Annotated in this window: 50 protein-coding genes and 2 pseudogenes (1 of these 52 cut by a window edge); 12 read left to right on the forward strand and 40 right to left on the reverse strand. The window is 67.3% G+C overall.

All coding sequences use genetic code 11. The features are described from left to right. Positions 1-202 precede the first annotated feature (202 nt). A pseudogene (locus AB0F81_RS10085) lies at positions 203-931 on the forward strand (DNA-processing protein DprA); the annotation flags it as partial. 151 nt (positions 932-1082) lie between these two features. On the opposite strand, the gene AB0F81_RS10090 reads toward AB0F81_RS10085, so the two are convergent. The 5 genes from AB0F81_RS10090 to AB0F81_RS10110 all read right to left on the reverse strand — a co-directional run bounded on the left by AB0F81_RS10090 (position 1083) and on the right by AB0F81_RS10110 (position 3153). After that, the gene (locus AB0F81_RS10090) at positions 1083-1373 is read right to left on the reverse strand and encodes a hypothetical protein (RefSeq protein ID WP_360193969.1); all 291 of its coding nucleotides are present in this window, start codon (positions 1371-1373) and stop codon (positions 1083-1085) included. 10 nt (positions 1374-1383) lie between these two features. Next, a complete protein-coding gene (locus AB0F81_RS10095) occupies positions 1384-2127 on the reverse strand; it encodes a hypothetical protein (RefSeq protein ID WP_360193972.1) in 744 nt (247 codons plus the stop codon). Positions 2128-2129: 2 nt separating this feature from the next. Next, entirely contained in the window at positions 2130-2468 is a 339-nt protein-coding gene (locus AB0F81_RS10100) for a hypothetical protein (RefSeq protein WP_360193975.1), read from the reverse strand. Positions 2469-2499: 31 nt separating this feature from the next. Then, positions 2500-2823 carry a hypothetical protein gene (locus tag AB0F81_RS10105; protein ID WP_360193978.1) on the reverse strand — a complete coding sequence of 108 codons (324 nt, stop codon included), beginning with the start codon at positions 2821-2823 and terminating at the stop codon, positions 2500-2502. 108 nt (positions 2824-2931) lie between these two features. Beyond that, on the reverse strand, positions 2932-3153 hold the full coding sequence (locus AB0F81_RS10110) for an AlpA family phage regulatory protein (protein WP_360193981.1): 222 nt from the start codon (positions 3151-3153) through the stop codon (positions 2932-2934). Positions 3154-3639: 486 nt separating this feature from the next. Between AB0F81_RS10110 and AB0F81_RS10115 the strand changes: the two genes are divergently transcribed. After that, complete coding sequence (locus tag AB0F81_RS10115; protein ID WP_360193984.1) at positions 3640-4254, forward strand: hypothetical protein; 615 nt, start codon at positions 3640-3642, stop codon at positions 4252-4254. Positions 4255-4296: 42 nt separating this feature from the next. Here AB0F81_RS10115 and AB0F81_RS10120 read toward each other — a convergent pair whose 3' ends face one another. The 5 genes from AB0F81_RS10120 to AB0F81_RS10140 all read right to left on the reverse strand — a co-directional run bounded on the left by AB0F81_RS10120 (position 4297) and on the right by AB0F81_RS10140 (position 13421). After that, on the reverse strand, positions 4297-5289 hold the full coding sequence (locus AB0F81_RS10120) for a hypothetical protein (RefSeq protein ID WP_360193987.1): 993 nt from the start codon (positions 5287-5289) through the stop codon (positions 4297-4299). A 215-nt stretch (positions 5290-5504) separates the two neighbouring features. After that, on the reverse strand, positions 5505-6617 hold the full coding sequence (locus tag AB0F81_RS10125; protein WP_360193990.1) for an XRE family transcriptional regulator: 1113 nt from the start codon (positions 6615-6617) through the stop codon (positions 5505-5507). 247 nt (positions 6618-6864) lie between these two features. Next, positions 6865-7938, reverse strand: a complete 1074-nt coding sequence (locus AB0F81_RS10130; RefSeq protein ID WP_360193992.1) for a hypothetical protein — start codon at positions 7936-7938, stop codon at positions 6865-6867. A gap of 194 nt (positions 7939-8132) precedes the next feature. Further along, positions 8133-9050, reverse strand: coding sequence for a restriction endonuclease (locus AB0F81_RS10135; protein WP_360193995.1), 918 nt, complete (start codon positions 9048-9050; stop codon positions 8133-8135). Between the two features lie 321 nt (positions 9051-9371). After that, positions 9372-13421, reverse strand: coding sequence for a Z1 domain-containing protein (locus AB0F81_RS10140; RefSeq protein WP_360193998.1), 4050 nt, complete (start codon positions 13419-13421; stop codon positions 9372-9374). Between the two features lie 219 nt (positions 13422-13640). Here AB0F81_RS10140 and AB0F81_RS10145 point away from each other — a divergent pair, with 219 nt between their 5' ends. Continuing rightward, positions 13641-14864 (forward strand): hypothetical protein, encoded by a 1224-nt coding sequence (locus AB0F81_RS10145; protein WP_360194001.1) that lies wholly within the window; start codon positions 13641-13643, stop codon positions 14862-14864. Positions 14865-14933: 69 nt separating this feature from the next. Here AB0F81_RS10145 and AB0F81_RS10150 read toward each other — a convergent pair whose 3' ends face one another. Next, positions 14934-15167: a hypothetical protein gene (locus AB0F81_RS10150; RefSeq protein WP_360194004.1), complete on the reverse strand. Its 234-nt coding sequence runs from the start codon at positions 15165-15167 to the stop codon at positions 14934-14936. Between the two features lie 138 nt (positions 15168-15305). Between AB0F81_RS10150 and AB0F81_RS10155 the strand changes: the two genes are divergently transcribed. After that, positions 15306-16172 (forward strand): reverse transcriptase family protein, encoded by an 867-nt coding sequence (locus tag AB0F81_RS10155; protein WP_360194135.1) that lies wholly within the window; start codon positions 15306-15308, stop codon positions 16170-16172. 617 nt (positions 16173-16789) lie between these two features. On the opposite strand, the gene AB0F81_RS10160 is transcribed toward AB0F81_RS10155, so the two are convergent. From AB0F81_RS10160 to AB0F81_RS10180, 5 genes are all read right to left on the reverse strand, one after another. Then, a complete protein-coding gene (locus AB0F81_RS10160; protein ID WP_360194007.1) occupies positions 16790-17677 on the reverse strand; it encodes a DUF3800 domain-containing protein in 888 nt (295 codons plus the stop codon). Between the two features lie 52 nt (positions 17678-17729). Further along, positions 17730-21215 carry a DEAD/DEAH box helicase gene (locus AB0F81_RS10165; protein ID WP_360194010.1) on the reverse strand — a complete coding sequence of 1162 codons (3486 nt, stop codon included), beginning with the start codon at positions 21213-21215 and terminating at the stop codon, positions 17730-17732. Continuing rightward, on the reverse strand, positions 21200-22045 hold the full coding sequence (locus tag AB0F81_RS10170) for a hypothetical protein (RefSeq protein WP_360194012.1): 846 nt from the start codon (positions 22043-22045) through the stop codon (positions 21200-21202). The genes AB0F81_RS10165 and AB0F81_RS10170 overlap by 16 nt, the downstream gene beginning before the upstream one ends. Positions 22046-22240: 195 nt before the next feature. Continuing rightward, entirely contained in the window at positions 22241-23575 is a 1335-nt protein-coding gene (locus AB0F81_RS10175; RefSeq protein ID WP_360194015.1) for a Shedu anti-phage system protein SduA domain-containing protein, read from the reverse strand. Beyond that, entirely contained in the window at positions 23572-26361 is a 2790-nt protein-coding gene (locus tag AB0F81_RS10180; protein ID WP_360194018.1) for a DUF4365 domain-containing protein, read from the reverse strand. Before AB0F81_RS10180 ends, AB0F81_RS10175 begins: the two co-directional genes overlap by 4 nt. Positions 26362-26815: 454 nt before the next feature. Between AB0F81_RS10180 and AB0F81_RS10185 the strand changes: the two genes are divergently transcribed. Continuing rightward, the gene (locus AB0F81_RS10185; RefSeq protein ID WP_360194020.1) at positions 26816-29614 is read left to right on the forward strand and encodes an AAA family ATPase; all 2799 of its coding nucleotides are present in this window, start codon (positions 26816-26818) and stop codon (positions 29612-29614) included. A gap of 298 nt (positions 29615-29912) precedes the next feature. Here AB0F81_RS10185 and AB0F81_RS10190 read toward each other — a convergent pair whose 3' ends face one another. From AB0F81_RS10190 to AB0F81_RS10205, 4 genes are all read right to left on the reverse strand, one after another. Further along, positions 29913-30239: a helix-turn-helix transcriptional regulator gene (locus AB0F81_RS10190; RefSeq protein ID WP_360194023.1), complete on the reverse strand. Its 327-nt coding sequence runs from the start codon at positions 30237-30239 to the stop codon at positions 29913-29915. Between the two features lie 169 nt (positions 30240-30408). Next, complete coding sequence (locus AB0F81_RS10195) at positions 30409-30678, reverse strand: helix-turn-helix transcriptional regulator (protein ID WP_360194026.1); 270 nt, start codon at positions 30676-30678, stop codon at positions 30409-30411. A gap of 67 nt (positions 30679-30745) precedes the next feature. Next, positions 30746-31501 carry a carbon-nitrogen hydrolase family protein gene (locus tag AB0F81_RS10200; RefSeq protein ID WP_360194028.1) on the reverse strand — a complete coding sequence of 252 codons (756 nt, stop codon included), beginning with the start codon at positions 31499-31501 and terminating at the stop codon, positions 30746-30748. Positions 31502-31575: 74 nt separating this feature from the next. Further along, the gene (locus AB0F81_RS10205) at positions 31576-32397 is read right to left on the reverse strand and encodes a hypothetical protein (RefSeq protein ID WP_360194031.1); all 822 of its coding nucleotides are present in this window, start codon (positions 32395-32397) and stop codon (positions 31576-31578) included. 421 nt (positions 32398-32818) lie between these two features. On the opposite strand from AB0F81_RS10205, the gene AB0F81_RS10210 reads away from it, so the two are divergent. After that, on the forward strand, positions 32819-33775 hold the full coding sequence (locus tag AB0F81_RS10210; protein ID WP_360194033.1) for an LD-carboxypeptidase: 957 nt from the start codon (positions 32819-32821) through the stop codon (positions 33773-33775). A 413-nt stretch (positions 33776-34188) separates the two neighbouring features. On the opposite strand, the gene AB0F81_RS10215 is transcribed toward AB0F81_RS10210, so the two are convergent. From AB0F81_RS10215 to AB0F81_RS10225, 3 genes are read right to left on the reverse strand one after another with little or no spacing between them, the layout of a single operon-like run. Further along, on the reverse strand, positions 34189-34719 hold the full coding sequence (locus AB0F81_RS10215; RefSeq protein ID WP_360194036.1) for a DUF6262 family protein: 531 nt from the start codon (positions 34717-34719) through the stop codon (positions 34189-34191). After that, the gene (locus AB0F81_RS10220; protein ID WP_360194039.1) at positions 34716-37208 is read right to left on the reverse strand and encodes a site-specific integrase; all 2493 of its coding nucleotides are present in this window, start codon (positions 37206-37208) and stop codon (positions 34716-34718) included. The genes AB0F81_RS10215 and AB0F81_RS10220 overlap by 4 nt, the downstream gene beginning before the upstream one ends. Then, positions 37205-38335 (reverse strand): tyrosine-type recombinase/integrase, encoded by a 1131-nt coding sequence (locus AB0F81_RS10225; RefSeq protein ID WP_360194137.1) that lies wholly within the window; start codon positions 38333-38335, stop codon positions 37205-37207. The genes AB0F81_RS10220 and AB0F81_RS10225 overlap by 4 nt, the downstream gene beginning before the upstream one ends. A gap of 143 nt (positions 38336-38478) precedes the next feature. On the opposite strand from AB0F81_RS10225, the pseudogene AB0F81_RS10230 reads away from it, so the two are divergent. Continuing rightward, positions 38479-38940: pseudogene (locus AB0F81_RS10230) on the forward strand (DNA-processing protein DprA); the annotation flags it as partial. A gap of 642 nt (positions 38941-39582) precedes the next feature. Here the strand turns inward: AB0F81_RS10230 and AB0F81_RS10235 are convergent. Next, complete coding sequence (locus tag AB0F81_RS10235) at positions 39583-39768, reverse strand: AlpA family phage regulatory protein (RefSeq protein WP_052164533.1); 186 nt, start codon at positions 39766-39768, stop codon at positions 39583-39585. Between the two features lie 1897 nt (positions 39769-41665). Here AB0F81_RS10235 and AB0F81_RS10240 point away from each other — a divergent pair. Next, positions 41666-42070, forward strand: a complete 405-nt coding sequence (locus AB0F81_RS10240) for a winged helix-turn-helix domain-containing protein (RefSeq protein ID WP_360194041.1) — start codon at positions 41666-41668, stop codon at positions 42068-42070. 198 nt (positions 42071-42268) lie between these two features. Here the strand turns inward: AB0F81_RS10240 and AB0F81_RS10245 are convergent, their stop codons facing one another. Then, positions 42269-42730 (reverse strand): pyridoxamine 5'-phosphate oxidase family protein, encoded by a 462-nt coding sequence (locus AB0F81_RS10245; RefSeq protein ID WP_360194044.1) that lies wholly within the window; start codon positions 42728-42730, stop codon positions 42269-42271. Between the two features lie 97 nt (positions 42731-42827). Here AB0F81_RS10245 and AB0F81_RS10250 point away from each other — a divergent pair, with 97 nt between their 5' ends. Continuing rightward, positions 42828-44186, forward strand: a complete 1359-nt coding sequence (locus tag AB0F81_RS10250) for a tyrosine-type recombinase/integrase (protein ID WP_360194047.1) — start codon at positions 42828-42830, stop codon at positions 44184-44186. A gap of 19 nt (positions 44187-44205) precedes the next feature. After that, the gene (locus tag AB0F81_RS10255) at positions 44206-45396 is read left to right on the forward strand and encodes an aminotransferase class V-fold PLP-dependent enzyme (RefSeq protein WP_360194050.1); all 1191 of its coding nucleotides are present in this window, start codon (positions 44206-44208) and stop codon (positions 45394-45396) included. Here AB0F81_RS10255 and AB0F81_RS10260 read toward each other — a convergent pair. The 13 genes from AB0F81_RS10260 to proS all read right to left on the reverse strand — a co-directional run bounded on the left by AB0F81_RS10260 (position 45374) and on the right by proS (position 54108). After that, positions 45374-45856 (reverse strand): M23 family metallopeptidase, encoded by a 483-nt coding sequence (locus AB0F81_RS10260; RefSeq protein ID WP_360194053.1) that lies wholly within the window; start codon positions 45854-45856, stop codon positions 45374-45376. The genes AB0F81_RS10255 and AB0F81_RS10260 overlap by 23 nt on opposite strands. Positions 45857-45929: 73 nt before the next feature. Next, a complete protein-coding gene (locus AB0F81_RS10265; protein ID WP_014447123.1) occupies positions 45930-46253 on the reverse strand; it encodes a DUF2469 domain-containing protein in 324 nt (107 codons plus the stop codon). Further along, the gene (locus AB0F81_RS10270) at positions 46250-47092 is read right to left on the reverse strand and encodes a ribonuclease HII (protein ID WP_360194057.1); all 843 of its coding nucleotides are present in this window, start codon (positions 47090-47092) and stop codon (positions 46250-46252) included. Before AB0F81_RS10270 ends, AB0F81_RS10265 begins: the two co-directional genes overlap by 4 nt. Further along, on the reverse strand, positions 47092-47559 hold the full coding sequence (locus AB0F81_RS10275; RefSeq protein WP_360194059.1) for an NUDIX domain-containing protein: 468 nt from the start codon (positions 47557-47559) through the stop codon (positions 47092-47094). Before AB0F81_RS10275 ends, AB0F81_RS10270 begins: the two co-directional genes overlap by 1 nt. A 41-nt stretch (positions 47560-47600) precedes the next feature. After that, positions 47601-48263, reverse strand: a complete 663-nt coding sequence (gene lepB, locus AB0F81_RS10280; RefSeq protein WP_360194061.1) for a signal peptidase I — start codon at positions 48261-48263, stop codon at positions 47601-47603. Continuing rightward, complete coding sequence (gene lepB / locus AB0F81_RS10285; protein ID WP_360194064.1) at positions 48260-49156, reverse strand: signal peptidase I; 897 nt, start codon at positions 49154-49156, stop codon at positions 48260-48262. The genes lepB (AB0F81_RS10280) and lepB (AB0F81_RS10285) overlap by 4 nt, the downstream gene beginning before the upstream one ends. 164 nt (positions 49157-49320) lie before the next feature. Next, positions 49321-49677 carry a 50S ribosomal protein L19 gene (gene rplS / locus AB0F81_RS10290; RefSeq protein WP_328461508.1) on the reverse strand — a complete coding sequence of 119 codons (357 nt, stop codon included), beginning with the start codon at positions 49675-49677 and terminating at the stop codon, positions 49321-49323. A gap of 122 nt (positions 49678-49799) precedes the next feature. After that, positions 49800-50564 carry a tRNA (guanosine(37)-N1)-methyltransferase TrmD gene (gene trmD / locus AB0F81_RS10295; protein WP_360194068.1) on the reverse strand — a complete coding sequence of 255 codons (765 nt, stop codon included), beginning with the start codon at positions 50562-50564 and terminating at the stop codon, positions 49800-49802. Continuing rightward, a complete protein-coding gene (gene rimM, locus AB0F81_RS10300; protein WP_360194141.1) occupies positions 50561-51121 on the reverse strand; it encodes a ribosome maturation factor RimM in 561 nt (186 codons plus the stop codon). Before rimM ends, trmD begins: the two co-directional genes overlap by 4 nt. Positions 51122-51127: 6 nt before the next feature. Beyond that, positions 51128-51385, reverse strand: coding sequence for an RNA-binding protein (locus AB0F81_RS10305; protein WP_014447131.1), 258 nt, complete (start codon positions 51383-51385; stop codon positions 51128-51130). Next, positions 51363-51878: a 30S ribosomal protein S16 gene (gene rpsP / locus AB0F81_RS10310; RefSeq protein ID WP_360194073.1), complete on the reverse strand. Its 516-nt coding sequence runs from the start codon at positions 51876-51878 to the stop codon at positions 51363-51365. The genes AB0F81_RS10305 and rpsP overlap by 23 nt, the downstream gene beginning before the upstream one ends. A gap of 173 nt (positions 51879-52051) precedes the next feature. Further along, on the reverse strand, positions 52052-52699 hold the full coding sequence (locus AB0F81_RS10315; protein WP_360194076.1) for a DUF402 domain-containing protein: 648 nt from the start codon (positions 52697-52699) through the stop codon (positions 52052-52054). A gap of 2 nt (positions 52700-52701) precedes the next feature. Next, the gene (proS, locus tag AB0F81_RS10320) at positions 52702-54108 is read right to left on the reverse strand and encodes a proline--tRNA ligase (protein WP_360194079.1); all 1407 of its coding nucleotides are present in this window, start codon (positions 54106-54108) and stop codon (positions 52702-52704) included. An 83-nt stretch (positions 54109-54191) separates the two neighbouring features. On the opposite strand from proS, the gene AB0F81_RS10325 reads away from it, so the two are divergent. Both AB0F81_RS10325 and AB0F81_RS10330 read left to right on the forward strand, forming a co-directional pair. Next, the gene (locus AB0F81_RS10325; protein WP_360194082.1) at positions 54192-54686 is read left to right on the forward strand and encodes a SigE family RNA polymerase sigma factor; all 495 of its coding nucleotides are present in this window, start codon (positions 54192-54194) and stop codon (positions 54684-54686) included. Then, positions 54676-56034 carry a PQQ-binding-like beta-propeller repeat protein gene (locus AB0F81_RS10330; protein WP_360194085.1) on the forward strand — a complete coding sequence of 453 codons (1359 nt, stop codon included), beginning with the start codon at positions 54676-54678 and terminating at the stop codon, positions 56032-56034. The genes AB0F81_RS10325 and AB0F81_RS10330 overlap by 11 nt, the downstream gene beginning before the upstream one ends. A gap of 7 nt (positions 56035-56041) precedes the next feature. On the opposite strand, the gene AB0F81_RS10335 is transcribed toward AB0F81_RS10330, so the two are convergent. Together AB0F81_RS10335 and ffh are read right to left on the reverse strand one after the other, a co-directional pair. Then, positions 56042-57118: an amidohydrolase family protein gene (locus AB0F81_RS10335; RefSeq protein ID WP_360194088.1), complete on the reverse strand. Its 1077-nt coding sequence runs from the start codon at positions 57116-57118 to the stop codon at positions 56042-56044. 81 nt (positions 57119-57199) lie between these two features. Continuing rightward, positions 57200-57671 carry the end of a signal recognition particle protein gene (ffh, locus tag AB0F81_RS10340; protein WP_360194090.1) on the reverse strand. The gene runs 1082 nt beyond the window's last position, so the window shows 472 of its 1554 coding nt (coding positions 1083-1554); its start codon lies beyond the right edge, outside the window; it ends in the stop codon at positions 57200-57202.

Genomic DNA, 57671 nt, shown 5'->3' on the forward strand with positions numbered 1-57671 from the left:
CCTCGTCCCTCCTCCCTCGTCCCTCCTCCCTCGTCCCTCCTCCCTCGTCCCTCCTCCCTCGTCCCTCCTCCCTCGTCCCTCCTCCCTCGTCCCTCCTCCCTCGTCCCTCGTCCCTCGTCCCTCGATTGGAGTGTCCAATGAGTGCTTTCACCGGCCGGACAGCTGCTGGATCCGTTGATCAGGCGTATGTCTGGTGGCTCGAATGAGCGGCACCGATCAACTCGGTGACATGGCGGATCGGGCTGCCCGTGTCGCGTTGACATGGCTGGCTGAGCCTGGGAACCGCACGGTGTGGGCGCTCGTTCAGCAGGCGGGTGCGGCCACGACCCTGGAGTGCCTGCTCAACGGCGACATCCCGGACGGCCGCCTGCGCGCCGCTGTCAAAGCCCGCACCTCGATCGGCGACCCGCGTCGGGTAGCCGAGATCTCACTGCGCCGTGCAGAACGTCTCGGGGCCCGCCTGATCGTGCCCTCGGACGAGGAGTGGCCCATCCGGGTCGACGACCTCGCGAACCTGGAACTGGACACCGGCGGCCGCATCAACCAGGACACCCGGCCTCCGCTGTGCTTCTGGGCGCGTGGCCCGTTGCCACTCGGCCCCACCCTGGAACGCTCGGTGGCAATCGTCGGCGCACGGGCAGCCACCAGCTACGGCACGCACGTGGCGACCGAGATGGCGTATTCGTTGGCCAGCAGGGACTGGACCGTACTGTCCGGAGGCGCCTTCGGTATCGACGCCGCAGCCCATCGCGGAGCCTTGGCTGCCGACGGCCGCACCATCTCGGTTCTCGCCTGCGGGGTCGACCGGCCTTACCCGGGCGGCAACTCCGCCCTGTTCGAGCAGGTCATCGACCGCGGTCTGCTGATCAGCGAATGGCCGATCGGCGCTGAACCCCTCCGACATCGCTTCCTGATCCGCAACCGGGTCATCGGATGTTCTCTGGGGGTCTGACTGTCGCACCAAACCATCTTGAGATGGTTTTCGCAGCTCAGCGGCTACTTTTATTGACAGTAGCGATCACAACAGGTGTTGCACAAGCGTCGTCAGGCACAGTCATCCAGCAGAGTGAAGGCAATTGTCCTCAGAGGTCGTGGTCCGCGTTGAGGTGCTTGTCGGCCCTCTCGAGATCAGCCGCGCAGTCGTCGGCTTCCCGTTGGCGTTCGTCGTCGCTGAGGCTGTCGTACCACTGCGTGAAGTCGGCAAGATTTTGGGTCAGAGCCTCGGAGTATGCGGGGAAGGACATGCCATCAGCCAGCGTGATGTCGCCTCGGAAGACCTGGTCGAACATCTCCCGGAGCAGCTCGTTGTCGCTATGGTCGGCGAGGTGCTGGAGGAACCGGTGGGTGACCTCGTTCTCGGTGCTCTCGTTCACCGGGCCTGCCTTACGCTGCCGATGACGGGTGCTGGTAGGCGGCGTTAGGAAGCGGATACCGGGAGAGGGCGCCAGTGTCGGCGGACCAGGACTGAATCACGCCGGCGAGCATCATGATGTCGTTGTACCCGGTGCTGATGATCATTTTGAGGCGGGCACCGAGCATGTAGATCTTGCGTGCTTGGTAGGCCGCGAACGCGTAGCCCGCCACGGCGCCGACCCCGGTCTCGATGGCGGCGGTCCCGGCCGAAGCGCCGATCACGCCCATGATGGCGGCGTCGCCCATGTCTTTCAGGATGCCGGAGAAGGACTCGGCGATCCGGAATGTGCCCTCGGCTGCCTTCTGATAGGACTCGGCTAGGTCGGTCAGGCTCTGTCTCTGCTCGCTGAGAGTGGCACCGAGTTGCGTGAAGTAGACGTACGCGGCTTCCGATGCGTTGCCGTCCCACTGGTTGTCGAGGTCGAGATTTCCGCTGGTGGTGTTGATCCCGATGTCTTGCAGGGCGTCGCCGAGGTTGGCGATGGCGCCGGCGGCCTTCCAGATCGCCTCCCAGTCACCGCCGAAGACCTTGGATGCCTCGCCGACCACGTCGTAGCCGGCGGCTTCTTTGATGAAGGCGTTGATGATGTGGGTGGGGCTGAACCAGTCGAACACCGAGCCAGGATGCGAGAACGGCTGGTCGAGAACTTGTTCGGTGCGGGCGCTGGGCTCGATCAGGTGAACGGTGGGGTCCCGTGGGTCGGTGAATCCCATGCTCAGCTGACTCCGGCGATGGGGCGCTGCACGGCGGCATAGGTCTGGTCCAGCCGCTTGGCGGAGTCCGCGTCGGTGCCTTCGTAGTGTGTGGCGGCCGCGAACAGGGCTTGGTGCGAGACGTCCAGGATGTCGACCAGGTGGTCGAGCAGTTTGCCGAGTTCTTGGCGGACTCCGTTGTGCGCGTATCCGATGGGGTTGAAGAACCCGCCCTCGATGCCGGGCTCTACCTCGGGGAGGTGTGTCGAGAAGTAGTTTTTGCACTCGCGCGCGTCGTCCCGTGCCCGGCTCAGCATGTAGCCGTAGTGGCGGATGGCTTCTGGTTCGACCTTCAAGGTCACGTTGTCACCTCTCTGGCTACTTCAGCAGTGGCTAGACGAGTGCGGCACGGATCCCGAAGATCAGAATGATGCCTAGAATGATCAATCCCGCTCCGATGCCGACGCGTTTAGCGGAACGCTTCGGTTCCTTCGTGAAGATGCCGAGCGCGGTTACCACGACGCCGATGATGATGAACGGACCGGCGATGATGCTCGGCAAGATGGGATAGTCGGGGCCGCCCGGCTTGCTCGCCAGCAGCGAGAACATCAGCAGTGGAGCGATGCCGCACATGATCAGGAAGGCGCCTGTGTAGCGGCGCAGCTCCCCGCCCGCGTCGATATAGCTCATCTCATGGGGTTTCTTCGCCAGCGGCATGCCATCGACAGTAGCGAACGTCTTATCGGGAGTCACAGCCTTACCAACGCCCATGGAAGTCGGATGGTTGTCAATTAAGTCCGGATTCTCACGGGGCAGGTTTTCTTGCTATTCGCCCTCTGCTGTTTCGGCGATGTCGGGCCGATGTTCGGCGATCCACGCCTCGACGTCCTCGGCCAGCCAGACGTTGCCCATCTCCAGCTCAGCGACCGGTTCCGGGAAGTTGCGGCGCTGCGTCAACTGATAGATGCGGGTGCGCGAAAGGCCACCGAGACGGCGGCCGATCTCGGCCGATCCCATGAGTTTGATGTCGCGTTTGTTCGCGGGCATAGCATGGACGTTAAGTGCACAGAAACTGTTCCTCCGTGTATTCACGCTAGAACTGCACGCACACACTGCACGCGTTAGTGCGTTCGGTGTCCATACCGGGCAAGCGAGCTTGCTAGCGACGTACTGCCACGCCACTGACCACCGCCACGATCGATCCGACAGGGGCGTCCAGGTCACCGCGTTTCATCGCGCGGTGGTCGGCAACAGGTACCGGCTCGAGTTGCTGCTTGCGCTGGTTGCCGTCGGCAGTAGCGGGGTATGCCTGAGGGATCTAGCTGCGTCCCGAGGCGTGCCAACGAGCGCTTTCCACCCGCAGCTGCGAGCCCTGATGACCGCCGGCTACGTGCGGAGGCTGGCGCAGACCGGCCACAACCGGCGGGTGTTCTACGCGTTTACCCACGTGAGCGCATGGACATGGCTGGCCCAACTCGTGCAAGATCTTGAGCTGGGCATCTCGGGGATCGGCACTGGCAAGGGGGCAGGCTCATGGGCGTCGCAGCGACGCTGGAACGCTTCGCCGCCACCATGCCCCAGGCCGACTCGGACCAGATCAGCGTCGCCCCGGTGAGACTGTTCGGGACACGGGGATGGGTGGCGTATCACCCCGATCGTGAACAACAGGACAAGCGGCGGGAACTCGGCCTCCCACCGCTTCTCGATCTTGATCTTCTCGACACGCTGATGTATTTGCCGCTCGATCAGCCGGTTCCGTTGCCGTCGCTGACACCTGCCGCGCTGCGGCGGCTCCGGCGCGTGCCGAACGGGGCGGTGACCTGGACGTCCTCGACGGTCACCCGCCGCATCGCTCCGCCGGTCATGCCACTGGTCGCGATGGTGCAGGCCACGGACTGGGCGCACGGGCTGCGGGCCGCTTCCCGCTTCGCGATGTACTGCCGCAGGTTCATGGTGGTCTCGGAGCTGCCCGGCGACGAACAGGTCGCCCTGGCAGAGGCCTCGTTCTACGGCATCGGGGTCGCGGTACGCCACGGCGAGACGCTGACGATGGTGCTCGAGCCGGAGGAGTTCACCGACTGGCAGCCGACGGCCGCCTGGTGGTGGTTCACTGAGCAGGTGTTCCGGGGCACCGTCCGGAGCCGTTGACCACGGCGGACCGCGGATGGCAGCAGCTCAGCTCGCCGCTGGTTAGCTGGTGGGCCAAGCCGGCAGCTTCGCCCACCGCTTGAGCGGCTCCTGGGCGTCGAACGCATCGGGACGGCGCAGGCGCTTGGCGAGCATTTCGTGTTCGCGCAGCGCGCCGCCGCAGATGTTGCGCCAGTACTCGGCGCGCTCCCGCACCGTGGGTTGGCTGAGCAGGCCTTCGGCGATGCTGGACCAGACCGCGACTGCGTGCGCGATCGCGTCGGGCTGGTCCTCCTTGTAGAGAAACCGGGTCAACGCCTGGTTGCCGCAGGTGCCGCACGGGCATCTGGGCGCGCGGCTGGGTGCCGCACCGCACAGCAGGTTGATCTTTGAGCCCTTCCACCAGCACAACAGCTCGGGGATCAGGACGCTGGGCGACTTGTCACGCCCGGTGAACGACATGGGCTTGCGCGGTGGTGGAACGGTGTGACGGATGCTGCCACCGGTGCCGATCGCCGTGGCGAAGGCCCCGTGGGCGATCAGGTCCAAGCCGTTGAAGTCGGTGCAGATGGGCATCAGCGGTACGGTCGCGGCCAGCGTCCGCAGGTTGGGGATGATTCGTGCCGACTGCTTGAGCGGATCGCCCTGCCCGCCCAGCACGAGCGCGACCGGGCACCCGGCGTCGTGCAGGATCGCCTGGGTCTGCGTGAAGAACGCCCGGTCGAGCAACGAGATGTCCAGCGGCGCCACGAACAGCGTGTCGGTGCGCCCCAGCGCCTTCACCTGCTGCGCGGCGGCGTGCAGGCTTGCCGTGTCCCCGGCGCCGATGTAACCGGTCGGGGTGCACGCCACCGTGAACCCGGCTTTGATCTGTGCGTCCAGAACCGCTTCGAGCGAGGGGTTGGTGCCGGCGAAGCCGTCGTCCGGCAGCAGGAACGGCTTGTCCGACGTGGCCATGTGGTAGCCGTAGGCGTCGGGGTCGAGCACCACCGGGCCGTCGTGGGCGAGATCCGCCACACTGGGCATCGGGCTGCCCGGGCGCGGTCCGACGATCATCAACCCGCTATGGGCGGTGTCGAGCGCCGGGAGCACGGTGGCGACGTGGCTTCGGCGCGTGTACACGAGCACGCGGTTGGCCAGCGTTCCGACGGCTCCCGCCGGCTGTGGCGGATACGGTTGCCGGCCCAGCCACTGCCAGCGTTGCGACAGGTCACCGGCAAGGTTGCCGTGCATCGGCGTCGCAGAGCCCGTCACCTTGTCCCCAGGTTCTGTCATCGTCCGTCCTGGTGCGTGGTCGCGTCGGTGACGGCGTCACCGAACAGGTTCGTCAGACGTGCTGGTGTCGTTCCCGCCGCCGCCGCTGCCTCGGCGAGGCCGCCGGTAGCGCGGATCGCGACCCGGACGATCTCGGGGACCATCCGGGGAGTCTCCGCCGGCAACGGTTCAGGCTCCTCGGTGCGCCAGCCCAGCGCCGAGGTCTGAGCGCTGATCGTCCGGTAGCGAGAATCGGAGATCACCGCCAGGTCGGCGGCGCGGCGCAGCACCGCGGCGGCGGAGATCCGCCATTTCGCCTTAAGCTGCAGCAGCCGCGCCGGCGTGATGGGGGCCGCGGTGAGGTCCGGGTAGATCTCGGCGGTGGGAGCGAGGAACTCCCCAGCGAATGCCTGTGCCATCTCCTCCGCGTCGACTCCCGGGCCGGGGACGCTCACGCAGTGACCGACCTCGTGCATCAGCGTGAACCGCTGCCGGTCGATCGGCGCGTCGGTGTTGATAACGAAGACGGGCGGCTCGCCCGGAGGGTGCAGACTGGTCGCGTCGACCTCGCGGCCGCCCAGCGACATCGGCACCACCAACGCCCCCAGCTGCTCGGCGATCATCGTGGCCGAGGCGATCGCGCCCCGGGGAACACCGAGCTGGGCGCGCAACTGTGCGGCGACGGTCTGCGGCCCAACGGCGCCTTCCACCCTGGTCGGTGATACGGCGAGCACCGGCAGGGCGATGTCAGCGGCGTGCGCCAGCCGGGTCAGGTAGAGCCGGGTCAGATTGATCTGGGCGTGCAGGCGCCGCAGGGTCGACGCCTTCGTCGAGCGGCGGTTGCGGTGGTACAGACACCCCTCTCCCAGTGCCCAAAGCTTGACGTCGACGGTCAGAAGATCTGGCGTCATCTCCAGCACCTGGGCAAACTGCTCCAGCCGCATCCCGGTGACGGACAGCGAGCCCTTCTCCGCCCGGGACACATAGCCCTGGGTGGTCTTCACCGGGCTTCCGGACAACGCGCTGATCCGTTCGGCGACGTCCGCCTGAGTCAGCCCTAACGCTTCGCGCGCCGCGACCAGCAGCTGAGGATTCGCCGCTGGCACATCGAAGGAGAAGAGCGCGCTCACGACACACACCATAGCTCATGCCGACGAAAATGCTCGGGATTATTCCGGGAATGATTCTGCCGTTAGGCCCATTTCCGCTTCAGGTGGACAAGAGCTGGGGTTGGCCAGGCGGCCGACCGGGTCGGCGGGTCATCCTGCGGGGCTCGCCTGTACGCCCTCGCCCGAGCGGTGGGCAGCCCCGCCAAGATCGCTCCCGGCGATACGACCTCGCGCTGGCCTGGGACGCTGGTGGCCGAGTCCGGTGCATCTAGAAGTACCGGCGCAGGAGCCGGTCGAAGAAGTCATCGAGGCGTCGCGCGGTCTGCGCGGAGTCAACAAGTTCCACTCCGCCGAATCGGTAGACCTCGTAGCCGCGCAGCCGCAGGTCTCGATCCCCGGCCATCATCTCGGCGTAGCGGTGCGGGTCAGCCCGGCCGTCGTCATCCGCGTAGTGCTGCCGGCCGTCGCATTCGATGACGACGCGGGCACGGCCGGGTAGCAGCATCAGGAAGTCCATCCGCTGCCGCTGCAACGGCGATTCCCCCGGTAGATACCGATCCTGCGTGTACGGGTCGTAGTGCAGATAGACCTGCGGCAGAAGCGCGGGGATCTCGGGGCCGAGGCGAACGTACCGCTTCGCATAGCTGTTCAGAATCCGGCGCTCGGCGTCGTTGGCCACCGACGCGTCCAGCCGGCGGTAAAGGCTGCGGGAGATCTCTTGCTCCGGCGCTCCACTGAGGCCGTCCCGGTCGGCCCACCAGGCGGTCAATTGCGCCCAGGTGAGCCCCTGGCTGGGCAGCGGCCGGTCGTACACCAGGCAACCCTGCTCGTTGAGCACGATGCGCAGCTCGTTGTTGACGGCGTCGTCGAGCACGATCTGCGGCTTCGGGCCAACCACCGCGAAGATCAGGTTCTTCATGGCACCCGGCACGCCGGAGCCAAGTCGGCGCCACGCGAACACCGGGGCGCCGCTGATCGCGTCCACCTGAACCAGTTCGTAGCCATCGTGCACCAGCACACTGTTGAAGAAGACGAGGAGTTGTTCGACCTCCGCGAGGTCTGTGCGAACGGCCGGGTGCAGCATTTCGGCGAAGAACGCCAGGAGCTTCTCGTCGCTGTCGGCCAGACCGAAGCGCGAGTCGTGAAAGACCCAGTCGTCCGGCCAGTCGTCGTTGAAGAGCCGGTGCTGCGCGATGTCCTGCGCAGCCGTGCCGAACCGAGGATCACGACTGGGCAGGACGTCCACCGGATACAACCGCGCGAGGAAATCGACGTCGTCGAGCGCACCGGCCCAATCGGTACGCCGCTTATCCAGCCCTTCGACGAGCCTGCGCCGGGTCACTTCGGTGATATGTGCGGCGATCAGATCCTCCCAGGTATGAGGTGGCGAGAACGGGTGAGCCTGCGGGAGATCACGTCAGCTGCAAGTCGGTGCCCGTCCGGCAGGCCCAGGCGGATCGGCTCTGGAGAACGCGCTTCGACAGGACGGGAGCCTCCCGTTCACCGCCGGCTTCGGCGAGAGGTTGCGGCGGCAGGTCAGGCCTCCACAAGGGGGTTCCGGTCGATCGTCGCCGCTCGGATCTTGCTACGCAGCCAGTCAGCGACGTCACCCTGACGCTCGAGCAGCAAGACGAGCTCGCGGAGGCCCGCGAGAACGATCACCCGCTGCGAGAGTGCCCGGGCGCATTCGTTGACAGCCGGGTCGGTGAAGCCGGAGGCGGAGATGAGGACGCCACCGACGCCAGCACGGCCGTAGATCCGGACGAGGTGCCGGGAGACCGGGTCCATGCCCAGCTTCTCCGCGTGCCACTTCATCTCGACCAGATACTGCACCCCGTCGATCTCGACCACGCCGTCGATCTGCTCCGCGACCATGCCGTCCTCGGTCCGCAGGGCGAACGACTCGCGTATCAGGATGCCGTCCAGGGCGAACACCTCGTTCAAGACCGCCTCGAGATCAAGGCCACGCTGACGTGTATCCGTCATCGCGAACAGCCGGGCGAGCCGGTCTCGCAGCAGATGCCCGGTGGCACGGCGTTGCGCCAGCTGCGCGGCTTTCGTCCGCGCGGTCGCGAGGCGCTGGTCGCGCTCAGCGTCGCGCTCTTGGCGCATCCGGACGAACGAATCCTTGACGTCCACCAGCCGGCTCAACTCGGCAACGAGGCCTTTGGCCTTGAGCTGGTCGTCAGGCCAGCACGTGTAGAAGTCCTCGAACTGCACCACCCGGCGGACCACCTCGCGGCGTACCGCCAGATCACGCTCGCCGCGTTCGTTGATGCGCGTCAGGACCTGCCGGGCGATCTCGAACTTATTGATCGAGTCGCGGTCCTCGACGACACGACGACGCAGATCGGCGAGTTCGCTCTCAGCGACGCCGGCCCCGCGGAAGAACCCGAGTAGGTCCAGCTTGCTGCGGCACAGCAGGGGGATGGTGTCCTTGAGGACGGCGAACACTTCCGGCGGGAAGTGGTAGGGACTCGGGTCCATGCGCGTCGAATCAACTCCCGGATGCAGTGAACGCCCTCTGTGGACTGCAGTTCCCATGAGACCCGCGCACGCCCCGTCCGCGCAACTGCCGCGCTCGCCTCCGTCGGTGGCCGACGGCGATGTTCCCGGCAGGCGAGGCGCACCCTCGCCACAGCGCTTGTCGCCTCTCGAGCGGACATCCAAGGTCGCACGTCAGGCTGCTACTCCCTTACCCGCTGACGCGGCTGTCGGGCTGGCGCTCGGCTGGAGGAACCTTTCCTCCAAGAGCTGGCGACTTGTCCGTGAGGCTCATCGTGACTTCGGGGCACTGTCCGTCGTCACCGCCGAGGGGTCATCGGGTGATCGGACACCCCAGGCGGTGAGCGCGCCGTCGGCAGGCGCGGTGCTCATCGGAGTCACCAGGTGGAAGGCCAGAGTGGTGCTCCTCTCGTCGGCGGGGTCACCAGCAACCCCGGCCGGCGGATTCTCCGCGACGGCGTAGACCACGAGGCAGCCGGTGGCCGGTCCGCTGAGCCGGGCCGCGACTTCATCCGCGACCGGCGAAAACAAGCCGGCGATCCGGCGCGCGGCCGCGCGGTGCAACGGGCTGGACAAGACCCGGAACGGGCCCCGCTCGGTACGCTGGCGGACCGAGATCGAGAACGGTCCGGCGCCCAAGATGGCGCGAGCGCTGCCGGGACGCGAATTCTCGGGAAAGACGATCACCCATCGGGCGATCTGGCGTTCGGTCAGGCTTCGCAGCCAGGTCAGGTGTGGCCGGAAGCAGTCCTCCACCAGCCACGTCAACCCGCTCAACACGGACATCAGCGTCCGATGATCGACGACCCCAACCAGAGCCGAGAATTCTCGATCCCCGGTTCCGGTGCGGAGTTGCTGCCTGGTTCGCGGCGTCCGCAGCACCGGCTCCCACCCCTGGAGATTCGAGCGGATGGCTTCACCGTCGACCGGATAAGCGACCGGCTCGATCGGCCGTCCCGGTGAACGGCTTTCGATCAGGTACGCGTTCCAGTCCCGGTCCTCGCGCCGCACCCGGACATCGGGCCGCAGGGCAACCAGGACCGGCGGCAACATGATCGGTGGCAACGGGCCGAAAGTCGCGACCCCGTGCCGCGCGGCGGACTCTGCCCGAAAGGCAGCCAAAAACGAACGGTGCAGCGCCGGCGTCGTCACGAAGCGGATCAGGTCCCGATAGGCTGCGCGGAATCCCAGCGACTGTCCGGCCTGCGATAGCCGGTCCAGCGTGGCAGAGGTGTGCCACGCATGCGTGATCACAGTGCCGCGCAACACGGGGGTTCGGCTGGCACCGGAGAGCACCATGACCGAGTATCCCGATGTCTGGGCCGCCGCCCGCGGGTCATCCCAGCTGGTGTGCACGGGCCGCTCACCGATCGCCCGGACAACGGCGATCAAATCGGCCTGCAGATCCTCGAAGTCCGCCGGCAATGGCAGTTCGGGAGCTATTGACCGGCTGACTGGAAGAATGTCGGTTTCGTACCGATGCTGCAGCCTCTGCTCCCAGTCACCATGAGTCTCACTCCAGAGCGCCTCGATACGCTCCGCGAATAGTCGGCGCTCGTCGATGCGGCGCGGGCCGTGAACGAGGAGGACGTGGTCCCCGGCTGGTCCTGATTCCGATCGCGCGCGAAACCGGCGGACTGCTCCGGTGAGGACCCAGAGATCCAGCGCGGCGCGCAGCGACTCGTCCTGATCGTCGTCGTTGAAGAGCCGGACGTGAGCCGGCTGCTCGGACAGCATCGGCGGATCGGCGGACACCAGCGATTCCGGGTCAAGGTCCCGCAGGATTTCCGGCCCGACATAGCCGTCCGGCGCCGGAAGGCACATTACGAGATCGCGTGGGAAGAGATCCGTCGGGCGGGCTGGATCGACTAGCGCGTTGGTGAACAGGGTCTTGCTGAATGCGACGTATGCCGCCTGAGGAAGCTGCGTCAGCAGCCGATGCATCAGCCCCGCGATGGGGCCTTCGACACGGGCCGTGCGCTCCCAATTCTCACGGGGCATCGCCGAGATGGTCGCCTCGTCCCGAATATCGTCGATGACCAGAGCCGGCCATCCCGACATCCCCTCGCTGTCGATGTCAGCGAGCAACCGCCGCAACACCGTCGCGTTCTTCTTCACGACCAGGATCTGGACCGACCCCGATGCGTACGGGCCGCCGAGGACTCGCTCGATCCAGTGCCGGGTCTGATGTTCCTGCGCCTTCAGCGGGCCGGTCAGCACGATCAGGAGGCGGTAACCTCGGTCCAGGGCCGCCGCGATGGTGGCGACCAGCCAGGCCGACATGCCGGCGCCCACATGACCGACTACCAGGCCCCGGAAAGACCTAGACTGCTCAGACGGCTGCATGCGGCGAACCAGGTCCGTGACCTGCTCCTGGAGAGCCGACACCGTGGCATGAGGAACACCGGAATCGGTGATCAGGTAGTCGCGGCACTGCCGCCAGGCGGGTCCGGGCTCGATCTGGGCCGACGCTGGCACGCCATGGTCGTCGAAGGTCAGCGTCTCGGCCGTGGGCTCGACGGATCCGGCCTTGACCTCGCTATCGGTTGCGGCCAGCTCTTGCAGCTGCTCCGCAGCGAGCGGATGACCCTGTCCAGCGGCCCGTTGGTACCACACGCGCGCGTAATCCGGCTCCTCGCGCTCCTCCATCAGCAGGCCCAAGTTGTACATCGCGTCGATGTCCCCTGCCGCGGCCGCCTGTCGATACCAGTAGGCGGCCCCAGCGTGGTCCCCGCCGATCTTCCGCAGCACGCCGAGATTCATCATCGCTGCCGCGTGCCCGTGACCGGCGGCCCGCCGGTACCACTGCGCCGCTTCTACATCCTCACCTGACTCCCGCAGTGTCACTGCAAGGTTGACCATCGCGGCGACGTAGCCGGCGTCTGCGGCCCGCCGGTACCAGCGCGTGGCCTCTTCCCAGGCTGTCCGGCGGCTGAGCAGCACTGCCAGGTTGAACATCGCGAGCGGATCCCCGGCGTCGGCCAATGGACGCATCGCCGCCTCGGCGACGTCGTGCTCGCCCCGGGTGTACGCCGCGGTCCCGATCAAGAAGCGGGCCTCGGGTCCGGCCCGTCCGAGCAGCGTGTCCCAGAGGATCCGCGTGATCGCGGTTTCGGCGAGGCGGCCCTCGCCGTGGTCGGTGCGGTCGACCAGGTAGTCGGCGACCTGGTATCCGTCCCCGGACAGGGGCCAGAGACAGGAACTCGCCCCGAGCAATGGTTCACTCGCCCAGGCCAATCCGTCCACGGCTGGCGGCAGGTCGCCGCGCGCCCGCAGCGCCGGCGTCAGATAGTTCCGGAAGACCGCGGTCAGCACGTCTTCGGGTATCGGCGCGGACCATCCGGCGCGCCGGCAATCCACTGCGGCGCTGATCAGTGCTTGACCCACCTCAGCCCGCCGGTTGCTCTCGGCTGTCCAGCGCTGCATCAACTGCGGGCCGGCGGCCAGGTACTCGGCGAAGCCGACGTCCGCACCGGCGGCCGCCACGATCCGGTCATCGCGGCTGCGCCGGGCGGTCTGTTGCTCCGCCGGTCTCAGATACTGATCGATGCGGACACGCCGGTCCTCCGGGATGCGTTCGAGCACCCCGACACCGGTCCAGAACTGCTCGGCGGTCGGCGTCCCGTCCGGAGCGGCTGGCCGCCGATGCAGCCGGTCGAGTTCCTCGCCCCGCATCGTGGCAAGGACGACGACATCGGAACGGCCCGGCGGGCACAGCCGCTCCAGCACGCCGCGGTCGAGCCCTCGGGGCGTCAGGTACCGCTCGAGGTCGTCGAGCCAGACCACGACGTTCCGCAGTTCCTCCCCGGAGTCGGCCAGTTCCCGAAGCGCCCCGCCGGACTCGGGCACCAGCAGCCCGTGCTCCGGACGCAGGCGGTGGATCGCCTCATACGCGGTGCGGGTCTTGCCCGCCGCGGCGCGGCCGTGCACCAGCACTACGCCGCCGTCGGCCACCAGCCACTCCAACTCCTGGTCGGCCTCCCTCGGAAGGTAGGGCAGGACGCTCCGGGCTGCCGGACCTGCGGAACCGATAGCCGCCTTGACTCCGAGCTGCGCCGGACGCACGTCGCGGACCAGCGGCAGGTCTCCCTTGGACAGATGAAGAGCACACCGTCGCAGGAGCTCGCGACGGGCCTGCCGTTGCGGCCGACCGCGCGACTGCACGACGAGCTGTCCCAACAGCACCGCCGTGCTGGCGACCCCGGCCAGGCCACCGACGATGCTCATCCACTCGTCCGCCTGGCTGCGTCCCTCCCGAGTCAGGAAGAAGACGAGCACGAGAAACCCGGACGCCCCGATCGCCGTGAGCCACCAACGCACTTGTCTATCGTGGTGCGTTCCGCAGGTACGGGCAAACGACGGCCCTCAGCACCCGCCGGCGATGCTGCTTGCGAATTGCCGAGGCCTGCCCTGTGAAGGGTCTGAACTGGACTCTACCTCCGCGTGGTGACCACGTACGGGGCGTCGCCGCCCGGCTTAGGACATTCATGCAGCCGGAATCGGTGACCTAGAGAGCTAGTCGGAAGTAGGCTGCCCGTCATGCGGGCCAGCCTGACTGCCGCGGGACAGCGGTGGCTGACGAATTTCACCGCGCAGGAGCAGGACACCGCTGCACTACTGATCGATAGTCTTCATTTTGTTGACGACGCGACGGTGCGCGCGGCCATTGTCGGCGCACTCCACGATCGCCCCTACGCGAAACCGGCGGCGCTGGTACCGATCCGCGATCTGCGCGACTTCGATGACGGTACGACGCTGGGCCCGTTCCAGCCCATAGTTTTCGAGGACTTCGATCCGACCGAAGGTCTGTCCGGCGCCCCCGGCAGTGAGGCACTCGCCGCCAACACGCTGCGGAACGTCGCGCAGCGCAACCGCGCGTTCCTGGGGCCGGCCAGCTCGCTGGCGGACCTGCGTGCCCGCAAGTGCCGCTCCATCGTCTTCGTCGAGGACTACTCCGGCTCCGGCGGCCAGTGCCTGAACTACGTCCACGCCTGGTTACGCAACGGAACTATCAGGAGCTGGAAGTCATACGGCCTGGTCTCGATCCACGTCTTGCTCTACGCGGCTTCGGCCGAGGCGTACGAACGGATCCGGGCTGAGCGGCAGATCGCGACCGTCACCGCGGTGGAGCAGGCACCCAGCCTGGGCTACGCCGGCTGGTCAAGTGACCAGGAGCAGGCAGTGCGCGCCTTGTGCGTGAAGTATGCGCAGAACAAGAAGTTCGCGTTGGGCTTCAACGACAGCGGCGGTCTCATGGTCCTGCAGCACACCGTGCCGAATAACCTTCCGCACATTCTGTGGCAGCCTCGACGCGGCAAGCGCCCTAGCGACCGGTGGGAGCCGTTCCTGCCCGAGCGCAAGTTCCCACCCGATCTCGTCACGTTCGCCGCCGGGCCGCACCGGCCGGTTTCGGACTACCTGTCGGCGGCGGAGAGGTTGGGCGGATCCGCGCTCGCGTCCGCCGTGGCGAACACCACCGAGCGCGATCTGCAGAGTCTGGTTCTGACCCTCGGCGCCTGCGCCGGCGGCACCCGCCACACCAGCCGGCTCGTCGCCGAAACAGGCATGCCGAAAGCCAAGGTGGAACACGCCTTGGAGACACTGCATAGGCTCCAGATGACCGACGAGCAACATCGCTTGACGGACATCGGCTGGCAGGAGCTGCATCGCCGCCAATGGAAGCCACGCGGATCACGCGTAAGTCTGGAGGGCAACTCCGAGCCGTACTATCCTCGCGCCTTGAGGAGAGTCGACGGTGTTTAGCATCCAGCGTTGCGACGCTGGCGCGCCGGGCGTCGCCCGGCGGGCAGGGGGTGTCATCTCCTGCGTTGGTCAAGCACTCGCCGACGCCTGGCCAGTCGACGGTGCTGCGCGCGATGTCTTCGCTGGCGCCGCCGACTCGCCGTCGGCGGGATTCATCAAAGGTAAACGATCATCGACTCTCCTCACCTCTACCGCGCTGAGGCCGGAAGGCTCGGGATTTCCGCCGAGACCGCCGACAACGCCATCCGGGAAAGCGAACTGCTGCGCGAGGCGGGCGTCGTACCGGTCCTCACCCTTCGCCATCTCGCACACCTGACCGGCGCCTCGTACCCGTTTCTGCGGGCAGTCGTCGAACGACGCCTCGACCCGTATGAGCAGTTCACCCGTAGGCGCCGCAACGGCGGCAAGATGCGCACGATCAGTTCTCCCGAGCCGGTACTGATGCAGGTACAGCGCTGGGTCCTTGCCAACGTGCTCGCCCGCGTCAAGCCGCACCACGCCAGCTATGCGTACAGCCGCGGCCGGTCCGTGGGTAGCTGCGCGAGACGGCACATCGGCGCCCGATTCATGATCAAAATGGATCTGCACGACTTCTTCCACAGCATCAACGAATACCGGGTGTACTCGTTGTACCGCGACATCGGCTACAACCGGCTGATCTCGCTCGAATTGAGCAGGATCACCACCCGTTACTCTGCGTTCGCGCGGCCCGTGCCGCTGCCGGCCCCGAGCACCGGCGAGTACCCGAGGATCCCGGCATACCAGGTTCCTTACCTGGGTTTCGTTCCGCAGGGCGGCGCGAGCAGCGGCGCGATAGCCAACCTCGTCGTACGGCGCATGGATCGCGAAATCCAGGCTATGGCCACCGATCGCGGCCTCACCTACACCCGATATGCCGATGATCTGGTACTGAGCGGGGCCGGCGCGTTCTCTCGCGACACGTGCCGAGATGTAGTCCGCCGTACCCGTGAGATCGTCTCGCGGAACGGCTTCCAGTTGCATGAGAAGAAGACAAGGCTCACGTCGCCGGGCGGCCGTAAGGTTGTGCTCGGCGTCACGGTCACCGATACCGACGTCAAACTGAGCCGTGAAGTCAAGGCGCGGCTGACGAATCACCTCTATGGGGCCGGAAAATTCGGCATCCGTCAGCACGCGGCGTCGCGCGGCTTCACCTCAACTTTCGGCTTCGTGCGCCACATGCGCGGCCTGCTCGCGTACGCGCACGCCATTGACCCTTCCTTCACCGCGCCGCTGACAGCGCGGTGGAGCGAGGTCGAGGAGCGCGACGGCACACTCACGCGAGCGTGACAGGCTCGCGCCGAACAGTGCGCCTGTCACCGATGCGGGGTGTCAGTCAATGACGCAGAAGATGTCAACTCCAGGAGACCAATGTTGCGGTCGGCTGAGGTCCAGCCTGGCCGCAACGTTTTCGTACGACCGTCACCTGAAAATTGGACCCCAACATCCGAGCAAGAGCCCTCGCAGTTTATGGCCCCGTCGATTACGTGCTGAAAGGTTCACATCGATGGTCGGCGCAGTTGCCATGGAGTCTGATCGTCGCCGGGGCCGGCATCGTGCTGTGGGGCCGCCGCCACCGCGGCGCAGACCCGCATCGTCGAGAATTTCGTTGACCCGAGGCGTATTGGGTGCCTATCTCTCGAGGTGCCACAGCGTTGCTGGGTCGGCCGGACTGCAACGTGGTTGCTCTTACCTGTTACGGAGGGGCCGCCGAGGAACATGCGCCCCAGCAGTATCGGATCCGTGCTGGGATGCGGTGGTGGTTAGGCGGAAGTTGCCTGGTGAAGCGGGGTTCGTGCTATAAAGGAAGAGCGAGTTTCCATGTGCTCCTTCGAGGGCATCCGCGGGGACCCGCTCTCGAAGGGCCCTCGGTGATCCGGGGGTTTCTTCGTTTCTGCGTCCCGGTTCTACGCGCCGCCGGTCCAGGTGATGCCGTGGTCGGAGCCGGGCAGCCAGCGCTGTTCCAGTCTCCGGTAGGCGCTGACCACGGTGTCTTTAGGTTTGCCGTGCTTATCTCCCGACGGCCATGTTCCGGCGCTCCATAGGTACTGGTATGCCCCGTAGGCGACCAGGTCGGCGGCCTGGATGAGCTGGCTGTACTTGCTGTCCATCATCTGCGGGTCCTCGATGACGCGCCGGGGCCCGAGTTCCAGTTCGCGATGCGTGCGGCGATACGGCGCCGCGTTGCGGCCCGCCATAGCGCGTTCCTGCTGAGCAGCCTCGGGTGCCATCTCGGAGACGTCCAGCGGCCCTTGCGGTCCGTCGAGAAAAACGAGCACCGACGTTTCGGTCTCGATCGCCCACTGATCGAGATGGTTCACGAACCTATCGTAGGCCACCGCGGTGTTCCTGGTCCGGCAAGCCAAAGTGGTGACGGTGAGTGCTTCGCATCGGGCCAACTGTGTCATCATGATGCGGTACGCGCTGTCTCGTGCCACCTGCGTGGAGAACTTATTCTCGAAATAGCCACGTCGGCAGCAGCGGGACGCGCAGCATGGCGCGCCGCAGCAGTCCGGCGAGTCGGCCTCAGTGCACCCGGAGCATGCCGGCTCCTGGCAGCCAGCCTCACAGAAGCGCCCCGCACCCTTTTTGGTCAACTGGTTGGCGTGAAGTTCGGCGTGCTTGTCGACGCGCCAGCTCGGTTCGGTGGCCAATTTACGGCGGCCTTCAAGCCAGCAGTGCATCAAACAGTTCCAGCCATCGGCACGCACCAGAAGGCCGGTGAAGGTGACGACGCCGGCTCGACCGGAGTCGTCGGCATAGCAAATATGCACAAAATTACGATATCGGTTCATTGATTGTCGATGCTCTCGGCCCGCTCCCCGGCACGTTCGGGTGCGATCGGGCCTACGAGGCGGCCTCTTCGAGCGGCAGGGTTATCCGCAGGCTCAGGCCGACGAGCTCGACGTTGATGTCCAGTCCGGTGTCGAGGATCGCCTGGATGTCAGCGTGGTCGGCGGCGGAGATGGTGGCGATGGCTTGATCGTCGGCGTATGCCGCGATGGGTGCCGGTGCGGGATCGCCATCCACCGGCCGCAGGGACAGGCGGACCCCGGCGGGTGGGTCGTCGGCGTCGAGTACGTCGACCGTGATGACCCCGTTCTCCAGCAGGGTCTTGAGTAGGCTGCGGCTGCGGAGACGGGTGTAGTCGAGAAGGTCGAGAACTTCGGAAGCGGACGCGTCATACCGGTCGCGCCACTGGGCGATGCCCATACCAGCCAGCCACGCGCGCAGGTCGTCGTGCGTCGGTTCCAGATCGAGGGGACGGTCTTGGGCGACAGCGTGGGCGAGCCTTCGTGATCGGATGCCGGAGGTCATCAACCGAAGGGCGTGAAGGGAATCGACACCGTAGCGGACGTATCCGGCGAGTTCGGGACACAATCGTTCCTCGACATCCGCATCGAGTAGGGCGGTGTTAACGAGTTCGACCACCGCGCCGACGGTCCAGGCGAGGAAGTGTTCGAAGTGCTCGGAGGCGGCCCCGACCATCTGCTCGATGCGATGCGCCGGATCCTTGACCGCGGACAGATGCGTCTCGGCGAGTCGAGGCAGGGTCTGGCCCGAGACCCAGTCGACGAGTAGGTCTACCGGGCTGACGTCGACGTCAGCCCCACGGGGAGTGACCCGAAAACGCCATGTCGGGGCTTCCGGAAGATCCAACAGCCGGTCGAAAAGAGTGGGCAGGGCACGAATGGCCTTGGCTGGCGCCCGAAGATCCGCAACCGAACCGCGGCCGACGGCGCCTTGGATGGCTGCGGCGATCCGCGACGCGAGTTGATCGATGATTCGCGCCGAACCGATCGATGTCCCGGTTCGTGCCCAGCGCCGCCGAGCGCTTGGGTCGCTGCTGAGATATCGCTGGCGGGTAGCGCCGGCGAGGCGGACACCGGCCCGACGAGCGGCGGTCGACTGCATGGCCGCGAGCGTGGCATCGACCATCTTCACGACATCGACCTCGGTGGGGTCGGTGCCGCGGCCTTCCTCGATCGCCAGGATGAGCCAGACGAAGCTGATGAAGTCACCGGCTTGGTCGAACGTGGTGAAGATGGCGTCCTCATCCGTGCGCAGTTCGTCCTCGAAGCGGGCGAATGCCTTGAGCGCGTCGTCGGTCGTCATCGATGACGTCACGGCCAGAGCCTGTGAGCTCGGATTCAGGTCGTGAAAATCCTGGGCGGTCGGTTCGGCGGCGCGGACCAGTACAATCCACCCCTCGGTTTCCTTGCCCGCGCGTCCGGCACGGCCCATGGCATTGACCAGCCGGGCACCGCTCAACCGGCTCTCTTCGGGTTGCCCCGGGTACGGCTGGTCATAGATGACCACCGTCCGGACCGGCAGATTGACGCCGTCGGTGAGCGTGGAGGTGCAGGCCAGGTACGGCAACATGTCGTCGCGGACTGCTGCTTCGAGCGCCTCGAGGACCTCGACGGGAAGGCCGGCGTGATGAAAGCCGACCCCGTGACGCAGCGTACCGACCAGCGGGTGCGCGTCGCCAAGTTGTTGGCGGACGAAGTCGACCAGCGCCGCCAGGGCGGGCTGTTCCTCACAGTTCGCGGCCAGACTCACGGCCAATTGCTGCGCCTGGACGCGGGTGGTGGCGACGACCAGTACGGAACCGGCGTGGCCGAGCAAGGTGATCATCTCGCTCGCGATCACATACCGCTTCGTGCCTCGGCCGCTATCGAGCTCCGGTGGCGACCACCGGCCGGTCGACTTGCGAACAACCTGCCACCCCTGCTCCGGGCGAACGACCAACCGGGCGGTGCGATTCTCCGCCAGCCGCAATCGGATAAGGCCGGTGAGCGGTGTGGTGTGCCGGTAGCGCCACTTGGAGCCGGCGCCGTCCTCGACCTGGGTCTTGTCCCAGTGGGCCTGAGTGGTGAAGGCGGCATGCAGACGCCGGGGGCCACGCCAGTCCGACTCGTGCCTGAGGGATCCACCAGCCGGGTCGAGCCATTGGGCGATCTCCCCGGCGTTGCCCATGGCGGCGGATATCAGGATCATCTGGTGATCGGAGTCCGCGGTGAGGTAGTTCAGCAGGGCGATCACCGCTTCAAGGGTGAACCCGCGACCGGTTTCCTTGAGCAGCTGCGCCTCGTCGAAGATGAACAGCCCGAAGCGGTCCAGGACCGTCGCGCTGTCATGACGCAGTAAGTGGGCCAGGCGTTCCGGCGTCATCACCTCCACGTCGGCTGGTTCCTCGGCGGCGAGGGTGTCGAACAGCCCCCAAAAATCAGAGAAGTCCGGCTGCTCGGCACCGGTTTCCTTCTCCAGCACCCGGACCCGGCCGGACATCGCCCGCCGCACTTCACGACCGAGGCTGCGGGTCGGAACGACGTAGCAGACGCTGCGGTCGGTACGCGCGAGGTGCTCGATCGACAACAGCTGCCCGATGAGCGTCTTACCGCCGCTGGTGGGGACGGCGAGCACCATGCGGCGCAGGCTGGGGTCGAATGGTGATCGTGAACCGGTGAGTAGGTCACGTTGGGGCGCCCAGAGGGTCATCACGGGCGGGCTTGCCATGGTGAAAGCTTGCCGGACCAGCGGTGGTACCTCGGGGGGCAGCACCGCCGGGTTCCACAGCGAGCCGGCCTGCGCTTCCCCCGACAGCTCGAGCAGATGGTTCGCCACCCAGCGGGAGTGCAGGTCTTCAGGGCCGGCCTCGCCGACCGCGGTCACCCGCAGCCGCTCGATGCCGCTTTCCAGCCGCTCGGACCGGCCGGTGGCGAGATAGACGAGAAGGTCTTCGGCACCGAGCACGACCATGTGGGTAGGGCCGAAAGCGGTGGTCGTCAGGTCCGTCAGGCCGGAGTCGCGGGCCATGCCGTTGAGCTGGCGGCGCCAGATGCCGAACCAGCGGAACAAGGTCCTGGTTTCGAAGCCGAGGAACGCCAGCCCGGCCTCGAGGGACAGCGTCGCGAGATGGTCGATCACCGGGGCCGTCACGTCGATGTCCGCACGGAGCCGGTTCATGATCGCGGTGGCGTTCGGATCTCGCCCGCCGCGCCGGTATCCGATGGCGGCGGCAAAGCCGAAGGAGAGCCGTTCTGCCCTACTCCAGCCGTCCTGGTTGAGGGCGAGGTCGAAGATGTGGGCGCTGACCAGGAAAGCCTGTCGTTGACGAGGGAGACTGTAGCGCTCGCGGGCCTGATGGATTGAGGCCACCGCATGCAGGTACCACGCCGCATCCAACAAGCTCTGGGCGAGTTGCGTGCTGCGCAAGAACAGCTGGACTTCGACGTCGGCCATGAGCTGCTGAAGCTCCTCGGCGCTCGGCAGGTTGCTGCGCCCGTTCAGGGCGTCGCGCAGCAGGCCGAGATCTAGAGACCGCTCCACACGATCTCCTTCACCCGTTCGGCGAAGCCCGGGAAATCGGGAATCGCCACAACGATGCCTTCGGTCTGCGCCGAGGTGGCGAACTCAGGGAAGGCGGTTTTGATCGACCTGAACGCCAGGGGTTGCTTCGGTTCACGGCCCGACGAGGTCCCGATCGACACGCCGACCCCGGCGCGGTCGCTGCGGTCGAACCACAACTCGACCATGTCGGCGTACAAGCCGCCGAGCTCGCCGTCGGTTTCTAGGGTTTCGGGGCCAGCGAGCTTGGCGAGATATTCCGCCCCTCGTTCGCTGAGCTGCTTGCTGGCTCGGTTGATGGTCGCCGACACCGGGCTCTGGGTCTCGTGCTTCTTGATTTCCCACAGCCGGAAGACCAGCACACCGTCGGCCCTCCGGTAGATGATCAACCCGTCGCCGCCCGGTTCGAGAGGATCGGCCTTGACCGGGTGGGCTCGGACGAGTTGGCGGCCGTCGCGGCAGACAGAGCGCTCTGACACGACCCGGTTCCACAGCAACTCGGCGACGTGACCCTGCACGTGGTCATCGTTGACCACCTGGCCCGGGGAGCCGAAAGCGATGCCCACGTAGGTTTGAACGATCTGCTGCCTCTTGCCGGTATGCGGCTCGCCGCCGTTTCGCCGCTCGCGCCACCAGTCGAGGACCGGAGCCTTGCCGCAGGCGATGGCCATCGCGTCATCAGCGATGAGCTGTGCCGCCGTCTCTCGGTCGGCGCCGGTGAGCACCATGCCACCGATCACGTACTCGACCGGGGAGCCCGCTGGGCTCTCGGCCAGGGCGAGCAGCGGCGTCAGATCGTGCGGAAGGGTCACGACCGGAAGACCTCGGGTTCCACGGTGAACACCACGCTGTCATTGTCGGACGACTACGCCACGCCCCTGGGCGAGACGAACGCCAGGGACGCGATACCCGGGATCGTATCCGTACTTCAGGTGCGGGATCCGTCCGGTGCGAGGCACATTCGCTGCGTCGGCTTGCGTCACGGGCCGCCGTCTGCTCCGGCACACCTACCCCAGGCTCTCCTCCTCGAAGCGCAGGGCGCGTTCCGCTCCATCGAGAAGGTCGGCATAGGTGAGAACCTGAATGCGCGACAGGTGGGCGTTGTAGGAGCGGATCGTCTGCTCGATGCGTGTGCGGCTGATCTCTGCGGTCGCGCTACGGGCGGGGTGGCCGATGATCACGGTCGCACGGCTTCGCCGGAAGTCGTAAGTGGGACGCCCTTCGTTGTGCCGCAGCGTTTGCAGGGTGGCACCTGTCTCGTCCAGCGAGCGCAGGTAGTTGAGACATTGACTTACCGCCTCGTGCACCTCGTCGGCCACGATCAGGCTGCCGCGGTGTTCGCGCACCAATCGGGCGCCCGGTCCCTTGAGCTCGACGATGTGCAGACTGCCGTCCGCACAGATCAGGGGGATGTCGTACTGGTCCAACGGCACCAGGCTGCGCTGCGCCATCCCGATGTACTGACCGCCGAACACCCAGTAGTTCTTGCCTATGGCGGCTTGCATCGCGGTCTCGGTGGTCTTCGGTTCGACCGCGAGTCGTTGCAGCTCGGTCACTACCATGCGTTGGCGTTGGATGACGGAGGCCTCCGCTGCGGAAAGGCCGCGCGGCGTGGAGGTGATGCCGGAGAGGATGTCCTCGATGTCGGCCCGGTCGGCCAGGGTCTTGCCGAACGACGTCGCGGCGTCGTCTGCTGCGCGGATCTGCTGTATCCGCTGAGCGGCTGTGCGGGAGAAATGCTCGAAGCTCAGGCCGTCGTCCGGTTCCCTGGCAGTGAAGTTCGGCGGCGGTGCTGTGATCACGAACCACACAGCGTCATACAGCCCGTCCTTGACGATTCGGCCAAGAAACGTCTGCACCCGATCCTGGTGGGAGGAGCCACCTGATCCGGCGGACATGTCGCCGTTGGGAAGGAGCCGCGCGGTGACCTCGTTGTCCTCCACGACCATGACGAGACCGAGGAACGGTTTCACCTCTTGGATCTGAGGCAGCCGGTACGTTCGGTTGAAGTCGGTGGCAGCGCCGACGATCTCTTCCTGGCGATTACGCAAGTTGTTTCCGATGGACCTGCCGATCAAGGTCTTGATCTCGATCGCTGCGATTGGCAATTCGTCGTCGACGGCTATCAAGTCCCACCGTCGGCTGGTAGGCCCGTATCCACCGGGCAGGCTCAACGCCTTGTCGTACTGGATTGCGTTCTGACTGATGCCATGCTCGACCAGCATCTCTGTCATCAGGTCTGTGATCGCGGCATCACTGTGCAGCAACCGGTGCTCAGTGACGGCGCCCTGTCGGTTCTCCCAGAACGCACGGATCGCGCGCGTCGGCGGGTCCTCTGTCATGTGCGGGCATCCTTCGTCTCGAGGCGATGGCGTTCGAAGATGGACCGGACTCTGCAAGAGATGTGGTCGGCGAGGGGCCGCAGCTCGCCGAAGGCGAGCAACTGCGGGTGGTCAACGGCAGCGTCGGAGATAGCCTGGGCCACGAGTACGCCGCGGTCTGCGATCAGCAACGGTAGCTGCGCCCGGGCGGAGGCGTCGGCCACGGCACGTTCAGCGATAACCCGGGCGGCGCTCGCCCGCACCCCCGGCTCAGGATCGCTGGCGAGGACGACAAGCACGCCCAGGCCGAGCTGACCGCCGGTGCCAGCGGCAACCAGCACGGCGGCGGTTCGGCCGCGTACGTCCGAGCGGAGTAGTTCAGCCAGATGTCCTTCCCAGTGGCCGCCGGCCCGATGCTCCAGCACAGCTTGAAGCCGTCGCGCTGACGGGCGCGGATCAGTGTTGTCGATCAGGCTCGGGACCGGCTCGGGACCATCCGCGATCGCAGTGGTAAGGGGCATGAGCCGGTCCGCGACCGCAGCAGGGAGTACGGCGGCTCTCGTGGCGAGCACGGCGAGTGCTCCGCCTAGGTACTCACCGGATCGGGTTGAGCCGAGCAGCTCATAGATAGGGTCCCAGTTCGCGTGCTGCGGGTGCCACACGTTGAGCACAGTGAGCGCGTGGCCGAGGTCGGCGCCGCCGTGCGCGTAGAGTCCCCGGACAGCATTGCGGGTTCGTGCTTCCAGCTGCGCGCCGAGCCCGGCGACCAGTGCCTCGACGAGATCCGCGTCCAGCTTGGTGACATCTCCGAGTGCGGCCAGCGCAGCGATCGATCCTCCCCGGGCGTCCTCCACAAGGCGGTCACGGACCTGGGGCAGCCGGGTTGCGGCGGCACCGAGCAGGGAAAAGGCCAGTCGCTGGTGGCTGGTGTCAGCTCGATCGGCTGCTCGCTGAGCACGCTCGGGCGTCCACACCACGGCGGGAAGCCGTTTCACCAGTTTGGCGACCGCGTTCGTTATGTGCTGGCCGGTTTGTTCGGGAAGATCCAGGACGTATTCGGCCATCTGATCCTGCAAGTCCGGGCCGACGACGTCGGTGAGGGCGGTCAGCACGTCGAGCAGTGTCGGCAGGAGATCGAAAGTGGGCTGGATTCGTAGGGTGTACTGCTCGGGCTCGCGCAGGGTTTGCCGGGCCCAGTGCGCCAGTTGTCCTGCATGGTCGGGTGGAAGCAGGTCGCCTGCCTCGATCAGCATGACCAGGTCGGCGTGAGCCGACGTGAGAGTCGAATCGGAAGGCTCGATCTCGAGCGCGGCTTCTCGCGCAGCGGCCGCGGGCCCGTTGTTGATCACGCGCCGGACCGCGAGCCGTAGTTCCTTATGGTCTCCGCAGCGGCGTAGCGCGGTCAGTCCCACAGCGACAGAGTCCGGATCCTTCCCGTACTCCTGGTCGGTCAGCAGGTATCGGGCAAGGTCGTGGGTGCTGTGACGCCAAGCGGTCTGATCTCCCAGCAGTCCGGCGATCAGGGAGGCCGAACGCAGGTACTGCCAAGTCTGATCGGCCATGGCGAGCCTGACGGTACTATCACCGGTCCATGCCCGGAAGGTCTTCTCGGTTTGTGCCGACAGACCCCAGCCGGTGACCTGGTTCCGCCACCAGGATGCGGTGGTGTCGGCCGCCGACATGCTGCCACCGAAGTCCTCTGCATCCCAGTCGGAGACAGCCAGGAGAGTGTTTGCGGCGGCGCCGCCTATCGCTGCCGCGGTGACGTCGCCGGGGGCGAGTTGTCCGAGGCCGATCAAGTTGATGGCCGCGTCGCGCGCTTGTTGTCTGCGGCCCAGTTCGCTGAGCGCTCTGGTGTGCTGCAGGCGTACCCAAGCGTGGTCGACCTGGTCCAGTTCGTCGCGCGCGAGCAGTTCGTCCAGCGTTTGCAGAGCATCGCCGGCACGCCCGTTCTCCATCAGAGCGGCGGCGTAGGTGACGGTTGCAGCGGCCTGCTCGTGCGGTTCGGGCTCGGCACTCGCGAGTCCGCGGAGCACGCCGGGGGCTCCGGTTTTGAGGTACTGCCTCAGCGCCGCCGCGAATCTCCACTCCCAGTCGGCGTCGGCGTCGAGGGCGGCCAGGTTCGGGATGTACTGCTCGCGTTCTTCGTCCGGCCGGACGACTTCGCGCAGCCGGACCTGCACCAGCATCGCGATCACCTGCACGGCGGTCAGAGGCACCGTCATGCCGCGGTTGGGATGTGGGGCCACCATCCGGGGGACTAGGAGCGCATGACGTAGCTGGTGGGTCGGAGAAACAACAGCGCCGGCCCAGGCGGACCCTTCCCAGGTTGCGTCTGCGCCGGTGCCTGCTGCCACGGCCAGCAGCGCGGCGGCGTTCGCCGGATCGACGACGTTCGCGCGGGGAACAAGAACTTTGGCGCCCTTGCCGGTGTACTCGATGGTGTCCTTGGTGATGGCTGCCCAGTAGGAGACGCGCTCATCGAGGTCGTGAAGAACGATGAGGTGGGGGAGGCGATGGCTGAGCCATGCGTCGAAGTGACTGCGGTCCCTCTCCCGGAACCACCACCCGATGAGTTCCCCGTCCGCGTCGCGCATCTTCTCTTCGAAGAAGCTGGGCCCGGATTTGACCTGCGCCCCGACTACCATGCCGAGATCAAAAAGCCGGTCGTCACGGGCCATCAGGAACAGGTCGGTACCTAGATCGTGCTCGGAGTTTCGGGCGACGCCCCAACCGATGCGCTCAAAGTCGGCGGCGACCTCGTTGGCACCGGCCGTTCCCGCTTGCTCTTGTCTGGACGCGCGCATCGGACCATTCAACCTCAGGCGCGCTCAGGAAGAGAGCTGGAGGCACGTCAGTGGGTGTACCGCACAGATCCTGTGTTGGCGTCCAGGTCTTGTCGCCGAGCGGCGTGCCGGAGGCATCGAAGACATCGCCCGAAAAGGTGTGCTTTCGCCCAACGGCTCGTCAAGTTGTCGCCACAGCCGAGCGCGAGCCGCAATGCCCCTGCTTGATCGCTCCGGACAGCTCGCGGACTCGATCACCTGACACGTCGTGACGCTTCTCAGGTCGGGTAAATCCATCAAGCGCCGCCGCCGCTTACGGTCGGGATCGCCGGTGGTTTCCGGAGCCGGCAGCCACGTCTTCCTCGACCCGTAGACGTTCCATGATCGGGGAGGGACCTTGCTTGCGCGACGGCATGCCACCGAAGCGGCGCCTATGGAGGTAGATGTCAGGCTGTAGCGCGTCGAGGAGTAAATCGTGGCGGAAGAACAGTGCACGCTCGTAGGCTCAAGCGCCTGCCTTCGGCGGAACTTTAACGTCACTCGAGCGATGGAGACGGACAGCCTCATGACCACGGTCGGCGAACAGATCCAGCGTGTGGATGAGGCGATCTGCCAGAACATCGCCTCGCTCACGGATCAACGTGCGCTGCTCTCGCAGAACCTCCTCGCCCAGCTGCGCAACCTGGTCGAAGGTGTCGCCGTGCGTCTGCATACCGGTAGGGCCGACGCCGAGTTCAACTACGCGGCTGTCGATCCCGGGCTTACCTTCGTCAAGTCCAGGGCCCGGCTGAACTTCCTCGGTAAGTTCCACAAGCTCATCCAGATCAGCGCCTCCCACTACACCCTGGACGGCGACTCGTCAGAGCGGCTGATGCTCAAGTACTACGAGTACCTCCTGCGCATCCGCGCCCTGCTGAAGGACAGCTGCGGGATCTCGGTGCTGGCGAACCTAGAGTCGTTCCCGGTCGATCTCGATCCCTCGCTGCGGGAGTACCACGAGAAGATCGCCGCCAGGATCGACGCACTTCGGCCGACGCCGGTGACCGGCGACACGCGGGCCCGGTACTACATCCACAAGACTCGCCCGTTCTTCGTCGACGGGCGCATCTACTACGAGGTGACTTTCTACCGGGCCGTCAACAGGGTCGCCAAGACGGATCGCATCATCGCCTTCACCGACATCGACATGACCGACAAGTACGCGGCGATGCTGACGCTCCAGCAAGATGCGATCGACGTACTCGATCAGACGATGCCAATCACCGTGATCCGCGAGTGGGAGGTCTCGATCCGCCCGTGCGAGTTCGACAACTTCGCCCGCCTGTTCGACGTTCCCAGCCAGATCCGGATCAGCTCCCCGGAGTACGTCTACCTGATGCGAGGGCTGACGGCCGGCGGCGGCAGCCTGCTCGACCTGCTTGACATGCCTGACGACAAGTACCAGGCGACGCGTGCCGAGGGCACGGTGCTCGTCAAGTCGCCGCAGATCTTCGCCGCACTGGACGAGGCGCGTCGTATCGTGCGCGCGGGCCTGCCCGGCCACAACGTCATCCGCTACCTCATGCTCCAGATGAACAATCTCGTGCTGAGGCGTCAGTACAGCCGGGACGGTTGCGCCCGGCTGTCTGGGCTGAATCTGCAGTACGGCTGCATCCCGTTCGACGAGATGCCCCTGTGCACCTCGCTGCCCGGACACAACCCGCGGTTCTGGGACTTGGCCGAGAGCCTCGACACCACCACACGCCAGCACGAGCTGCTCGCCCGGCGGGTCAAGAACAACGTCGAACACCGCGGGATTCTCTACACGCCGGCGGCAGATCTTGAGGAGTTCGGGGACGTCAGCGCGCTGGTCGGTGCTTACAACAGCAAGATCTATTTCAGGCACACGCAGCGGCAGCTTGTCCTGGACAAGGGGCACGTCTTCATCCGGGGCTACGAGGACGACACCTTCGCCATCGTCGAACAACTGCAGAAGCTCGCGTCTGCCGGGATCGAGGGCTACACCGCGGCCGTGGAACGCTGGCTCGTCGAGACACCGCGTGGCATCGACGACGAGTTCAAGAAGGACGCGCTGAAGCAGCTGTTCAGCCGGTCGAAGGTGGCGCTGATCTACGGTGCGGCTGGCACCGGCAAGTCGACGATGGTCGACCACATCGCGAGCTACTTCAACGACAAGTCGAAGTTGTTCCTCGCCCACACCAATCCGGCGATGAATAACCTCAAGCGCAAGGTCACCGCGCAGGACTCGACCTTCAGGACGATCAGCAGCCACATCCACCGCTCCACCACCGACCCGGAGTACGACGTGCTGGTCATCGATGAGTGCAGCACCGTCAGCAACGCTGACCTGCTCAAGGTGCTGGAGCAGACGTCGTTCAAGCTGCTCGTGCTAGTCGGCGACGTCTACCAGATCGAGTCGATCCAGTTCGGTAACTGGTTCAGCATCATCCGCTCGTTCATCCCTGGCTCCTCGATGTTCGAGCTGACCACCCCGTTCCGGACGACGAACACATCGCTGCTCGACTTCTGGGGCAAGGTCCGCAACCTCGGCGACGACATCGCCGAGACCATCGCCCGGAACGGCTACTCCACCGTGCTCGACACGTCACTGTTCAAGGCCCAGCGCAACGACGAGATCATCCTCTGCCTGAACTACGACGGCCTGTACGGCATCAACAACATCAACCGCTTCCTGCAGAGCAGCAACCCGAACCCGGCGATCACCTGGCGCGACTCCACCTACAAGGTCGGCGACTCGGTCCTGTTCAACGATGCCGAGCGGTTCCGGCCGGTCATCTACAACAACCTGAAGGGGCAGATCGTCGACATCGCGTTGGCGCCCGGGCAGATCCAGTTCGACGTCGAGCTCGACCGTCCGCTCAGCGAGTTCGACGTCGTCGGTGAGCTGGAATGGGTAGAAGGGTCGACCGTGCGTTTTTGCGTCTACGACCACGACACCAGCGACGCGGACGACGACTCGCTCAACACTGCCGTCCCGTTCCAGGTCGCCTACGCCGTCTCGATCCACAAGGCGCAAGGCCTCGAGTACGACTCTGTCAAGATCGTCGTCACGGATGCCAACGAGGACGACATTACGCACAACATCCTCTACACGGCGGTCACCCGTGCGCGCGAGGACCTGCGAATCTTCTGGACGCCGGAGACCCAGCACGCCGTCCTGCGCAGCCTCCAACGCATCGAGAACCCGAAGGACGTCGCCCTGCTGTCGAGCCGTCGCGGGCTCACACCGCTGACCCGATCACGGCGTTCTTAGACGGAGCGAGTGGCGTCACCTGGCGTAGCCATTGCGCGGCAGTCCTGTGCCGACCACAGTGAGCACCCCGGGTGTCCGCCCTGATCTGCCAGCGATGCCCGGCCTCGTTGACGCTCACGCATTTCCCCTGGCCTGGGCTCATGGAATGAGACTGGCCGTGGGCTTGGGGACGAGCGAGCCCGCTGAGCCACCGGCGCGTTTCGGCCCAATTGGCTTTCGTGCTGGATCACTGGCCTACTCGATGGGTCACGTGAGCGCGCCAGTCGGAGGTCTGCGCCGGCCGAGGGCACGACCGTCATCACTCGGGATCGTGGCCGCAGCCAGCATCAGCGAGCACACTGAGCGGCACGCCGACGGCATGCGCGAGCGCATGCAGGGTCCGCAGCGTGCAGCCTTTATGGCCGCGCTCGATGTCCACGATCATTCGACGTGAGACTCCCGACTTGAGCGCCAATTGGTCGAGCGTCATCTTGGCCCGCAGGCGCGCCCCGGCGAGAGCGGCACCCAGTTTGCCTGCGTCGTACGGTGGTATCTCAGCACTGGCGTCCGCATCGCCGGAGGACGAAACGGGCCGAGCGTCAGGCGTCGAATCCGCCGTAAGTGGTGAAGAATCCGGCTGTGACAAGTCGACGTCCTAGGGGCCGAGGGCGCGTTGGAGTCACCAGCCTAACCATGGGGAATCGGCTCGTACGGTTGGCTGCGCCTGATTCGTGTCGGCCGCCGGGAAGAGGTGTCGCCTGCGTTCTCGCGCGGGCGTTGTCCGGCCTTGGAAGCGCCGTTCTGCATGGCCGGCGTCATTGATCCACGCAGCAGGACTTGATCAGGTTCTTGAAGGGCACAGCGAGGGCGTGGGCGACTGCGTGTACGTCCCTAACCGCGCAGTCCTGCGTGGCGTTCTCCATGCCGATGAGATCTTCCAGGGGCACACCACTGCGCGCCGCAAGCACCTCGGGCGAGAGACCGGCGGCCAGCCGGGCGCCGCGTACTGCCCGGCCAAGGGCCACACGATCGAATGGCGAATCCGGTTCGGATCCTTCGCGGCTCGATCCGTCACGCTCTAGCATCACAGGGCACTATAGTGCCCTATCCCACGCGTGTGCGCACCCACAGGTGCCTGCGCTGTGACAACGCCTAGATGTGGCGACTTGTCGGTACAACAATCTCGGCAACTGCCATGCCGGTTTCACCGACTGGAACCTCAGCCACGATCCGCCCGGTCGGATCCATGACGCAGGTGGGGCCCAACCCGAGATGGGTACCGTCGCGTTCACCGGTGACGTCGGACGAGACTAGCCACATGCCGGTCTCGCGAACGCGTTGCCGGCGAATCTCGTTATGCCGGTGCTGCCACTGCACAGCCTTGTCCCGCGACATCATGTTTTGTGCAGGCACCAGCAACACCTGCGCTCCGCGATCGGCGGCCTCCGCGGCCGCCTGCGGATACCGGGTGTCGGAGCAGATGTTGATACCGAATCGCACACCCGCGCAGTCGAAGACCAGTGCGGCGTCGCCCGGAGTGAACATCGTCTCTCCACTGATCAGAAACCTCTTCCGGTATGTGCCCAGCACACGGCCGGCCAGGATGATCAGAGCCGTGTTGTAGTACCGGCCGCCGGCCAGCTCTATCGCCCCGAGCACCAGCGTCTGCCGTACCCCAGCGAGCTGTTCCAGTACCGCGTTGAGTTCCGGAGAGTCGATCGCGAGCGCCTGACGTCGCACGTGCTCTTCGGTGAGCGAATAGCCCTGCAGGAAGCACTCCGGCAGCACCATAAGGTTGACGCCCGCCGCGTCCGCGTCCGCGGCGTAGTCGCAGACGCGTTGCACAACACCACCAAAATCACCGAAGATTTCCATCGTCTGACACGCTCCCACTCGCAACGCGGCCACTCTTCCTGTTGAGAACCAGCAATCTGGGGTCCATCTCAGCCGCCCACGCTCAGCCGTCCGGGCACCGCCGACGGTCAGGATGCTGCCGCGGGGAAAGCGGCGCCACAGCGCTGCGCTGGAGCGGCGCCAGTGAGCCCCGTGCCTACCTGGCTGCGTTCCCTGCGGCTTAACAGCAGACATCCGGCGTGGTACCAACGGCGGTGGCCGATGGCGCGCCCTGCGGCGACGAGGTCGCCCACGTTTACCGCCCCCGTGCAGCGGGCGCAGGTGCCACCTATCCGAGCCGCTCTCGACTGGCGCGCCAGACGATACGCAGCCAGAATCCTCGGATCATTGGCGCGGCAGTCCGCATCGCGCCCGGCGTCGCCGTGTCCGCACGCCAGCCGGTCCGCACGGCCGTCGAGTTCCGCCCCGACGTAGCCGCACGTCCTGCAGCTCGTCCATTGGTAACAGCGGTCCGTGGCGGTGTACATCGAATGGTGCTGTCCGCCTGCGTGGCCACGCTCGATCATCTGCTCAGGTGCGGGTATACCTCCAACGGCGTAGAGCAGGTCCCTAGCGAGCCACTGCGGCGGCAGCGCCGCAACGGCGGGCCGGGCTGTCGGACACCAGGTGCGGTCCAGCATTTCCTCTCGGGCCTCGCACAGCTCCGCGTCCGCGGCGGCCGCGAAGCTTCTCCATCGCCGGATGTCCGCGGCGTTCAGGGATTCACCGCCGAGCTGGAACCAGAGCCGATGCCGAGGCAGCCAGAAGTCTGGCTCGTACCGCTGTTGCCCGGCGAGGGCGAAGGTCTCCGGCCGGAAGCGCCACGGGATAAGGAGGTCGTCGAAGACGAGGGCCCATTGGGCGTGGGCGATCGTGGGGAAATCAGTATCGTGGAAGTGAATGGTCTTCACGTTGAGGCAGGCTTTCCGTCTCGGCGATCGGGGCTGCCATTCCCCTGGCCGGGGCGAGTGCCGGCCGTCCGGCGATCACCACTCGCAATGCCGAAAGGTCGGGTGCGGCCGTGTGACGGCTCGCAACACGCGTAGCGTATCCGTGAGACGGTGCACTTTAGTGCTCTGACACGCGGACTCGTGACGACTTTGAAGGCGGGCTCTGGATCACTTCCACTGCGCCGGTCATCCAACGTTCCGGCTGAAGGTTCGAGACGCGTGACCATCAATTAGCCGCGAGGCGCAGAAGTTCTCGCGCCGCCAGCTCATCGGCCTCGAATACGGCAGCGAACCCGAAGTGCTCCAGCTCCTGTCGCTCCGACAGGTGATGTCCTAGCGTTTGCTCCGCCGAGCCGAGGGTCAGCCGTGTTGGGATCGGCCGATGCTCGCTCCACCGATCACCACTGCCCTTCGCGGGCCCTGCCTTCGACCCGGGGACCTCGCACGAATCGTTTCGCCTTCCAGCCCGCCAGGCCGCGCCGAGGTAGCAAGAGGGGTGCAACTGCTGTCGTCGTGGGGCTTGCGTGTCGAGCTCGGTGAGCACGTCTTCGAGCAGTGGGGTTACATGGCAGGTCGCGACGAGCAGCGGGTCGCTGATCTCAACGCAGCACTGCGGGATCCCGAGGTACGTGCAGTCATCACCACACGGGGCGGCAAGGGCGCGTACCGAATCGTCGATGAGGTGGACGTCGAAGCCGCCCGCCGAGACCCGAAACCGCTTGTCGGGTTCAGTGACGTTACGCATCTACATGTCGCATTATGGGCCCGAGGCGGGCTCGCGAGCCTTCACGGGCCGTTCGCGAACTGGTTCGACCCCGCGATGGGCCCAGCGACGGAGGAGTCGCTGCGACGGGCGTTGATGACCACCGAACCCGTGGTGCTGTGTCGCGATCAGAGGGAGACGACCGCGTCCGTCAACACGGAGGGGACCGCTTCCGGTCCCCTGGTTGGCGGGAACCTCGACGCACTGCGTACCGAGGCGGGTGCCGGCTTGCCGAACCTGCGCGGCACGATCTTGTTCCTGGAACACCAGCGCGGGACCGGGCTCGGAGAGGTCGACCGTGCGCTGACCCAGTTGATCCGGACGGGCACGCTCGACGGCGTGCACGGCATCGTGCTCGGGCAGTTCCTCGGGTTCGAGAAGGACCTTGACAGTCCGTCGCTGGGTGGGTGGACGATTGTCGACGTCCTACGCGACCGGCTCGCCCGGCTCGGCGTTCCCGTGCTCGGCGGCATCCCCGCTGGGCATGGATTTCATCCACCCACCATTCCGCTCGGGACGTCGGCGGTTATCGACACCGCAGCGGGGACCCTCACGGTCGACGCAGCGGTGAGGTAGACATTTCACCACGATCGGCGCGGCGTCCGCGAGAATGGGTACCACACCGCACGACGCCGAGCAGCCTGGCGTATGAGGGATCGCCGCGTTGGCCTGCAATGGAGGCGCCGAGCCGGGCTCCCGGCTAGCGGGGATTCCCGACTCCACTTCCTACCCCGATGAGGTCGGCTGACTTGAGGGTAGCGCGACCTTGCCACCTGAGCGGGCAGACGAAAGAAATACTGGTCGGGGGACACTGGGCGGGTTCAAATTCGCCGGCTCAGGTTCGCGCGGAGCCGCCGGTTGGCGGCGCGGGCGGCATCGAGCTCGTCATCGCGTTCCTCGGCCTCCACAAATCGACAACCTGCTGCTCCAGCTCAGTGATCCGAGGCTGTATTTGTGATCACGACAGTTTTCAACCCAAGGCGACACAATCAACGACGTCCAGGGCGGTTGCGATCGTGGAAGAGCTCGCGGTTGGCGTCTCTGGCGGCCTGCAACTCCTCGCCGCGCTCCTCTAACTGCCCTTCAAGGTCCACGACGTGTTGTTCGAGTTCGGTGATGCGCCGCTGCAATTGGTCGACGTCTGAAGGAGCCCCCAGCCCGGACTCGTGCCATGCCTGTTCACCAAGCAACTCGGATAGTCGCTTCTCCAGTTGCCTGATGTGAGCTGCCTGCCGGCTGACCTGGCCAAGCGCGTTGGACAGGTCAGCTTTTAGCGAGGCTACGGTCACTGACGCCCCGGTGGTGTCGCCAGCCACCGATCGTGTTTGAGCTGCATGGATTTGGTCCAGCAGATCGGGATGTCGGTAGAGGAATGTGCGGTCGACACCTGCAGCTCGAGCGATAGCAGAGACGCTGTGGTCCTGACCTTCCTTGAGTGCGGTGGTGATCGCCTTGATGACCCGTTGCCGCCGGCGGGCCGAGTCCGCCCGCCTGCCCTCGACCATGGGGTTCGACGTCACGCGGCACGCTCCGGTCGAACATCGGGCAACGGTTGGCGAACGCGAGGCAGTCCGAGGCCTATGACGCCGCGGCGGGCCCGTCGGACGAGGGTGACAGCGTCGTTAATCTGCGCTTTCTCGTCCGACGTCAAGTCGGCGAAATCCGCCTTCATGCGATCGATGAGCCGACGGATCCGAGTTATCTCGTCGTCCGATGGTATGGCTTCGTTCCGCGCCCACTCGTCGGCGTTGATCGTGGCGGTGAGGCGCTCACGGTGCCGGAGAAGATCAGCGAGGTAGCGCTCGAGGTCCGGTAAGTACGAGATGTCCGTGCTGAAGTGACCGCATCCGATGCATCGGAACCTAATTGGGCAGTCCTGACCGCTGGCTGCGACGTTGGAGGGCTCCGAACAACCTCCGTAGGGAACGGCCACCTCGCCGACCGCCCGACGAGCGTGCTCGTCGTCAAGTAGCGCCTGGACGTTCCGCCAGACACGGCTGCCGTGCCGGTCGAACTGCATCGTGGTGACACGATCAATCGCCTCCCGGCGGCGCGTCTCTCCGACGCGGTAGTAGCCCTGAGTAGTGCTCAGCATTTCGTGATCCATGAGCTCCTTGAGCACTGTCACGTCGACGCCAGCATCGGCGTGGCGCTGTGCGTAGGTATGCCTGTAGGCGTGGGGATGGATGCGGCCCTTTTCAAAGGGAAGCATCTTCGTCACGGCTTTGCCGTGCTCTTCGACGTGGGTCTGGACCGTGATGTCCGGCAGATGATCGATCCAGTCTCGATGCCGAGACGTCACCCATTCGGCCGTGATGGCCTTGTGCCCGTTTGGGTTCATTACAGGGCTCGGCAGCAGCTTGAGTTTCTCGGGTGGCACGTTCGGGAACCGTGCGCGCACCCTCTCCTGCTGAGCGACGATCGTAGCGGCCGTAGCGGCCGGAATCGGCAGGCGCCGTCGTTGACGGTTCCCCTTGGAGTTGTTGTAGATCAAGACGGGCTTGCCTTCCCCGTCTCGGTCCAGGCACTCCAGCTGCAGTTGGCAAACCTCGTCTGCTCTGCGACCGGTATCAATGAACAGCTCAAAGGCGACCCGGATGTCATGACCGAAGAGTTTGGTAACACCGGGAAGGTGGTCGCAGATGTGCCGCATCACCTCGGTCGGAAGGTCCTTGCCAGCCTCCGACTTCTCGGGCGCGTCCGGCATGTCGCCGGCTTGTAGATGGAAGTCGTCGGGCAGCCCTGTCAACGGTTGCCCGGACCGAGCCAGTCCCATTCCGCGCATAGCTAGGAGCAAGTTGCGCACCATGCGCAGTGTGACCAACCGCTGATTCTCGGTGATCTCCCCGCGGTTCATGAGGAACGCCATGCGGTTGCAGAACGACGTGATGTCGTCCCGCGACAGAGCTGACGGATAGTCACCGCCATCGTCCCGCTGCAGACGGAGAGATTGCGACAGACGCCCGAGCGCGTTGATACGGGTCTGCACCACGCCAGCGATACGATTGCCGCGTCGTGTCGGTAGGTCGTCCGCAGCCCACCGCTTCACCGCCTCACGAAGCCAGCGCTGACTGATGACCGCGAACTTCAGCGTTCCCGACAAACCGAAGACGTTGAGGTCCCAAACGTCCTTGCGGCGCTCGAGATCGGGGTTCGAGTGCAGGAGGGCGCTTTCCCTGCGCAGAACGGCAAACAAGCGCTGAGGCCCGGCGGGGAGGTTCCTGCTGTCGAAGTCGTCCAGGCGAGCCACTTCGGCCTCGCGGAGACGATCGCAAAGCGGCCGGAAGATCCAGTAACGCGTTTTCGCGCCCGCTTGGGTGCGCTGCTGCAGGCCGTAGAGCAACTCGGCGACGACTCGCGCTGGCAGCCCTCGCAGGCTGACTTCCTCGTTCTCGGCAATTGCGCCTTGCCGACGGCGCCACTGCTCAACGTCGAGGCCGGGATTAGCTCTCACGGCTCTGGCGAAGCGCTGGTCGTGCTGGTGACAGTAGTGCCCACGACCGTGCCGATCGCGTGTGCAAGCCGCCACCGAGCAAGGCCCGAATCCGGGAAAGGGAACAACGCCGTCCGAGGCGAGAAAGTCCCTGAGGGCCTGCCTACCGGCGCGCTGCCACTGCCAGTGGTGTGCAGTGCAGAGCTTCGCTGCTTTCGTCTTCCAGGGGCGTTCGCAGTCCGTGACCGCGCAAAGTGAGACTCCAATAGCGCGGCCGGCGGTCTTCGACAACACCCGGAACTCTTCCAGAGGCGCCTCTCCAGACCTCTTCCAGCGGTTGTGGCAAGCCTGGCAGAGACCGACGCGACTGAACCGACTGTCCTTGTGGCAGCCCACCACCAAGCACGCGTCCCACCCGAGCTGCTGATGCCCCTGTGGAAAGTAGAGGACCTGGTGGTCGTCGTTCCAGCGCATCAGCCCTAGGAAGTTCGGGTCGAGCGCCTTTCGGAGCCGTTCCTCTGCGCGTTCGTCGTCGCGGTTTTCCCTGATGGAAGGTGCAACAGCAACGAGAGTCATCCCGGCGTCACCGAGTTCAGCTCACGCGGCGAGGGCACCCGATCAACAGCCGCTCGCAACCTCGAGGCGCTGGGGTGGAAGTAAGGCTGTGCCGACGATGGGCTGGCGTGGCCCATCAACCGCTGGATCTCGTCGAGCAGGGCGCCGGAGTCGGCCAAGTTGCTGGCGAATGCGTGCCGGCACATGTGAGGCGAGATTGAGCGGTCAATACCAGCACGAGCGCAAAGGGCTTCGAACAACTCGTTGATCGCGTCCGGTTGGACTGGATGACCAAGTGGCTGACGGAAAAGATTGACCAGCAGAAAGTCACAAACCGCAGCTTCCGCCAAGCCCTGCCGCTCCAGCACATACTGGTCAATCGCCCGGACTACCAGAAAGTCGACGGGAACCGATCGGGAGTAGCGCGACTTGGCCCAAGCGCCGTTGACGTTGTCACGCCGAATTACATGCAGGTGGGCGCCCTCAACGGCGCAGCCTAAGGACCGGTTGTCAGGTAGGAGGTGCAAGTCGCTGCGCCGCAGGCCCGCCGCTTCACTTCGCCGCAGCCCTACCCGGGACAGAAGAAGCACGATGAGCCGGTCACGGGCCGACAGGCACGCCCCGAACAGAGCGACGATCTCTTCATCGCTGGCGCGATCCACGTCTGACTTCGGCTCTTGAAGATGGTGACGTGCGCGCAAACGAAAGAACGGACCATCCTCGGATTGAGCCTCACGCGGCAGGTCCCGACTGTCTCCGACCTCGTAGAGCTGTGCTAGGACATGCTGGCTAGCCTCGTGGTTGACGACAGCAAAGGTGAGGAAGGCACGTACCGCCACCAGCACGCCGTTGATCCGCCGCTCGTTCCGGACAGGCTTCGCCCCTGGACCGTGGACCACCCGGCCACCCCGCGACGGCGTGTACTTAAGCCATGTCATGAAGAGGCCCATGTCGTCCGCAGCGGTCCGCCAGTCCCGGCCCGTCCGCCGGCACCATCGCAGGTACAGGGAGATGCTTTGGGCGTACGCCTTTGTCGTCGACTCAGCCCTGTCCCGCCCGAACCGCAGTTCTCGCAGGAAACGGTCGGCCACGGGCTCGACGCCGAGGCCCTCCTCCAACACTGTCCAGTACCGGCCACCGGCCGGCATCTGCACTGGAAACGCTCGCACTCCCTGGCCCCTTCGATAAGCAACAAGGAGCCACTGAGCTACACCCCCTGAGAAGCCGCACAGGGCGGCCTCCAGGTAGGAGAACGCAACAAGACGCAACAGGTTACGGTCCCCCAGAGAGCGCCGCAGCCACCATCGGAACCGTCGTCGTCGAGGCAGCCGCCCGCAGCGGCGCCACCCAGACGATGAGCCGGGTTCTGGCGCTGGACCGGCACGCGATGGTGGTTCCCGGTCCGGTGACCTCAGCGATGTCAGTCGGCTGCCACGAGATCCTGCGCGGCAACCCGTATGCCCGGGTGGTCACGTCGGCCATGGACGTCCTGGAACAGGTAGGCCGCATCGGCGAGTACCTGGCAGATCCACCCCGCGGACTGGAACACCGCCGGGATTCCCTCGACGAGGAGTCGGCTCTGGTGCTGGAAGCCCTCCCGCCACGGGGAACAGCCACTCCCGAGGATCTGGCCGCCGCCGCCCGCCTGCCCCTGCGCACGGTGCTCCGCAGGCTCTCGCTGCTGGAGATATCCGGCCTGGTAGTGCGCCGCGAGGACGGCATCGCCCTGGTCCCAGACGAGTCGTCCGGATGACGCTCTCGGTGTGGCCCACGAAAGGAGAACACTGAAGGAGATCACGCACCGGCGCGCCTCCAGCCGGCCGCACTGGAACAGCCCGGCAACCCTGGCGTAGGTCACGTGTGTGGCGGGACGCTGGCTGCTTGCGCCCGCCGGCACGCAACTATGGCCAGGCGGGTGCTGTGGCTTGGCGCGTGACTGTGGCTTGGCGGGTGACTGTGGCTTGCGGGTGGTTGTAGCTCGGCGGGCGGCCGTGGCGTAGCGGGTGGCGGTGGCTTACGGGCGGTTGTAGCTCGGCGGGCGGCCGTGGCGTAGCGGGTGGCGGTGGCTTACGGGCGGTTGTAGCTCGGCGGCGGCCGTGGCGTAGCGGGTGGCGGTGGCTTGCGGGTGGTTGTAGCTCGGCGGGCGGCCGTGGCGTAGCGGGTGGCGGTGGCCAGCGAGTGGCCTATGGCCGGGCGGGTGGCTGTGGCCAGTGAGTGGCTGCGGCTCGGCGGGTGGCCGTGGCCCGGCAGGTGGCTATAGCCGGCGCGGGCTCCGCCTGTGCACGGCATGGCAGTGACCGGCTCGTCGGGCTTCGGCCACGGCCGCGTCGGGCGGTGGCCGGCGCCTCTGGGCCGGTCGTTGCGGCCACGCCGCCGAGGCGGCGTGGGTCGCGTGTCAGTCCTCGGACTCGTCCAGATCACGGCGGTGGACCTTCATCCACGCCTCGACGTCTTCGGTCAGCCAGACCTTGCCTTGGGCCAGGTCGGCAACCGGCTTCGGAAAATCGGCTCGACTCGTGATCTGGTAGGCCCGCTGCCGGCTGACTCCGCCCAGTCGGATGCGGATCTCGTGCGCGCCCATGAGTCGGATCGGCTTCACTCCCACATGATCGACCGTAGGCGCGGGACTATTAGTCAATTTTCAACTTGCTAGGAGACAGCTAGTCTTTAGTCAACTAGGGTGTGCGCATGCCTACTCGTCGATCGACTACCCCTTCAGTTCCGTATTCCCCGAGGCACCGCCGTGATTGGCGGACTCTGTGGCGCCGATGCATATGCGGCCTTCCGGCTCCATGCATCGACAGTCGCCTGCCGATGGCGCCGCCACCCTTTCCGCCGCCGCTCAATGGAACCCCGCGCCGGAGTTCCGCCTCTCGTCGCGGCATCTACCGGTCCAGGCATGCTCGCCTGGACGATGAATCGCGCCCAGCCAACCGCGGGAGCGTCGCCATCCCGCGATCGCCGCACCCCGACTCGAACGTCGGACGGGCCGGCCGGCTGACGCCCGCACAGCAGCATCGGGTGAACCAGGCCACCCAGTCCCGACGTCGCCGATCTCTTGGCCGCTGACGGCTCGACGTCGCACCGGCGCACTCCACACAGGACCGCCCATCGCCAGCACCGGCCCTGCGCCTCCCGCGCCGCGACGTCGAGCAGCCAGCGCCTCTCACGGCTCCGCCCCGCCCGAGCGCGACTCCACAGCAACGGGCAGCCCTGTGCCGCCAACACTCCCGCGCCACATCAACCGCGGCTTCGCAGAAGCGGACAGCCCTTCGCCACCAGCGCCGCAGCGCCACACCAGCCACGAACCCGAAGGGACAGGCAGCCGTTCGCCACCAGCGCCTCAGCACCACACCGGCCACAAGCCCGGCGAGACGGCAACCCCTCGCCACCAGCGCCTCAGCACCACACCAGCCACAAGCCCGGCGAGACGGCAACCCCTCGCCATCAACGCCTCAGCACCACACCAGCCACGAACCCGGCGAGACGGCAACCCTTCGCCATCAACGCCGTAGCACCACACCAGCCACGAACCCGGAGGGACGGCGGCCCTTCGCCGTCAGTGCTCCTGCGCCACGCGAACGCAACTTCACACAGCGACGGGGGCCTATCGCCATCGGCGAGACGCGGGCGGACGAACGTCGGCTCGACTCCGGGTCAACCGGCCGCGACTCCATTCAGGACGGCAGCCCATTTCGTCGGCCTGAGCCGCCGGCACCTGGAGCCATCCGATCGGCTCAGCGACTGAAACGGAGTGGCATCCAGATGCGACATAAGTGGCCTCCAAGCGCCATAGCTACAGAACATGCGGTAACTCGACTTTTGGATGAGCCGACGCATTTCGGCCGAGCACTCGCCCCGCAAACGGTGCATACACGGCAGCCCTTTCGGGGTGGAACTCAACGACAGCCCGCTGAGGAAGCACATGACGACAGCCGGCAATACGGAACATCTCCACGCACGCCCCCACTGGACGTGCCGCACCTGTGAGCAGCCTTGGCCGTGCGACAGCGCCAAGACGAACCTACTCACCGAATATCGAGCCTTTCCCTCCCTGCTGAAGATCTACCTCACGACCCAGATGTACGACGCTCTGGACGACCTGACCACTGAAGGTGAGCCGCCACCCAACCTTTACGACCGCTTCCTGGCTTGGACCCGACACGGATCACGTGCACCCTGACGCGACCATGCCGCTGTCATCCGCAGCGCGAGCACGCCTCCCCAGCGCGTCTCGCGGCATGTTTCGCGACACCGCGGTCCGGTCACCCGACGCCGAGGACCATCCGTGCACGGCCACAGGTAGAAACGGGCGACGGCCCCGCTTTGGCCCGGCACACTGGCCGACCTCGACGAAAACCGCCGCCCGCCCTGCCGCCCGATCAAGCTCGGCCTTCTCAGTGCGGCATGCCTATTGTAGTAACGTAGGCATGTAGGGACAACATGATGGAGCATCATGGGCACGTAAAATGGTCACCATGATCGATCACTCTGCTGACCGCGCGGTCTTTCGTCAGTTGGCTGACCTGCTGCGTCAGCGGATCGAGTCTGGCGAGTTGGGGCCGGGCGATGCACTGCCCAGTGAGCTGCGCCTCGTGGAGGACTACGGGATCAGCCGCACCACGGTTCGTCAGGCCATCGGCCAGCTGCGCTCCGAAGGGCTGGTCACTGTGGATCGGCCGCGGGGGACGTTCGTGCGCGTCCCTGAGCCGGTCGAGCTGATCACGTTGGCCCGCGGTGCGCGGGTCGGTGCGCGCATGCCGACCGACAACGAGCGACGAAAGTATCGCCTGGGTGAGGGCGTTCCGATGCTCGTCGTCACGGCACACGATGGCACCGAAACCGTTCATCCTGCCGACCGCGTTGCGCTCATTCGCCCTTGAGGCAGGCCCGTGACCAGCACCCCGGCAATCAGCACCCGACAGCCAGCGCCCGACGACCGGCATCTGCCGTCCAGCAACCAGCATTTGGCAAACGGCTGCCTGGCCTGCCCGGATCCCGTGCGGCGAGGCCGGCCAAGGGGTCGGCAACGCACTCGGCGGTGTTGATGGGAGAGGGCGAAACCTGCCGTCCAGGGCTGGTCAGGTGCGGGTGCGGCGGCGATAGCCGGTGGTGGCGTGCCAGGACTCGATCACCAGGTGGTCGGCTGGGACGCCGACGTAGGTCAGGGCGACCTCGGTGATGTCCACCCGGAAGAAGCCGGCATCGCCGTGCGGGTTGTCGGGTGGGGGTGGGATCTCGACGGCACGACCGGAGAGTTTGGCGTCGCCGGGGCCGGTCTCCGGGTGGTCCTCCGGTGGCTCGAGCGTGGGGCTGTGCATGGCCATCCGTGGGTCGCGGCGCAGATCGCGCAGTTTCACGGAGTCGGCCATCATGCCGAAGGTGAGCTCGCCGTCGGCGAACTGGGCCTCGCACGCACTGATCCGGGGTGAGCCGTCCTGCCGGAGTGTGGCGATGGTCTTGTTGGTGCCGGCGTCGAACAGGGCCCGGACGCGGGCTGCGAACTCGGGTGCGTCCTTCTCGATTTCTCCCCAACTTGCCATACCGGTGAGGCTAGACCCCGGGTATGACAGGAACGCCCAAGCGGCTCGGCGCGGGGGCTTGACGGCATGATCGCGGGCGGGGGACGGTCGGGGGACGATGCGGATCCGTGAGATGCACCAGGGGCTGCCGCCGGCACTGCGGGAGGCGGTGGACGAGTTCGGCCATCACCTGGCCGGTGTGGAGGGGCGGTCGGAGCACACCGTTCGGGCCTATGTCGGGGATGTCGTCTCGCTCCTCGACCATGCCGCGCGGGAAGGGCGGGGCACTGTCGCGGACCTCGACATCGCGGTCCTCCGCGGGTGGTTGGCGGCGCGTATGAGCGGGGGTGCCGCTCGCACCTCGCAGGCGAGACGGGCCGCGGCGGCTCGGACCTTCACCGCTTGGGCGCATCGCACGGGCCGGGCTCCGGGAGATCCGGGTGCGCAACTCGCGAGCCCGAAGGCACATCGGGCGCTTCCCACCGTCCTGCGGGCCGACCAGGCAGCGGACCTCATGGCCGCGGCCACCGGGCGCGTCGAACAGCCCGAGCCACATGGCGGCTCCGGCAGCGAGCAGCACGCAGGCGATGCACGAGGCCCGGCAACGCCATCAGGCAGCGGGAACGTTACGAACGGCCCCGGCACGCGCGCGGACGTGCGAGGCGAGCCCTGCATTCAAGAGGGCCGGCCAGGTACGTGGAAGGGCGCGGACGGCGCGGGGCGGGCCCCCTCGGTGGAATCCGAGAAGCGATCCCAAGCAGGAGCCGAGAAAGAAACCCAAGCACAAACCGAGGAAGGATCCCAGGAGCGAGCCGAGAAAGAAACCCAAGCACAAGCCGAAGAGGGATCCCAGGAGCGAGCCGAGAAAGAAACCCAAGCACAAGCCGAAGAGGGATCCCAGGAGCGAGCCGAGAAGGAGACCGGGAAAGGGGCCGAGGAGACAACCGGCAGTGAGGACAGCGCCCTGGGGAATGCGCTGGCCATCCGGGACCGCGCCGTCCTCGAGCTGCTCTACGCCACCGGCATCCGGGTGAGTGAGCTCTGCAACCTCAACCGCGCCGACGTCGACCACGCCCGCCAAGTCGTGCGTGTCTTCGGCAAGGGCGCCAAGGAGCGGGCCGTCCCCTTCGGGAACCCGGCACGGCGGGCGCTCGACGACTGGCTGCGCCTGGGCCGGCCCGAGCTGGCCGCGCGGGGCAGCCGGGACGCGCTGTTTCTCGGCGTCAAGGGGGGCCGGCTGCAGCCGACCGTCGTCCGGCGGGTCGTCGCGCGGGCGGCGCAGGCCGCTGGGCTGCCGCACACCAGCCCGCACGACCTGCGGCACTCCGCTGCGACGCACCTGCTCGACGGCGGCGCCGACCTGCGGGCGGTGCAGGAGCTGCTGGGTCACAGTTCACTGTCGAGCACGCAGATCTACACCCACGTGTCGACCGAGCGCCTGCGGGCGGCCTTCAATCAGGCGCATCCGCGGGCTTGACCCGGTTACGATCCGAGGCATGAGCGCCGACGATCCGCCACGGCCCATTCCCGGCGCCCGGCTTCTGTTCTCGCTGGATCCGGCGGTGTCATATCTCAACCACGGGGCGTTCGGCGCGCTCCCGGTCGGGGTGCAGCGCGCCCAGCAGCGGCTGCGCGACGAGATGGAGGCGAACCCGCTGCGCTTTTACGGCACCGGGCTGGTGGACCGGGTGGTCCACACCCGACGGCATCTCGCGTCCTTCCTCGGCGCCGACCCGGACGGCAGCGCCCTCGTGCCGAACACCACGGCCGGGGTGTCGCTGGTGCTGCAGTCCGTGCCGCTGGGCCCCTCGGACGAGGTGCTGATGACGGATCACGCTTACGGCGCGGTGGCGCTGGCGGTGCGCCGCCAGTGCCGGCGGACCGGGGCGAGCGCGCGGACCGTCGCGGTGCCGCTCGGCGCGCCGGCCCGGGAGGTGGTCTCGCGGATCGGTGCCGCGCTGCGTCCCGGCCGGACCCGGCTGCTCGTGGTGGACCAGCTGTCGTCGGCGACCGCGGCCCTCCTGCCGGTGCGGGAGATCGTCGCCGTCGCCCGGCGGCTGGACATCCCGGTGCTGGTGGACGCCGCACACGTGCCGGGGATGCTGCCGGTGGACGTGGGCGCGATCGGCGCCGATTTCTGGATCGGCAACCTGCACAAGTGGGCTTTCGCCCCGCGCGGCACGGCGCTGCTGCACGTCGCGCCGGCCTGGCGGCGCCGGATCGACCCGCTGGTCGTGTCGTGGGATCAGGAGCTGGGTTTCCCGCGGTCGGTCGAGTTCCAGGGCACGATCGATTACACCCCGTGGCTGGCCGCTCCGGCGGGCGTCTTCACGTTGCGCACGCTCGGGTGGGACGTCGTCCGGGAGCACAACGCGGCGCTCGCCGCCTACGGTCAACGGGTTGTGGGTGAGGCTCTCGGCCTCGCGCCCGCTGACCTGCCGGACCCGGGCGGACCCGGGGTCTCGATGCGGGTGGTGCCGCTGCCGGCCGGCCTGGCCACCACGGTGCCGGAGGCGCAGGCGCTGCGGCAGCACATCTCCGACAAGCTGGCCGTGGAGACGTCGGTGAACGCCTGGGGCGGGCGTGGGCTGCTGCGGTTGAGCGCCCAGGTCTACAACCGGGCGGAGGACTATCACCACCTGGCCGAGCATCTACCGGCCCTGCTCAGCGAGTTTCAGAAGCGGTGAGCGGCAGGAGCCGGACCCGGCCCAGCCCGAGCAGGGCGAGCGGGTCGAGATAGGTCTCGCCGCGGCGCAGGCCCCAGTGCAGGCAGGCGCTGCGCGGGCAGCCGGGGTGGCCGGCGGCGAGGGTGCCGAGCGGTGCGCCGGCGGCGACCCGGTCGCCTTCGGCAACCTCGGCGGTCACCGGCTCGTAGGTGGTGCGCAGACCACTGGGGTGGGCCACGCTGACGACGCCGCGGCCGGCGAGGACGCGGGCGTAGACCACGAGCCCGGCACCGGCCGCCCGCACGGGCGCGCCAGGGGTGGCCACGAGGTCGACGCCGCGGTGACCGGCCAGCCAGGGCTCAGGGGGCGGCGCGAAGCGGCGCACCACCTGCGGTGGCAGGACCGGCCACCGATATGCCGGGGCCGGGACGGGCGGGGCGATCAGGAACAGCGCGGACAGCAGCGGAAGAACCGGAGGCATGCGCGCCAGCCTGCCCGCCCGGCGATCAGTCCGCGACCGGCCCTGTGGACAGCCGCGGATTGTGGATAACTCGTCAGCCGCCGAAGCCGGCGTCATCCGGCAGAGAGATGTCCGGTTTCTCCAGCTCTTCGACGTTCACGTCCTTGAACGTCATCACCCGCACGTTCTTCACGAACCGAGCCGGACGGTACATGTCCCAGACCCAGGCGTCGTGCATCTCGACCTCGAAGTAGACCTCGCCGTCAGAGTTGCGCACGTGCAGATCGACCTGGTTGGCCAGGTAGAACCGGCGCTCGGTCTCCACCACGTAGGAGAACTGGCGGACGATGTCGCGGTACTCCCGGTAGAGCTGGAGCTCCATCTCGGTCTCGTACTTCTCGAGATCCTCAGCGCTCATCGTGTCTCGCCCTCCATGGCCTCATCTTCCCCCACCGACGGCGACGGCTGAGGCTGCTCGCCCGACGCCACGCCGACGGTACCCTCAGCCGTCTCCGGAAGCAGCAGCGGCTCCGTAACGGAAACGTCGAACAACGCCGGCGTGATCGCCGCCGGGTCCGCCGGGCGGCGTGCCCGCGGCGGCCGGTTGCCGCGGCCCGAGGCCGCCGCGACATTCACGTACGAAAAGCGGTGCTCGGCGCACGGACCGTGGCGCAGCAGCGCGGCGCTGTGGTCGTCGGTGATGTAGCCCTTGTGCACGGCGAAGCCGTAGTTCGGGAACTTCTCGTCCAGCTCCACCATGAGCCGGTCCCGGGTGACCTTGGCCAGCACGCTGGCTGCCGCGACGCAGGCCGCGACCCGGTCGCCTTTCCAGACCGCCAGACCGGGCACCCCGAGCCCGTCGACCGGGAAACCGTCGGTCAACACGTACTCCGGGGGTGTGTCGAGCGAGGCGAGCGCGCGGCGCATCGCCGCGAGGTTGCAGACGTGCAGGCCGCGCGCGTCGACCTCGGTCGGCGGGATGATCATCACGGACCAGGCCAGGGCGCGCTCGACGACCTGGTCGTAGACCCGCTCGCGGGCCGCCGCGGTGAGCAGCTTGGAGTCGGCCAGCCCGGGGATCTCGCCGCGCTTGCCCTCGGGCAGGATCGCGGCGGCTGCCACCAGCGGCCCGGCGCAGGCGCCACGGCCGGCCTCGTCGGCGCCGGCCACGTGCCGGAAGCCCCGGCGCTGCAGCGCCTGCTCCAGCGCGTAGAGGCCGGCTTCCCGGCGGACCACGGTGCGGGGCGGGGCCAGCATCAGAGATCCTTCTCGGGTACGGCGGTGCACCGGCGCAGCAGCTCGGCCAGGTCGAGCGGGAAGATCTCCTCGGTGCTCGCCTCGATCTCGGCGGCCGACCACCACCGGTGCTCCGTTATGGTCAGTTTCTCCTCGGCGTCCATGCCGGCCGTGTCGACCTGCCAGTCGGCTACCCGGAGCAGGTAGAAATCCTGCTCCTGGCGGTAGTCACGGCCGTCGTAGGAGAACTCGGTGGTCTCGTGCCAGACCGGCTCGCCCAGGTCGCCCGGCGAGACCCGCAGCCCGGTCTCCTCGAACAGCTCACGAGCCGCCGCCTCGGCCACGGTCTCGCCGTCGGCGAGGCCGCCGCCGGCGGTGAACCACCACCGCTGCTCGGGCCGGGCCGGATCGCCGCCGTGCAGCAGCAGAACCCGGCCCGCGAGATCGACGAGGAGGACGCGGCCGGCGCGCCGGTCAATCACGGTCACGAACAAAGCCTATTGCGCTCGTGGAGGCCCCGGCGACCCGGCTACTTACCGGCGGCGTCGGGAATCGCGTCGTACTCCTTCGGGGCGGAGAGCCAGGAGGCCCGGCTGGCCGGCCAGAAGATGGTGAACGCGCGCCCGACCACCGAGTCGACCGGCACCGTGGCGTCCTGGATCTTGCCGGCCTCGTCGGTGGCCGTGCTCTGCTCGTAGTGCTCGAGGGAGTCGCCGGAGGCCTCCCGGTGGTCGCCCATCACCCAGAGGCGGCCGGACGGCACGGTGATGTTGAACTCCTGGTCGGCGACCTGGTTCCGGGTGCCGTCGGCCTCGGTGTAGATATACGGCTCGTCGAGCGAGACGCCGTTGATCTGCAGGCGCTGCTGCGGGTCGCAGCAGACGATATTGTCACCGGGGGTGCCGATGACCCGCTTGATGAAGTCCTCACCCTCGGCGCCGGACTGCCAGTCGCTGGGCGCCTTGAAGACGATGATCTCGCCGCGGCGCGGGTCGCGGAAGTCGTAGACGAGCTTGTTGACGAGCACCCGGTCCCACACGTTGAGGGTGTGCTCCATCGACGGGGACGGGATGTAGAACGTCTGGAGCACGAAGGCGCGAACCAGCACGGCGACCAGAATCGCCACACCCAGCAGAATGGGGAGCTCTCGCCAGAAGGAGCCCCTGCGCTTTTCGGTCTGCTCGTCAATCACGCTCGGAGCCTACGTCGTCGAGTCACGAACGACATGCCGGAACGCGCGGATAAGACAACACCGATCAGAAGCGGCAGCACGTCCGCGGCGATGATCGGAGTGGCTTTGGGCTGCGGATCCGGCCTCGCCGGGGCGGCGGTCGGCTGGTCCTCGGCGAATTTCTTCCACACGTCCGGAACACTCAGACTGTTGAATCGGTCACTCGGCCAGACCACCACGAAGGCCCGCCCGATGATGTTCTCGATCGGCACCGGACCCTGGCAGCGGGCGTCCTGGGAGACCGAGCGGTGGTCGCCCATCACGAACATCTGACCGGGCGGCACGGTGACCTCGGCGAACCGGCGGCTGGTGCACTGGCCGGGGATCGGCGGCTGGGAGAGGTCGGAGTTGAAACCCTCCGCGATGTACTCCTCGTCGATGCCGACCCCGTTGACCGTGATCCGGCCCTGCTCGTCGCAGCAGGCGACCTTGTCACCCGGAAGGCCGATCACCCGTTTGATGAAGTCGCGCTCGCCCGGGCGGCTGACGCCGACCAGGTCGCCGATGGTCCGGCCGAGTTTCGCCAGGAAGGTGTTGCTGACCGCTTCGGTCACCTCGGGCGCCCAGTCGTCGGTGCCGCGGAAGACCACGATCTCGCCCCGCAACGGGTCGCGCATGTCGTAGACGACCTTGTTGACCAGGACCCGGTCCTTGATCTCCAGGGTGCTCTGCATCGACCCGGAGGGGATGTAGAAGGCCTGGACCAGGAAGGTGCGGATCAGGACCGCCAGGCAGAAGGCGACCACGAGCAGCAGCGGAAGCTCCTGCCAGAGTGGCATCTCCTTGCGCCGGATGACGGATCGACGCCGTCGGGCCGCCGGCCCATAGCCTTCCATCGGTTCCACGCTTCGCATCTCCCGCCGTCCGCCGGCCGAACCGCCCCCGGATACAGCACTACCGCCCGAGTTTCCCGGCTAGGGGAAGTTACGGGCGGTAGGACTGGAATGGTTCACCAGAACCGTCCGGCACAGGCGCAAGCGTAGTTCGCCCGCGCCCGTTCCGGCTGCATCGGTGTCGATCAGACGGTCTGCTTCTCCCGCAGCTCCTTGATCTTGGCCTTCTTGCCGCGGAGCTCGCGCAGGTAGTAGAGCTTGGCGCGACGCACGTCACCGCGGGTGACGACCTCGATCCGGTCGATCGCCGGGCTGTTGATCGGGTAGGTCCGCTCGACGCCGACGCCGAAGCTGATCTTCCGAACCTTGAAGGTCTCCCGCAGGCCGGCGCCCTGGCGGGCGATCACGACGCCCTGGAAGACCTGGACACGAGACCGGTTACCTTCGACGACCCGGCCGTGCACCTTGATCGTGTCACCGGCGCGGAAGCTGGGAATGTCGGTGCGCTGCGACTGGGCGTCGAGAGCGTCCAGCGTGTTCATCGCTGCATCCTCGTCGTACTAGGCGCACCGGGAGTCGGTGCGCGGATGGGTGATTCTGATCTTCCGCCACTCCTGAAGATCCTCGTCCCACCCCACGGCGCGGGATGGAGACGGCAACCTCCCTACTCTGCCACACGCGGAGGCGGGATCTGAAATCCGGCCTCGGTGAGCGCCGCCCGGTCCTTCTTGTCCAGGTTCTCGGGCGGGTAGGAGGCGTACATGTCGGGGCGCCGGGACGCGGTGCGCAGCAGGCTCTGCTCGCGGCGCCAGCGGGCGATCCGGCCGTGGTCCCCCGAGCGCAGCACGTCGGGCACGTCACGGCCGCGCCAGGAGGCGGGCTTGGTGTAGACCGGGGCCTCCAGCAGGCCGGCGGCGTGCGACTCCTCGGTGAGCGAGTCGGCGTTGCCGAGCACGCCGGGCAGCAGCCGGGTGATCGCCTCCATGATCACGATCACCGCGACCTCGCCGCCGAAGAGCACGTAGTCGCCGAGGGAGACCTCACGAACCGGCATCCGGTCGGCGGCGTCGTCGATCACCCGCTGGTCGATGCCCTCGTAGCGGCCGCAGGCGAAGACCAGGTGGTCCAGCCCGGCCAGCTCGTACGCGTCCGCCTGGCTGAACGGCTTGCCGACCGGCGACGGGATCACCAGCGTCGACGAGGGACCGGCCACCGCGTCCAGCGCCTCGCCCCACGGCTCGGGACGCATCACCATGCCCGGCCCGCCGCCGTAGGGACTGTCGTCCACCGTCCGGTGCACGTCATAGGTCCAGGTGCGCAGATCGTGCACGGTCAGATCGAGGGTCCCGGTGGTCCGCGCCTTGCCGACCAGCGAGAGGTCGAGCGGCGCGAAGTACTCCGGGAAGATCGAGATGATGTCGACCTTCACAGATCGAGGAGGCCTTCCGGGAGGTCGACGACGACGCGGCCGCCGGCGAGGTCCACGGTCGGCACCATCGCGGTGACGAACGGGATCAGAGCCGTCCCGCCGCCGGACTTCGCGAGCACGATCAGATCCGAGGCCGGCGCGTGCTCGATGCGCTGCACGGTGCCCAGCGAAGAGCCGTCGACGGACTCCACCCGCAGCCCGATGAGCTGGTGGTCGTGGAACTCCTCGGGATCCTCCGGGGGCGCCAGATCGGCGCTGTCCACCTGGAGGTAGACGCCGCGCATCGCCTCGGCGACGTTGCGGTCGTGGATGCCCTCGAACTGGGCGATGCCGCGGCCCTGATGCCAGCGGATCGACTCGAGAACGAGTTGTTCCGGAACTTCGAAAGGAACCCCGGGCGCAGCCGCCGGGCCGGTGCTCACCCGGCGGTCCCGGGGGACCTCCGTGATGAACACCGACCCGGTCGTGAAGCGTTCCTCGGGCTCGTCGGTCCGCACGACCACCGAGACCTCGCCCCGGATGCCGTGCGGTTTACCGATCTGGCCGACGACGAGCAGCATCGATCAGTACGCGTCGACGATGTCTACGCGGATGCCACGTCCGCCGATCGAGCCGATCACCTGACGCAGGGCCTTGGCCGTACGCCCGCCACGCCCGATGACCGTTCCCAGGTCCTCCGGGTGCACGCGGACCTCGAGCCGCTTGCCGCGGCGCGAGTCGACCAGCCGGACCCGGACGTCGTCCGGGTTGTCGACGATGCCCTTGACGAGGTGCTCCAGCGCGGGCCGGAGCGCCCCGTCAGCTCGCGTCGGCGCCGGCACCGGCCGGGTCCTGTGCAGTCTCGGCGACGGCCTCGCGGTTCGGCTCGGCCGGGTCGACGGCCTTGGTCTGCTCCGGCTTGGCCTCGGCGGCCTCCGGCGCAGCGGCCTTCTTGCTCGACTTCGGCGCGGTAGCCGGCTTGGTGTCGGCGAGACCCGCGGCGGCCTTGGCCTCCGCCTCGTACACCTCGGTCTTGCTCTGCTTGCTCGGCGCGACCAGCAGCGGCGCCGGAGCCGGCAGGCCCTTGAACTTCTGCCAGTCGCCGGTCTTCTCCAGGATCCGCTGCACGGGCTCGCTCGGCTGCGCGCCGACGCCGAGCCAGTACTGAATGCGGTCGGACTTGACCTCGATCACCGAGGGGTGTTCCTTCGGCTGGTAGATGCCGACGTACTCGATGGCACGGCCGTCACGCTTGGTGCGCGAGTCGGCAATGACGATGCGGTACTGCGGGTTGCGGATCTTGCCCATCCGCAGAAGCCGGATCTTAACGGCCACGGTGTATTCGCTCCTGATGACTGCGTGGGTTGAGCCGACCGGAACCCACGTGGGGATGCGGGACCGATGCCTCGTGGACTGGCGTCGCGATCAGGGGTTAGAGGGCGCCTGACGCATGCCGGATACCAACAAGCCATTCTGCCAGACGAGCGGCCGCGAAGCCCAACCGGGGCTCAACGTGCCCCGGGACGGTCCCAGCCGGCCGGCACCTCGGCCGGAACCGGCCACGACGGGTCGGGCCGGAAGTCGGTCCAGGTCCCGTCGAAGGGGAAGTCGCCGGCCTCAATCTTCTTGATCACCCGCCGGCCCTCCGCCCAGACCTCGTCCGGGGAGGGCACCCAGTAGTGCTCGGGCAGGGCGAGCCGCTCGGCGAACTCGTCCTCGTCCTTCCACCGCCACGAGCGGTCCGGCATGACCTCGATGTCGAGGTCCTGGTCGACCACGTCGACGCCGGCCAGGGCACCGTCGTCCCAGCGGACGGCGTGCTCCTCCAGGTTGACGTACCAGTTCTTGAAGGCGCCGTCCGCGGTGCGGAAGAACCACACCGAGTGCTCACCCTCGACCGGGATGAGCTTCAGGATGCCGGGGCCGGACCAGGTGGCCGGGGCGAGACGGTACTCCAGGGTCACCCACTCGGCGAACGGCATGTTCCGCACGCCCCGCCCGTCGACCGCCACCTCGATGATCATCGGCGTGTGCGGGGCCAGCCAGAGCAGCAGGCCGCGCTCGTCGTCGGAGACCACCCGGCAGGGCCGGACGTTGACCAGCCGGCCCGCCGAGAAATTGCGATAGACGACGAGCCGGCCCGGATCAAAACCCACGGTCAGTAGGAACGGCCGAGGTACGCCACCAGGTCCGGTTCCTCGTCCGACTCGGGCATCGTCCCGTCCTGACGGGTCAGGCAGCGGACCGTGACGGCCTTGCCGTTCGCCTCCTTCTCACCGGCCTCGCCGACCGCCGACCACGGCACCCGGGCCCAGCCGGTCTGGGACGCCTCGATCGCCTCACCGAGCGTCTTCACGTCGACCGTGCGCTCCTCGCGGAAGGCCAGCGCGTCGTCGTAGAGCCGCTGCTGGTCGGCCTTCAACGCGGCGACCACCGCGTTCGCGACCTCGGCCAGGGCGGTCGGCGACTTGCTGCCGTCGATCCGGCGGGCGACCACGGCGTTGCCGTTGGCCAGGTCCCGCGGGCCGACCTCGACGCGGATCGGGATGCCCTGCAGTTCCGCGTCGACGGCACGGCGGCCGAAGGGGATGTCGGCACGGTCGTCGAGCTTCACCCGTACGCCGGCGGTCTTGAGGTCGTCGCGCAGCTTGGCCGCTGCCTCCGCGACGCCCTCGCCTGCCTTGACCACCATGATCTGGACCTGGATCGGCGCGAGGCGCGGCGGAAGCCGCAGCCCGTTGTCGTCGCCGTGCACCATGATCAGACCGCCGAGCATGCGGGTGGACGTGCCCCAGGAGGTGGTCCAGGCGTGCTCGACGGTGCGCTCGGCCGACGAGTAGGTGATGTCGAAGGCCTTCGCGAAGTTCTGGCCCAGCTCGTGCGAGGTGCCCATCTGCAGCGCCTTGCCGTCGCCCATCATGGCCTCGACGGTCATCGTGTTGGTGGCGCCGGCGAACCGCTCACCCTTGGTCTTGCGGCCGGGCACGACCGGGATGGCCAGCAGGTCGGTCATGAACGCCTCGTAGACGTTCTTGTGGATGTCGCGGGCGTGCTCGCGGGCGTCCGCCTCGGTGGCGTGCGCGGTGTGCCCCTCCTGCCAGAGGAACTCGGTGGTGCGCAGGAAGGTCCGCGGGCGCAGCTCCCACCGGACCACGTTGGCCCACTGGTTGAGCAGCAGGGGCAGGTCACGGTACGAGTCGACCCACTTGGCCATGAACTCGCCGATCACCGTCTCACTGGTGGGACGGACGACGAGCGGCTCGACGAGCTCCTTGCCGCCGGCGTGGGTGACCACGGCCAGCTCCGGCGAGAAGCCCTCCACGTGGTCGGCCTCGCGGCGCAGGTAGTTCTCCGGGATGAAGAGCGGGAAGTAGGCGTTCTGAACGCCCTGCTCCTTGATCCGGGCGTCCATGTCGGCCTGCATGCGCTCCCAGATCGCGTAGCCGACCGGCCGGATCACCATGGTGCCGCGCACCGGGCCGTTGTCGGCGAGCTGCGCCTTGGCGATCAGGTCCTGGTACCAGCGGGGAAAGTCCTCCGCACGGGGAGTGAGCACGCGAGCCATGAGGAAGCATCCTAGTCTCGGCCGGCCTGCAACCCGCCGGGTGGGCGTCCCGTGTCCCTCAACGGAGACGAACGGGGTGATGGATGGACTTCGACGGGTTCTACCGGGACACCTCCCGGCGGCTGATGCGGTACGCGTACGGGCTCACCGGCGACCCCGGCGAAGCCCAGGACCTGGTGCAGGAGGCCTACGCCCGGGCCTGGCAGCGATGGCGGCGGGTGTCCGGCTACGAGGATCCCGAGGCCTGGCTGCGGCTGGTGGTGAACCGGCTCTCCACGGACCGGTGGCGCCGGCTGTTCGTGCGGCGGGACCGCGCCGCGGCCGAGCCGCCCCTCCCGCCGGTCGCGCCGCCGTCGGAGAACACCGTGCTGCTGGTGCGGGCCATGCGGACGTTGCCGGCCGCACACCGCAACGCGCTGGCCCTGCACTACCTCCTCGACCGCTCGGTCGCCGACATCGCCGCGGAGACCGGCGCCTCGATCGGCACCGTCAAGTCGTGGCTGTCGCGGGGCCGGGTCGGCCTGGCGACCGCGCTCGAACCCGCTCTGCTGCCGGAGGGAACGTCCGATGCCCACTGATCTCGACGAACTCTTCCAAGGGCTGGGCCGCCAGGCCGACGCGATCCCGATCGCGCCGCCGGAAGCAGCCCGGCTGCGTGGGCGGCAGCGCCGGCGGAACCGGGCCGTGATCGCCGCGGCCGTCGCGGTGTGCCTCGTGGCGGCCGGCGTCTCCGGGCTGCTGAACCGCCCCGGCCGGCAGCCGGATTCGACGGTCGCGCCGTCCGGACCGGGCCTGTCGGCCGTCGGCTCGCCGATCTCCCTCGGCAACCCGGTCACGGTCGACTACTCGGTGACCGCCGGCGGACGGGTCTTCACCCTCTGGCAGGCCGCCGACGGAACCGTCAACCTGCTCGCGGCCGACCTGCGGACCGGCGCGCAGGCCTGGAAGACGCAGCGCCCGGCGAAGCCGGACGCGTTCATGCACCTCTACGCCATGAGCCAGGGAATCGCGCTGCTCGCCGAAGGCCGGATCTCCGTCTACGACCCCGCGGACGGCCGGCTGCGATGGGAGATGCCCTACTCCGAGGCCGACGGTCTCACCGTGCAGACCCGAGCGGTGGTGCGATGGTCCGCGCAGACCCGGCGGATCGAGGCGTTCGGCTGGCAGGACGGCAAGCGGCTCTGGTCGCTGGAGACGGCCGGCGACAAGCTGGTCACCGTGCGATCCGGCACCGAGATCCGCCAGGAGGACCTCGCCGGCAAGCGGGTGGTCCAGGTGTCCGCGACCGGAAAGGGTCAGGTCGTGGACCTGGACAGCGGCACGGCGGGCGAGACCTTCAGCATCCCGGCCGCGGCGGCGAACGGAACGATCACCGCGTTCGAGGAATGGCTGATCAGCGAGGAGACGTGGCCGGACCGGAGCGGTTACCGGCTGCACGCCACCGATCTGCGTACCGGGGACACCCGGGTCATCGCCGAGCGGGAGAGCGGGCACACCCTCGGCCAGGCCGACCTGTGCGGCCCGAACCGGCTCTGCGTGCTGGACAAGCAGGACGCCACGACCACGGTGACCGCGATCGACCTGGCGACACGGGAGCAGGTCTGGGAGGTCCCCGGCCCGGACGGCGCCGAGGGAATCGAGGCGCACGACGGCTATCTGCTGACCGGCGGTGGCGGCGCCGGCACCCTCTACGACCGGAACGGGCAGGTGGTCTACCGGGCGCCGGACAGCGCGGTCTCCTGGCTCACCGCGGAGTCGCTGCTGCGGGTCGCGGGATCCGGCGAGGTCGAGCGGATCCGCGTCGCGAACGGCCACACCGAGCGGGTCGGCACGGTCCCGCTGCAGATCGGGGTCTGCGCGGCCGTCCCGGACCGGCTGGCCTGCCCGACCTCCGAGGGCCTGCGGATCTGGAGCCTCAGCGGATGACAGAGCCTCAGCGGATGACCCGGCCCTTCAGCACGATGCGGCTCGGCGCGCGGACCACTCGCAGGTCCGCGCGCGGGTCGGTCTCGTAGACGACCAGGTCGGCCAGGCCCCCCTCGACCAGGCCGGGGAAGCCGAGCCACTCACGCGCCCGCCAGGAGGCCGCGGCGAGGACGTCGACCGCCGGGATCCCGGCCTCGTGCAGGTAGAGCATCTCCTCGGCGGCCAGCCCGTGCCCGATGCCGCCGCCCGCGTCGGTGCCGACATAGATCGGCACCCCGGCCTCGTGGGCGGCCAGCACCACGGAGGGGAACCGGTCGCGCATGGCGATCATGTGATCCGCGTACTCGTCGAACTTGCCGCGTGCGGCATCGGCGATCCGGCCGAAGGTCCGGATGTTGATCATCGTGGGCACCAGCGCCGTGCCGCGCCGAGCCATCTCGTCGATCAGGCCGAGGGAGAGTCCGGTGCCGTGCTCCACCGAGTCCACCCCGGCCCGCACCATGATCTCCACGCCCTCCTCGGAGAACGTGTGCACCGCGGCCCGGGCGCCGGCCGCGTGCGCGGCCTCGACCGCCGCGGCCATCGTCGCCGCGTCCCAGCTCGGCGCCAGGTCACCCCGGTCCCGGTCGATCCAGTCGCCGACCAGCTTCACCCAGCCGGTGCCGGCTTTCGCCTGCGCGGTGACCGCTTTCGCGACCTCCTCGCCCATCACCTCGACGCCGATGTCGCGCAGATAGCGGCGCGGCGCGGCCACGTGCCGCCCGGCCCGGGCGAGGCGCGGCACGCCCGGTTCGTCGTCCAATTCGGGGTACGGGTACGGCGAACCGGCGTCCCGAATCGCCAGGACACCCGCGTCGCGGTCCTGTGCCGCCAGCTCACGGGCCTGATCGAGACTCTCGATCGGCTTGGCCCCGGGGGCGATGCCGAGGTGACAGTGGGCGTCCACCAGGCCCGGCAGGATCCAGCCGCCGTCGCTGATCGTCTCGGCATCGGCCACCGGTTCGAAGGTGACCCGGTCGCCGACCAGCCAGATGTCCCGGACCTCACCGTCGGGCAGGGCCGTCCCACGCACATGCAACGCCATGGAACAGTCCTACCTGATCAACCGTTCAGCCGCCCGGCCGGGCCACCGCCCGGCACACCCGAACGTCTCCGGTCAGGCGGATCAGCGGTTGTCGTCCTTCGGCTTGCTCAGCTTGTTGAAGTCGAGCTTCGGCAGCTTGAAGCCCGGCGGCATGCCGCCGCCCTGCGCGCCGCCCAGGGCGTTCGGGTCGAGGCCCGGCGGGAGCTGCGGCATGCCGCCGCCCGGGAAGCCGGCGGGCATCCGCCCGGCGGGGCGCTGCGAGCCGCCCTTCTTGCCCTTGCGCTTGTTCTTCGAGCTCTTCGTCGCGCTGCGGCGGCTGCCCGGCAGGCCCATCATGCCGGTCATCTGCTTCATCATCTTCTGCGCGTCGGCGAAGCGGTTGAGCAGCTGGTTGACGTCCATCACGGTGACGCCGGAACCGTTCGCGATGCGCAGCCGGCGCGAGGCGTTGATGATCTTCGGGTTGGTGCGCTCGCCCGGGGTCATCGAGCGGATGATCGCGGTGACCCGGTCGAAGTGGCTGTCGTCCAACTCGTCGAGCTGGCCCTTGAGC

It is taken from the genome of Actinoplanes sp. NPDC024001 (assembly GCF_040638955.1).
GTDB lineage: Bacteria > Actinomycetota > Actinomycetes > Mycobacteriales > Micromonosporaceae > Actinoplanes.

Coding starts and splice junctions, on each gene's coding strand:
- AB0F81_RS10095 (WP_360193972.1), bottom strand. CDS start 2,127: ATGGGATTCACCGACCCACGGGACCCCACCGTTCACCTGATCGAGCCC.
- AB0F81_RS10105 (WP_360193978.1), bottom strand. CDS start 2,823: ATGCCGCTGGCGAAGAAACCCCATGAGATGAGCTATATCGACGCGGGC.
- AB0F81_RS10110 (WP_360193981.1), bottom strand. CDS start 3,153: ATGCCCGCGAACAAACGCGACATCAAACTCATGGGATCGGCCGAGATC.
- AB0F81_RS10115 (WP_360193984.1), top strand. CDS start 3,640: ATGGGCGTCGCAGCGACGCTGGAACGCTTCGCCGCCACCATGCCCCAG.
- AB0F81_RS10120 (WP_360193987.1), bottom strand. CDS start 5,289: ATGATCGTCGGACCGCGCCCGGGCAGCCCGATGCCCAGTGTGGCGGAT.
- AB0F81_RS10145 (WP_360194001.1), top strand. CDS start 13,641: ATGCGGGCCAGCCTGACTGCCGCGGGACAGCGGTGGCTGACGAATTTC.
- AB0F81_RS10150 (WP_360194004.1), bottom strand. CDS start 15,167: ATGGCGAAGGGTGAGGACCGGTACGACGCCCGCCTCGCGCAGCAGTTC.
- AB0F81_RS10155 (WP_360194135.1), top strand. CDS start 15,306: ATGCAGGTACAGCGCTGGGTCCTTGCCAACGTGCTCGCCCGCGTCAAG.
- AB0F81_RS10160 (WP_360194007.1), bottom strand. CDS start 17,677: ATGAACCGATATCGTAATTTTGTGCATATTTGCTATGCCGACGACTCC.
- AB0F81_RS10175 (WP_360194015.1), bottom strand. CDS start 23,575: ATGACAGAGGACCCGCCGACGCGCGCGATCCGTGCGTTCTGGGAGAAC.
- AB0F81_RS10180 (WP_360194018.1), bottom strand. CDS start 26,361: ATGCGCGCGTCCAGACAAGAGCAAGCGGGAACGGCCGGTGCCAACGAG.
- AB0F81_RS10195 (WP_360194026.1), bottom strand. CDS start 30,678: ATGCTAGAGCGTGACGGATCGAGCCGCGAAGGATCCGAACCGGATTCG.
- AB0F81_RS10210 (WP_360194033.1), top strand. CDS start 32,819: ATGCTCGCTCCACCGATCACCACTGCCCTTCGCGGGCCCTGCCTTCGA.
- AB0F81_RS10220 (WP_360194039.1), bottom strand. CDS start 37,208: ATGACTCTCGTTGCTGTTGCACCTTCCATCAGGGAAAACCGCGACGAC.
- AB0F81_RS10225 (WP_360194137.1), bottom strand. CDS start 38,335: ATGCCGGCCGGTGGCCGGTACTGGACAGTGTTGGAGGAGGGCCTCGGC.
- AB0F81_RS10235 (WP_052164533.1), bottom strand. CDS start 39,768: ATGGGCGCGCACGAGATCCGCATCCGACTGGGCGGAGTCAGCCGGCAG.
- AB0F81_RS10240 (WP_360194041.1), top strand. CDS start 41,666: ATGATCGATCACTCTGCTGACCGCGCGGTCTTTCGTCAGTTGGCTGAC.
- AB0F81_RS10245 (WP_360194044.1), bottom strand. CDS start 42,730: ATGGCAAGTTGGGGAGAAATCGAGAAGGACGCACCCGAGTTCGCAGCC.
- AB0F81_RS10250 (WP_360194047.1), top strand. CDS start 42,828: ATGCGGATCCGTGAGATGCACCAGGGGCTGCCGCCGGCACTGCGGGAG.
- AB0F81_RS10255 (WP_360194050.1), top strand. CDS start 44,206: ATGAGCGCCGACGATCCGCCACGGCCCATTCCCGGCGCCCGGCTTCTG.
- AB0F81_RS10260 (WP_360194053.1), bottom strand. CDS start 45,856: ATGCCTCCGGTTCTTCCGCTGCTGTCCGCGCTGTTCCTGATCGCCCCG.
- AB0F81_RS10265 (WP_014447123.1), bottom strand. CDS start 46,253: ATGAGCGCTGAGGATCTCGAGAAGTACGAGACCGAGATGGAGCTCCAG.
- AB0F81_RS10270 (WP_360194057.1), bottom strand. CDS start 47,092: ATGCTGGCCCCGCCCCGCACCGTGGTCCGCCGGGAAGCCGGCCTCTAC.
- lepB (WP_360194064.1), bottom strand. CDS start 49,156: ATGCGAAGCGTGGAACCGATGGAAGGCTATGGGCCGGCGGCCCGACGG.
- rplS (WP_328461508.1), bottom strand. CDS start 49,677: ATGAACACGCTGGACGCTCTCGACGCCCAGTCGCAGCGCACCGACATT.
- proS (WP_360194079.1), bottom strand. CDS start 54,108: ATGGCTCGCGTGCTCACTCCCCGTGCGGAGGACTTTCCCCGCTGGTAC.
- AB0F81_RS10325 (WP_360194082.1), top strand. CDS start 54,192: ATGGACTTCGACGGGTTCTACCGGGACACCTCCCGGCGGCTGATGCGG.
- AB0F81_RS10330 (WP_360194085.1), top strand. CDS start 54,676: ATGCCCACTGATCTCGACGAACTCTTCCAAGGGCTGGGCCGCCAGGCC.
- AB0F81_RS10335 (WP_360194088.1), bottom strand. CDS start 57,118: ATGGCGTTGCATGTGCGTGGGACGGCCCTGCCCGACGGTGAGGTCCGG.